The organism is Mesoflavibacter zeaxanthinifaciens subsp. sabulilitoris, assembly GCF_014191595.1.
Classification (GTDB): Bacteria; Bacteroidota; Bacteroidia; order Flavobacteriales; family Flavobacteriaceae; genus Mesoflavibacter; species Mesoflavibacter zeaxanthinifaciens.
In genome coordinates this window covers 288,357-346,027 of the sequence record NZ_JACHWV010000005.1, presented here as the reverse complement: position 1 = coordinate 346,027, position 57,671 = coordinate 288,357, and the positions used below count along the sequence as shown (strand labels likewise).

General features: G+C 32.4%; 44 protein-coding genes (1 of these 44 only partly in view). 30 read left to right on the top strand and 14 right to left on the bottom strand.

Features of this window, described 5'->3' with window-relative positions; translation table 11 throughout:
• Both FHS04_RS09685 and pbpC read right to left on the bottom strand, forming a co-directional pair.
• Positions 1-5,165 carry part of the coding region annotated (locus FHS04_RS09685; protein ID WP_183408374.1) for a choice-of-anchor L domain-containing protein on the bottom strand (this coding region is incomplete at its 3' end). 174 nt of the annotated region lie to the left of the window's left edge, so 5,165 of the 5,339 annotated nt are shown.
• A 182-nt stretch (positions 5,166-5,347) separates the two neighbouring features.
• A complete protein-coding gene (gene pbpC / locus FHS04_RS09680; protein ID WP_106677055.1) occupies positions 5,348-7,699 on the bottom strand; it encodes a penicillin-binding protein 1C in 2,352 nt (783 codons plus the stop codon).
• An 88-nt stretch (positions 7,700-7,787) separates the two neighbouring features.
• On the opposite strand from pbpC, the gene FHS04_RS09675 reads away from it, so the two are divergent.
• Positions 7,788-9,659 carry a T9SS type B sorting domain-containing protein gene (locus tag FHS04_RS09675; RefSeq protein ID WP_106677057.1) on the top strand — a complete coding sequence of 624 codons (1,872 nt, stop codon included), beginning with the start codon at positions 7,788-7,790 and terminating at the stop codon, positions 9,657-9,659.
• Between the two features lie 6 nt (positions 9,660-9,665).
• On the opposite strand, the gene FHS04_RS09670 is transcribed toward FHS04_RS09675, so the two are convergent.
• The 3 genes from FHS04_RS09670 to FHS04_RS09660 form a co-directional block, all read right to left on the bottom strand.
• Positions 9,666-10,142, bottom strand: coding sequence for a hypothetical protein (locus tag FHS04_RS09670; protein ID WP_106677060.1), 477 nt, complete (start codon positions 10,140-10,142; stop codon positions 9,666-9,668).
• Positions 10,143-10,184: 42 nt separating this feature from the next.
• Positions 10,185-15,755: an alpha-2-macroglobulin family protein gene (locus FHS04_RS09665; RefSeq protein WP_106677062.1), complete on the bottom strand. Its 5,571-nt coding sequence runs from the start codon at positions 15,753-15,755 to the stop codon at positions 10,185-10,187.
• Positions 15,756-15,861: 106 nt separating this feature from the next.
• Positions 15,862-16,929: an isoaspartyl peptidase/L-asparaginase family protein gene (locus FHS04_RS09660; RefSeq protein WP_106677064.1), complete on the bottom strand. Its 1,068-nt coding sequence runs from the start codon at positions 16,927-16,929 to the stop codon at positions 15,862-15,864.
• Positions 16,930-17,045: 116 nt separating this feature from the next.
• Here FHS04_RS09660 and amaB point away from each other — a divergent pair, with 116 nt between their 5' ends.
• The 3 genes from amaB (at position 17,046) to FHS04_RS09645 (ending at position 20,268) form a co-directional block, all read left to right on the top strand.
• Positions 17,046-18,599, top strand: coding sequence for an L-piperidine-6-carboxylate dehydrogenase (gene amaB, locus FHS04_RS09655; RefSeq protein WP_027879688.1), 1,554 nt, complete (start codon positions 17,046-17,048; stop codon positions 18,597-18,599).
• A gap of 190 nt (positions 18,600-18,789) precedes the next feature.
• Complete coding sequence (locus FHS04_RS09650; protein ID WP_106677066.1) at positions 18,790-19,704, top strand: OmpA family protein; 915 nt, start codon at positions 18,790-18,792, stop codon at positions 19,702-19,704.
• Between the two features lie 12 nt (positions 19,705-19,716).
• The gene (locus tag FHS04_RS09645) at positions 19,717-20,268 is read left to right on the top strand and encodes a hypothetical protein (RefSeq protein WP_106677068.1); all 552 of its coding nucleotides are present in this window, start codon (positions 19,717-19,719) and stop codon (positions 20,266-20,268) included.
• Positions 20,269-20,465: 197 nt separating this feature from the next.
• Here FHS04_RS09645 and FHS04_RS09640 read toward each other — a convergent pair whose 3' ends face one another.
• The 3 genes from FHS04_RS09640 to FHS04_RS09630 form a co-directional block, all read right to left on the bottom strand.
• Complete coding sequence (locus FHS04_RS09640; RefSeq protein WP_106677070.1) at positions 20,466-21,596, bottom strand: ATP-binding protein; 1,131 nt, start codon at positions 21,594-21,596, stop codon at positions 20,466-20,468.
• Positions 21,597-21,636: 40 nt separating this feature from the next.
• Positions 21,637-22,389 carry an SDR family NAD(P)-dependent oxidoreductase gene (locus tag FHS04_RS09635; protein WP_106677072.1) on the bottom strand — a complete coding sequence of 251 codons (753 nt, stop codon included), beginning with the start codon at positions 22,387-22,389 and terminating at the stop codon, positions 21,637-21,639.
• 69 nt (positions 22,390-22,458) lie between these two features.
• Entirely contained in the window at positions 22,459-23,325 is an 867-nt protein-coding gene (locus tag FHS04_RS09630; protein ID WP_106677073.1) for an aldo/keto reductase, read from the bottom strand.
• Between the two features lie 168 nt (positions 23,326-23,493).
• On the opposite strand from FHS04_RS09630, the gene FHS04_RS09625 reads away from it, so the two are divergent.
• The 12 genes from FHS04_RS09625 to FHS04_RS09570 all read left to right on the top strand — a co-directional run bounded on the left by FHS04_RS09625 (position 23,494) and on the right by FHS04_RS09570 (position 36,169).
• Positions 23,494-24,495 carry an AAA family ATPase gene (locus FHS04_RS09625; protein ID WP_027879681.1) on the top strand — a complete coding sequence of 334 codons (1,002 nt, stop codon included), beginning with the start codon at positions 23,494-23,496 and terminating at the stop codon, positions 24,493-24,495.
• A 113-nt stretch (positions 24,496-24,608) separates the two neighbouring features.
• On the top strand, positions 24,609-25,475 hold the full coding sequence (locus FHS04_RS09620; RefSeq protein ID WP_106677075.1) for a DUF58 domain-containing protein: 867 nt from the start codon (positions 24,609-24,611) through the stop codon (positions 25,473-25,475).
• Positions 25,476-25,511: 36 nt separating this feature from the next.
• Positions 25,512-27,173: a cytochrome c-type biogenesis protein gene (locus FHS04_RS09615; protein WP_106677077.1), complete on the top strand. Its 1,662-nt coding sequence runs from the start codon at positions 25,512-25,514 to the stop codon at positions 27,171-27,173.
• Complete coding sequence (locus FHS04_RS09610) at positions 27,173-28,177, top strand: vWA domain-containing protein (protein ID WP_106677080.1); 1,005 nt, start codon at positions 27,173-27,175, stop codon at positions 28,175-28,177. Before FHS04_RS09615 ends, FHS04_RS09610 begins: the two co-directional genes overlap by 1 nt.
• A gap of 85 nt (positions 28,178-28,262) precedes the next feature.
• Complete coding sequence (locus tag FHS04_RS09605; protein WP_106677082.1) at positions 28,263-29,300, top strand: VWA domain-containing protein; 1,038 nt, start codon at positions 28,263-28,265, stop codon at positions 29,298-29,300.
• A gap of 77 nt (positions 29,301-29,377) precedes the next feature.
• Entirely contained in the window at positions 29,378-30,220 is an 843-nt protein-coding gene (locus FHS04_RS09600; protein ID WP_106677084.1) for a tetratricopeptide repeat protein, read from the top strand.
• 47 nt (positions 30,221-30,267) lie between these two features.
• Complete coding sequence (locus FHS04_RS09595) at positions 30,268-32,052, top strand: BatD family protein (RefSeq protein ID WP_183408373.1); 1,785 nt, start codon at positions 30,268-30,270, stop codon at positions 32,050-32,052.
• Between the two features lie 12 nt (positions 32,053-32,064).
• Positions 32,065-32,823 carry a tetratricopeptide repeat protein gene (locus tag FHS04_RS09590; protein WP_106677089.1) on the top strand — a complete coding sequence of 253 codons (759 nt, stop codon included), beginning with the start codon at positions 32,065-32,067 and terminating at the stop codon, positions 32,821-32,823.
• Between the two features lie 57 nt (positions 32,824-32,880).
• Positions 32,881-33,171: a hypothetical protein gene (locus tag FHS04_RS09585; RefSeq protein WP_221184976.1), complete on the top strand. Its 291-nt coding sequence runs from the start codon at positions 32,881-32,883 to the stop codon at positions 33,169-33,171.
• Positions 33,172-33,256: 85 nt separating this feature from the next.
• Positions 33,257-34,843, top strand: a complete 1,587-nt coding sequence (locus FHS04_RS09580; protein WP_106677091.1) for a SulP family inorganic anion transporter — start codon at positions 33,257-33,259, stop codon at positions 34,841-34,843.
• A gap of 23 nt (positions 34,844-34,866) precedes the next feature.
• Positions 34,867-35,496, top strand: coding sequence for a carbonic anhydrase family protein (locus FHS04_RS09575; protein ID WP_027879671.1), 630 nt, complete (start codon positions 34,867-34,869; stop codon positions 35,494-35,496).
• 7 nt (positions 35,497-35,503) lie between these two features.
• Positions 35,504-36,169: a DUF2490 domain-containing protein gene (locus tag FHS04_RS09570; RefSeq protein WP_106677096.1), complete on the top strand. Its 666-nt coding sequence runs from the start codon at positions 35,504-35,506 to the stop codon at positions 36,167-36,169.
• A 24-nt stretch (positions 36,170-36,193) separates the two neighbouring features.
• Here the strand turns inward: FHS04_RS09570 and FHS04_RS09565 are convergent, their stop codons facing one another.
• Positions 36,194-36,745 (bottom strand): CvpA family protein, encoded by a 552-nt coding sequence (locus FHS04_RS09565; RefSeq protein ID WP_027879669.1) that lies wholly within the window; start codon positions 36,743-36,745, stop codon positions 36,194-36,196.
• A gap of 52 nt (positions 36,746-36,797) precedes the next feature.
• On the opposite strand from FHS04_RS09565, the gene FHS04_RS09560 reads away from it, so the two are divergent.
• From FHS04_RS09560 to FHS04_RS09530, 7 genes are all read left to right on the top strand, one after another.
• Positions 36,798-37,154: a hypothetical protein gene (locus tag FHS04_RS09560; RefSeq protein WP_027879668.1), complete on the top strand. Its 357-nt coding sequence runs from the start codon at positions 36,798-36,800 to the stop codon at positions 37,152-37,154.
• A 165-nt stretch (positions 37,155-37,319) separates the two neighbouring features.
• On the top strand, positions 37,320-38,339 hold the full coding sequence (gene pheS, locus FHS04_RS09555; RefSeq protein WP_106677098.1) for a phenylalanine--tRNA ligase subunit alpha: 1,020 nt from the start codon (positions 37,320-37,322) through the stop codon (positions 38,337-38,339).
• A 146-nt stretch (positions 38,340-38,485) separates the two neighbouring features.
• Positions 38,486-38,986 (top strand): GbsR/MarR family transcriptional regulator, encoded by a 501-nt coding sequence (locus FHS04_RS09550; RefSeq protein WP_106677100.1) that lies wholly within the window; start codon positions 38,486-38,488, stop codon positions 38,984-38,986.
• Positions 38,987-38,990: 4 nt separating this feature from the next.
• Positions 38,991-40,130: an efflux RND transporter periplasmic adaptor subunit gene (locus FHS04_RS09545; RefSeq protein ID WP_106677102.1), complete on the top strand. Its 1,140-nt coding sequence runs from the start codon at positions 38,991-38,993 to the stop codon at positions 40,128-40,130.
• 27 nt (positions 40,131-40,157) lie between these two features.
• Complete coding sequence (locus FHS04_RS09540) at positions 40,158-43,295, top strand: efflux RND transporter permease subunit (RefSeq protein WP_106677105.1); 3,138 nt, start codon at positions 40,158-40,160, stop codon at positions 43,293-43,295.
• A 4-nt stretch (positions 43,296-43,299) separates the two neighbouring features.
• On the top strand, positions 43,300-44,709 hold the full coding sequence (locus FHS04_RS09535; RefSeq protein WP_106677106.1) for an efflux transporter outer membrane subunit: 1,410 nt from the start codon (positions 43,300-43,302) through the stop codon (positions 44,707-44,709).
• 6 nt (positions 44,710-44,715) lie between these two features.
• Positions 44,716-45,312 (top strand): TetR/AcrR family transcriptional regulator, encoded by a 597-nt coding sequence (locus tag FHS04_RS09530; protein WP_106677109.1) that lies wholly within the window; start codon positions 44,716-44,718, stop codon positions 45,310-45,312.
• A gap of 56 nt (positions 45,313-45,368) precedes the next feature.
• Here FHS04_RS09530 and FHS04_RS09525 read toward each other — a convergent pair whose 3' ends face one another.
• Complete coding sequence (locus FHS04_RS09525) at positions 45,369-46,466, bottom strand: HmuY family protein (RefSeq protein WP_106677111.1); 1,098 nt, start codon at positions 46,464-46,466, stop codon at positions 45,369-45,371.
• Positions 46,467-46,478: 12 nt separating this feature from the next.
• Positions 46,479-48,611 carry a TonB-dependent receptor plug domain-containing protein gene (locus FHS04_RS09520; RefSeq protein ID WP_106677112.1) on the bottom strand — a complete coding sequence of 711 codons (2,133 nt, stop codon included), beginning with the start codon at positions 48,609-48,611 and terminating at the stop codon, positions 46,479-46,481.
• A 90-nt stretch (positions 48,612-48,701) separates the two neighbouring features.
• Here FHS04_RS09520 and FHS04_RS09515 point away from each other — a divergent pair, with 90 nt between their 5' ends.
• Genes FHS04_RS09515 through FHS04_RS09490 form a run of 6 tightly spaced genes read left to right on the top strand, consistent with a single transcriptional unit; the run spans position 48,702 to position 54,581 of the window.
• The gene (locus FHS04_RS09515) at positions 48,702-49,604 is read left to right on the top strand and encodes a DUF6607 family protein (RefSeq protein WP_106677114.1); all 903 of its coding nucleotides are present in this window, start codon (positions 48,702-48,704) and stop codon (positions 49,602-49,604) included.
• 3 nt (positions 49,605-49,607) lie between these two features.
• Positions 49,608-51,080, top strand: coding sequence for an ankyrin repeat domain-containing protein (locus FHS04_RS09510; protein WP_106677116.1), 1,473 nt, complete (start codon positions 49,608-49,610; stop codon positions 51,078-51,080).
• Between the two features lie 10 nt (positions 51,081-51,090).
• Positions 51,091-51,573 carry a DUF2271 domain-containing protein gene (locus tag FHS04_RS09505; protein WP_106677118.1) on the top strand — a complete coding sequence of 161 codons (483 nt, stop codon included), beginning with the start codon at positions 51,091-51,093 and terminating at the stop codon, positions 51,571-51,573.
• An 8-nt stretch (positions 51,574-51,581) separates the two neighbouring features.
• The gene (locus tag FHS04_RS09500; protein WP_106677119.1) at positions 51,582-53,771 is read left to right on the top strand and encodes a PepSY domain-containing protein; all 2,190 of its coding nucleotides are present in this window, start codon (positions 51,582-51,584) and stop codon (positions 53,769-53,771) included.
• 16 nt (positions 53,772-53,787) lie between these two features.
• Complete coding sequence (locus FHS04_RS09495) at positions 53,788-54,144, top strand: DUF6686 family protein (RefSeq protein ID WP_106677122.1); 357 nt, start codon at positions 53,788-53,790, stop codon at positions 54,142-54,144.
• 41 nt (positions 54,145-54,185) lie between these two features.
• Complete coding sequence (locus FHS04_RS09490) at positions 54,186-54,581, top strand: hypothetical protein (RefSeq protein ID WP_106677124.1); 396 nt, start codon at positions 54,186-54,188, stop codon at positions 54,579-54,581.
• A gap of 34 nt (positions 54,582-54,615) precedes the next feature.
• Here the strand turns inward: FHS04_RS09490 and FHS04_RS09485 are convergent, their stop codons facing one another.
• The 3 genes from FHS04_RS09485 to FHS04_RS09475 form a co-directional block, all read right to left on the bottom strand.
• Complete coding sequence (locus FHS04_RS09485) at positions 54,616-55,074, bottom strand: hypothetical protein (protein WP_146131288.1); 459 nt, start codon at positions 55,072-55,074, stop codon at positions 54,616-54,618.
• A 73-nt stretch (positions 55,075-55,147) separates the two neighbouring features.
• Positions 55,148-55,504: a hypothetical protein gene (locus FHS04_RS09480; protein WP_106677128.1), complete on the bottom strand. Its 357-nt coding sequence runs from the start codon at positions 55,502-55,504 to the stop codon at positions 55,148-55,150.
• Positions 55,505-55,556: 52 nt separating this feature from the next.
• Positions 55,557-56,558, bottom strand: coding sequence for an NAD(P)H-dependent glycerol-3-phosphate dehydrogenase (locus tag FHS04_RS09475; RefSeq protein WP_106677130.1), 1,002 nt, complete (start codon positions 56,556-56,558; stop codon positions 55,557-55,559).
• 130 nt (positions 56,559-56,688) lie between these two features.
• On the opposite strand from FHS04_RS09475, the gene FHS04_RS09470 reads away from it, so the two are divergent.
• On the top strand, positions 56,689-57,642 hold the full coding sequence (locus FHS04_RS09470) for a nicotinic acid mononucleotide adenyltransferase (protein WP_106677132.1): 954 nt from the start codon (positions 56,689-56,691) through the stop codon (positions 57,640-57,642).
• Positions 57,643-57,671: the final 29 nt, after the last annotated feature.

Sequence of the window (57,671 nt, the reverse complement as noted above, 5' to 3'; positions counted from 1 at the left end):
AAGAATAAGTCAAATGTAGTTGTTTCAAAACAACCATCTGCATTTTCAACTCTTACGTAAATTGTCGTAGCGCTTGATGCATAATTGGTAATGTTTGTTATTGCATTTGTACTTGTATCTGCATCTGTTTGGTCTAAATAGTAACTAAAAGTTAACCCTTCTTGACCATTTGCTAACAAGGTTTCGTTTACTGTTAAGTCATAATCTGCTATACCGTCGTCATTATTATCACATCCTAATATGTCTTCAGGTGTTCCTAATACAGGTTTTGGAGCTAAATCAATATTAAAAGTTTCAACTTTATAACATCCAGTAATATCATTAGTTAATCTAACAAAAATCACTGCTGGTCCAGAAGTATAACTTGTAGGGTTTGTAATAATATTAGTTTGATCTATTGCATCTTGTTCTGACTCATAATAATCAACAGTAATATCTGTTTGAGTACCTAAAATAATAGATTCGTTTTCAGTTAAATCAAAGGTTGTTATTCCTGTGTTGTCAGTATCACAAGCTGTAATAATTGGAATGTCACCTACTTCTACTTCAGGGTTAGGGAAAAATTCAACTACAATATCATCAGAATAGAAACACGCAGCACTAACACCAGCAAAAGTGATATCAACTTGGTAAACTCCGCCTTCTGTTACTGTTAAAGATGTTCCGTTTTCTCCTGGTATTGGTTCAGTTATTCCGTTATCAACAGTATACCAAGTAATTGTAGCGTTAGTTGGTGGAGCAATACCTAAATCTAAAACTACATTATCACCCTCGCAAGAAGCAGTACCATTACTTATTAAAATGTCATTACCTAAATCTATTGTACCAATATCAAAACTACTTGCTTCTAAGAATACTGCAGAATCATAAGCAGTATCACCATCATCAGCAATTACTAATTTAATATGATAAGGATTATTAGGGATAACTGTAGAAGATGCTGTTAAAGGAACAGTTCTTCCTCTAAAGTCAATCGGACTTGCAATCGGGTTAGAGCCTACTCCAGGATAATCAAAAACATCAGAATAAAAATCGAAAAGAGCAGGATTAGATGATGCACAACCACCATTATACGCGTTATCTCTAATAGTTAATACAGAGACTGGTGTAGTTGTACCAGGTACTACAGCTAAATTAGTAGTTACTCCAGTAGTTAAATCGGTTAATAAGAAAACAAATGCATCAGAAAAACTACATTGGAAAGATCCATATTCTTCTGAAGCGAAGATAAAGTTAAATGACATTTGATCAATTAAAGGAGTAAAATCAAATTCTAATACAGATGCATTATTTGTAGTACCTTCATTAATAACAGCCTCTAAATCTGCATCTCCTGGCCATCCAAATCCGCCGCCACTTTGAGTTCCTGTTTCAGGACCAGGTACATCATTTACATTTCCTGTACTTAAAACTATTCCGCTTTGGAAAGGGAATGAAGATCCATTTCCATCAAAATATCCTATACCATTATCTGTTCCAAAATCAGCACCAGAAGACCAAGTAACATTATTTACAATTGCACAAGGTGAATTGACTAAAACGTCTGTAACTAATTCAGGTACTGTGTATTGAGTGTCATTTGTTGTTATTGGTGGAGGAATTGTAAATACACATAAATCAAAACTCACATCTTGAAAAGCGACATCACTATCTGTATAAATTCTTATGTAATAAGTGGTGCCTACAGTTAATCCATTAGCAATACTAGAGTTGCCTGTTTCGCAATATAGATTAGTAAGGTTATTACAATCTGTACCTTCAAATAATCCATGGTTTAAGTTTGTAGTATCTCCAACGATGTTAGTGATATCAATACCATGATCTGTAGCTGTAGCTGTAAACTGGAACCAAACATCATCATTTGCTGTACCTGGACAAGTGTTAACTTGTGAAGATGTTGTAGCTCCGTAAAGCGAAGCGCTTGTTATATTTGTACAATTTTCGTCAGGGTTAGGTGTTACAACTATTGCATTTGAACACTCGTCATTTGCAGGTGGACAAACAGGTACATTTAATGTTGAACTTGTTACAACACAATTATTATCATCCGTATTTGCAACAGTTACAATAACATCAGTATCTAAAGGATAAGGACCAACTTGAGTTGTACCTGTACCAGAAACCACAATAGGAGTACTACCTTGGTTGTCTGTTATTGTTAGAGAGTTAGAATCTCCTGCATCTGTCACGTTAACATCAACAAAAAACTGATTATTACCATTTGAACAATCTGTAATTGTTGTAAAGTCTACTGTTTGATAAATACAAGTAGCACAACTTACCGTTACATCAATAGATATATAACCTTGTGATCCACAATCGAAAATCCCATCAGACTGTACCTGAAATGAAATTGAAGAACCAGTAGATTGATACTGGATACCACTTAAATCGCCTCCATTACCATAAGGTGTAGCTGCATTTAAATCTGTTGTTCCGTCAGAGTCTAAAACTACTAGTTCGTCCCAGTTCTGTTCTACTTGTCCAGCATTAAACGTTATGTTTAATGGTGTTGTACCATCTGCACTTGTAAATGTGAATACATTAGTATCATTACTTTCATAACAATAAGTTAGTGTTTGTGGTCCACCATTAACACAATCTAATACAAAATTGGTTTGTACTGGTGTTGTGAAAAAAATTGGTCCAGCCCAAACACTAGTGTCTGCTCCACAGATTGCTTGTACATATACTTCATAATCTGTTTGAGGTGTTAGTGCTGATTCTGAAACTGTTGTTGTTCCAACTGTTGTTCCTGAAGTTGGTGTTCCTGTTCCTGCTGGTTGTACTACATAGTTCCATTGTGTTTCTGGTCCACTTGGTGTCCAAGAAATATCTGCTGAAGTTGCTGTTATATTTGAAGCTATTAAGTTTGTTGGTGCAATACAGAACGTTCCACAAGTTTCTACTTGTATTTGGTCAATAGCGATATCACCTTCAAATCCTGTTCCTGCGCCTCCGTAGCTAAATTCTACATAAATTACTTGTCCTAAATAAGCATCTAAGTTTATACCTATTGGTACCCATGCTTCTGTAGCGTCTGTTTGGTAGTCTCCTATCCAAGTATATTCTGTTGTGAATGGACCTGTTGGAGATGTAGACACACCTACATTTAAAGTTCCTATATCATCACCAAATGCATGCATATAAAATGATAACTCTGCACCATCTACTGCTGGTGTTAAATCTATTGCTGGTGAAATAGCTGAGGCTATATCTGAAGCACTACCAGATGCTTCATATTCTAAGTGCGCTCCTGCATTACCATCCCATGTTACGTTTGGTCCCGTTCCAAATGAATTTCCGTTTTCTGTTGTAATACGCCAATTTCCGTTAGAACCATCAAAACCTGTTCCTGTCCATCCTGCTGGTGCTGTTCCTGAAGTTGCTCCAAAAGTTTCTGTAAATACAAAAGTAGATCCTCCTGAAGAACATGTTACGCCTACTGGTGGCGGTGGTGGTGTATTTAATGTTGTAAAGTTTATTGGTCCTGCCCAAACACTTGTACCGTTACCACAATCTGCTAATACATATGCTTCATAAGCAGTACTCGAGTTTAATAATGTTGCAGTATATGGGTTTGTTGTTACAGCTGTTCCTGCTCCTGTTGGTACGCCTGTTCCTGCTGGTTGAACAACTACTTCCCAAGCTGTTTCTCCATTGTTAGCTGTCCAAGAAATATCTGCTATAGTATCTGTAACATTTGCTACTGCTAATCCTGTTGGAGCTACACAAAAGTTACCACAAGTTTCTACTCTTACTTGGTCTATAGCCATATCGCCTTCCCAAGTCTCTCCTGTTCCTACATAACTAAATTCTATATAAATAACTTGACCTAAGTAAGCATCTAAGTTTATACCTATTGGTACCCATGCTTCTGAAGCAGAGGTTTGATAATCTCCTATCCAAGTATATTCTGTTGTAAATGGTCCTGTTGCAGACGTAGATACACCCACGTTTAAAGTTCCTATGTTTGAACCAAACGCATGCATATAAAAGGATAACTCTGCACCGTCTACTGCAGTTGATAAATCAATTGCTGGTGTAATTGCTGAAGCTACATTAGTAGTATTACCTGAAGCTTCATATTCTAAATGTGTTCCTGCGTTACCATCCCATGTAACATCTGGACCAGTTCCTGAAGAGTTTGCACTTACACCTGTAATATCCCAGTTACCATTACTATCTGCAAAAGTTGTTCCTGTCCATCCTGATGGTACATAGTTTGTATCATTTCCAAAATCTTCTGTAAAGATAAATGTTGATGTTCCACTAGAACATGTTACACCTACTGGTGCTGGTGGTGGTGTGTTAAACGTTGTGAAGTTTACTGGTCCTACCCAGTTACTAAACCCATCGGTATCACAATCAGCTCTTACATAAACTTCATAAGCTGTACTTGGTGTTAAACCACTTGCTGGATAAGGGTTGTTAGTCGATGTTGTTGTACCATCTGTTGTTGGCTCTCCTGTTCCTGCTGGTTGTACCCAGATTTGCCATTCAGTCTCTGATCCGCCTGCTAACCATGTTATATCTGCAGTGGTATCTCCTGTTGTGACAGCAGTTATACCTGTTACGTCTGCACATGCTGGTGGCATTTGAGAATATAGTGTTGGAGAACTAAAACACATTCCCCATCCCCAAATTCCTCCATCATCATAAAAGAGACGATATTTGAAACCAGATAACTGTGTTGCTGTAAAACCAGCTATGTTTAATTGGTCTGTAGTATAAGCTTCAGATGTTCCTGCACAAAAATCATTTGTTGGAGGTGTAGCTGTATCTGCTTGAATTGGTGATCCCCATGGATTCCATGTTCCTGCATCTGCATCCCAATATTCAACTCCGATAGCATCAGAACTTATCCAGTTGAAAACATAATCTGTGTCAACAAATAGCCAAGTTTCGCCTGCACTAAATGCTGCTGATAAATCAATTACTGGTGATTCTGCTTGTATGGCATCTGTGCTACCGCTACCTGCATCATCATCATCAAATGCAAAGTTTGCTGTTGTTGTAGGATCTGCTTCAAAAGCTGTAGGATCTGTATTGTAGCTTCCAGTTACAGTCCAATTGGTATTGGGCCAGTTTGCTGGCTGATTAATTACCTGAGCTTGTACAATTATACTAAATAATAGTAAAATTAGGAGAGTAGTTTTTTTCATAGGTATGAAATGATTGTGTTAGTTTAATTTATATGATAAACATCCCAAAATTTCATTTGGAATCTTAAAGGTATATTTTTTTATGAGACTATCTAAATTCAGATAGATATAATGCTTTTTTTTTCGTTGAAATGTTGGTGTTTTGTTAAAAACAGTGTTTAATTTTCTATATTTTTTCTATTTTATTGAGAAATTTCTATGGTTTTTTTGATTTCGTTGCCGAATTCGTCGGTGACTGTAATTGTATATTTACCTTCTTTTGGTCGTATAGACATGTTGTGGATTGTAGTTGTTTCACCTAAAAAAATATGGTCTAAATACCAGTATAATTTAGTGTTTGGTTTAGAGTGTGTAACTTTTAAAATCAGATCGTTAGTTTTTTCATTGAAATCTTTAGGTAGAAAAATCTTTTTGATATCTTTAGGATAGATAAATTCCATTGTTTCTTTTTTAGAATTAATGCAATCCTCTCTAAAAGCGGGTAAGGGTTTGTAAAATGGATGTTTGTCTTTATAGTAGTAAGCCATTAAAGGAGGTAAAATAAACCAAGATGTGTTTTTAATTTCGTTTATATTTTCGCAAGAAGAATTTACTTGGAAACTCTCAGTTTTATCTAAATGTATTAATTTATGATAGGGACAAGCTTTAGTTTTTAAGCCACTTTTTTGTATATATTTTTCATCTACATTATTACAATTTACAGACGCTCTGTAACCACTAGTTAAGCATATCTTTACCTTTTCCATTTCATCAAAAGGTTTTTGAAACCATTGACTATTAGGTAATAAATCAAACACATCAAAAAGTATTGGTGCAGCTGTTTGTACACCAACTAAGCCAGGTCTTCCTTCTCCATCTGCATTACCAACCCAAACACCAACTACATAATCTTTTGTAGTACCTATAGCCCATGCGTCTCTAAAGCCATAGCTAGTCCCTGTTTTCCAAGCAATTTGTTTAGAATTATCAAAAAATTCCCAATTATCATCGCCTTCAGGTCTATTTACTTCTTTTAAACTTTCATAAGTTAAGTAAATGGAAGCGGCGTCAAAAAGTGTTTTTTCGTTGGATTTTTTACCAAAATCTATTTTTTCGTCTTCGTAGAAAGTAGGCTCACAAAATTCGTTACTAAAATATTCGCTTGATGTTTCATTAAAATGATTAATAGTTGAAGAAAACGCTGCATAACTTTTACATAAATCCCAAAGGTTACTTTCTGCTCCGCCAAGCACTAAAGATAACCCGTAGTGGTTAGCATTAAATCTAATATCTTTAAGATGAAGATTTTTTAAATAGTAATGAAATCTGTCCAAGCCAAAATCTTTCAACATTATAACAGCAGGAACATTTAAAGATCTTGATAAAGCTTGTTTTGCAGGTACAGCACCATCAAACTCTTTATTGAAATTTTCTGGTGAATAATCGCCAAATTGTGTTGGTACATCTGCAACTAAAGTATTTGGTAAAATATCACCAGCGTCTAGCATTGCAGCATATAAAAATGGCTTTAAAATACTACCTGTGCTACGTGGTTTGTTAATAATATCTACACTATTTTGATGATTTTTATCGGTTGGAGCATTACCTACATATGTTAAAACTTTTCTGGTTTTTACATCCAAAATTAGTACCGAAATATTATAAATTTCGTTTTGTTTTAACGTGTTATAATGGTTAAAAACAATAGTGTTAGTTTGCTGTTGAAGTCTCTTGTTAACACTAGTTTTAATTCGTTGCCCTTTGTTGTTTTTTGCAATGGTTTGCAGTAAATGTGGCGCAATTTGTGGTAAAGGATAGGGTTTTTGTGGTAATCCTTCGGAGATTGATAGTCTGTAAGTTAGGCTATCAATAGTTTGATTATCTAAAAGTTTTTTTAGTAATCTATTACGTTTCTTTAATAGTTGTAATTGATTTTTACCAGGATATATCAAACTTGGTGCATTTGGTAAGACTGCTAATGTTGCACTTTCTGCCCAAGATAAATCTTCAGAATTTCTATTAAAATATCGCCACGATGCTGCATCTAAACCAACAACATTTCCGCCAAAAGGCGCATGACTGGCGTATAGTGCTAAAATTTCATCTTTTTTATGCCTAAATTCAAGTCGCGTTGCTAAGATAATTTCTTTAAATTTTTCCCAATAAGTTCGCTGTTTTCCTTTTCGCGATAAGCGTATAACTTGTTGTGTAATGGTACTTCCGCCTCGTTTAATTTCACCAGAATTGATATTTTCTTTTAAAGCTTTAAAAATTGAAATTGGATTAAAACCAGGATGATTGTAAAAGTATTCATCTTCAAAAGCTATGATACAAGTTTTAAATTTATCAGGAACTGAATCATTTTCAGGAAAGCGCCACTGCCCATCGTCTGCAATTATAGCTCCTAATAACTCATTTTTATTACTTGTAATAACCGTTGCAGTTGGGTCTTTAAAAAGGTGTTTGGGTAAGCAAAAATAGTAAGCCACAAGTATTAAAAACAATACGATTGTTTTCTTTTTATTGTTTTTAAAGTAGGCTAACAGTCTTTGCATTAAAAAGTTATAGTTTGTAACAAAGTTTTAAAAAGTGAATTTAAGCATTTAACATTAAAAATGACTAATTAATATTTATCTTTAAAACGTGAAAAACGATAAGTTACTTCTTAAAATAATTATAATTTTTATTGTTCTATTTTCTTTTGAAGATGGATACGCTCAGTTAGGTTTTTGTAACGGAAATTCTGGAGATCCAATCTTCACAGAAACCTTTGGGACAGGTACAACACAAACACCTTTGCCAGCAGGTACAACAACTTATACCTTTTCTTCTGCAACACCAAATGATGGGTTTTATACAGTTTCAAGTTCAACCGCGTTTTTTGATTGGCACGATGTACCAGATCATACAGAAGGTGATACTAATGGAAAATGCTTAATTGTAAATGCAGATTTTACTGCGGGCGAATTTTACAGAACAACGATTATAGGACTTTGCGAGAATACATCTTATGAGTTTTCGGCATTTTTAATAAACCTTTCAAGAAGTACGGGTTGTGGAGGAAATAACATCCCAATAAACGTAAGGTTTGAAATTTGGGACGATACCGATACTACTCTTCTTGCAAGTGGTGACACAGGAGAAATTGATGCACAAGCCACACCAAATTGGGAGCAGTATGGATTAGTTTTTCAAACATTACCAGCGCAAACCGAAGTGATTTTAAAAATGAGAAATAATGGCGCAGGTGGTTGTGGTAACGACCTTGCAATTGATGATATAGTTTTTAAATCATGTGGAGATAATGTAACCATAGAAGATACAAGTAATGAAAGTGATGTTTTTATTTGCGAAACACAAACGCCTTATAATTTAAACTTACAAGCTAATCCTGACGGCACAATTTTTAATACATATGCATATCAATGGGAAACCTCTACAGATGGTATAAATTGGACAGAAATTGTAGGTGAAACCAATCAAAATTTAAACATCAATGTTAACACAACATCTTTATATCGCGTTAAAGTAGCCGAAGATGCTATAAACCTAGCTAATGCTTTGTGTAATGTGATTTCGGATGAGTTTTCTATCACGATAGTACCAACACCATCAGCACCTGTTAGTAACGGAGATATCACAATTTGCGAAAACGAGAATCAACCTTTAGAAGTTACTGTACCAACAGATATAACAGTAAATTGGTACGATGCTGTTTCTGGAGGAAATTTACTTGAAGAAAATAATACGAGCTTTTCACCTGAAAATGAAGGTGTTTATTATGCTGAAGCCATTTCGATAAACGGAAATTGTATTTCAAACACAAGAACAGCAGTAACACTTACTTTTTCCCAATCGCCACAAGTTTTTGATGAAGCAGTCTTTTTCTGTCAAGATGAAAGTGTTGAAATAAGTGCAAACATCAATAACATGAGTTACATTTGGAATACAGGTGAAACAACCGAAAGTATTACAGTTTCAACCGAAGGTGTTTATACGGTAGATGTTACAAATCTTGATGGTTGTACTGTGGCAAAAACAATTGAAGTTACACAATTAGATGCGCCGATAATTGCTGAAGTTTACACAGAAAATAACGACTTAATAATTACTACCGAAAATGTAGGTGATTTCTCTTATTCTGTCGACGGAATTGATTATCAAAACTCTCCAGTTTTTGAAAACCTTGAAGGAGGAAGATATACCGTTTACGTTAGAGAAAATAGTGATTGCGGCATAGATACTCAAACTTTTATTCATTTTATAGTACCAAAATTTTTCACGCCAAATAATGATACTTACCATGATACTTGGCGATTAAAAGGCATAGAATTTTATGCGTCTTCTGAAGTGCAAATTTTTGACCGTTACGGTAAATTACTTTTTTATAGAAAGAACAAACCAATCTCTTGGGATGGAATGTTTAGGGAACAACCATTACCAACTTCAGATTATTGGTACGTTATTAATATTAATGGACAACGTCGCGTTGGACATTTTACATTGAAGCGATAAAATAATTTAATCTAAACTATCTAAAAAGGCTTTTAGTTCGTCAATTTTTTGAGAACCGATTAACAACTTTTTTCCGTTTTTAAGCTCTAAAGCTAAACCCATTTTTCCTTTAATGTTGTAAACGGTTCCGTAATTGGTCCAGAATCTAATTCCCCAACCGCCAACAAAGCCATAGTTTACAATTTGTGCTTTTTCAACTTCAGACCATTTTACAGCTCTTTTGGTTAACGGGAAGAAGTGTATTTTAATGTCTTGTTGCGTGATTTCGGTTCGTAATTGTATCATCCAGAAAAAAGCAATTAAAGCAAAAATAAATACAGAAAACACAATAAGTCCTTCATCAGACATAGGTTTGTCTCCCATAGGTTCTCCTAAATAAAGTTGTTTGTAAATACCAACAACAGGTAAAACACCAATACTAAGTAAGATTAGCCAAAGCCACCATTGTGTAAATTTTTGTTTTTCTGTGAATTGTTTTTTCATGGTTTAATAATATAAAAAGATTTTCGCTTTCGCGGGAATTTGTTATTTCTCAACTTCAATCCATTGTCCTTTATTTCTAACAAAAAACTCGTTATCATACATAGCTTCTGCTTGTATTCCTGGTAAATAATAAGAGCCTAAGTAAGATGCATTAAGCATAACATTAAAGGTTTTGGTTTCTTTTTGTTTTAAATCAAAATAGAAATTTACACGGTCGTCTCTAATATCTGTAAATCGGGCTTGACTTGTTGTATTATCTCCAAAATCAGTAAAACGTGTGTTTACAATTTCCCAACCTGAAGGGAAAATTTGGGTTAATGCTACATCATTAACGCTATAGTTTTTATCATTAGTAACTTGTACTGTTGCTACAAAATCTTCACCTTGTTTAAGTTTCGAGATGTCTATTTTATCACCTTTTAAGTTTTTAAAGACTACGTTTGCAGTTAATCCTCTTTGCTCGGTTAACTCTTCGCCTAAAGGTAATTTACCAGAAGTTAATACGCGCACGTAAACTAAATTATCATAGTTGTTTTTAATGCTAATTTGGTTAGCGCCATCTTTGATTTTTAGATCACGTTGCGCTAAAGCATTGGTACTATTTACAGTTTCAGATTTACCATTAATGCTGTAGTTAATTTTTATACCCTTTCCGCCATTAGCAATAACCATTTTGCCCATTGCTAGTAAGCTGTATGCTGTGGTTTGTGTACTCATCCAACGTTGACTAGACAATTCTTTAGCAATAGTTTCGGCTAAATCTTTAAGGCGTTTGTCTTTAGTAATAACCATAGTTTCTAGCGCCATAGCACGATTTCTGTCTACAGATCCATAAGTGTAATAATTATGTTTTACAGGTTGAAACTCGATATTTGCAGTTTTAGCAACTGTGTTACTAGCTTCGGTTTGACCTGCTAAAGCATAAGCTGCTGCAAGACGCCATTTGGCTTCGTTAGATAATTCTGAAAATTCGCGTAAGCGATTCATTGCTGCTAAATCAGGACTATCAGCCAATGCTAATGTGTACAATCTGTAAGCTTGTGCTAAATCTGAGTTGTAGTTGCTGTAACTAGGTCTCCAGTTTTGCGCTGCTTCTTTTTGGTATTTTATCCAATTACTTTTAAACGTTAATGGTAATACAAAACCTTTCTTTTCGGCTTCAATCATAAAATGTCCAGCGTAACTTGTTCCCCAATCGTTAGCGTTATTTTCTCCAATCCAATAACTCATACCGCCATTTGGTCTTTGGAAGTGACCAAGACGCTTGATTCCGTTTTTAATATTATCCTGAATTTTTAATTGTTGATCTTGAGGTAAATCAAAAATATCTGTCAAAAATAATTGCGGGAATACGCTAGATGTTGTCTGCTCTACGCAACCATGAGGATATCTAATTAAATATTCTAAACGACGTGTAAAGTCCATTGGAGGTAATGTAGAAAACTCAACCGTTGCGCTATTTGTACCTGTAACACCAAAGGTTGAAAAATCTATAGTTTTACTCTCGTTTGCGGTTAAAGATTCGTTGTAACTTTTAGTAGATATTGGATTAACATTTTCAACATCAATTTCAACTTTGTAAGTTGAAGTTTCGCCATTTCCAGATGCTACAACTTCAATTGTATTGATACCTTTTGCTTTGCTAACGTCCAGTTCAAAATATTCCATTTTTTCATCTGGTTTTTCAAAACTTAAAGATTTTGAAGACTCGCCAACTACTGAAATTCCGTTGCTTAATTTTAATTTAAGCGATACGTTTTTCACCTTAGGTTCCATAGCAAAAACCGTTACCGGAAGTGTTACTTTTTCGCCAGGACTTAACTTACGTGGTAACGATGCTAATACCATTAAAGGTTGTTTAACTTGTACCGATTTTTCGGCATTACCGTAAGCTTCATTTTCTACATGACTAGCCACAACCATAGTTCTTACTGCACCAATATAATTTGGCATTTTTATGGTGTGCGATTTGCGATCTCCAGCCTCTAGTTTAAATGGACCTAAAAAGGTAACAACAGGTTTAAAACGGTTAGCCTTTTTATTTTTTCCTGCTGCTGCATTACCATCTCCACCAATTGCAAACACTTGATCAATACTACCGCTGTAAGCGCCAATAACATCATCAAATATATCCCAAGTTTTTACCCCTAAAGCCTCACGTGCATAAAATGCATCCCAAGCATTTGGTGTTTTAAAACGGGTTAAGTCTAGTAAACCTTCTTCTACAACAGCAAGTGTATACGTCATTGGTTTGTTGTTTTTTTCTGAAACAAATACCGTGTAATCTTCTTTTGGTTTTAAGACACTTGCCATTTTAATTTCTGGATGTAAAATGGTATTTGGATCTTCTACCATTAATGGAATTACACCGTATAAACGCAACGGTAAATCGTTAGCAGTAGAGGCATGTGGTTGCAGTAACGATATATTTACAAATACGTTTGGCGCCATTTGTTTGGTAATAGGAATATCTACTGTTGTTTCTCCAGTTTCGGTTTTAACCCATTTGTGTTCTATAACTTCAGAGCCATTTTCTATGCTAATTAACGCACGACCAGAAGTGCCAGACGGGAAAGTGATTTTTGCAGTTTCGCCAACATTGTAATTTTCTTTATCTGCTGAAAACACAAGCATACTTGCAGCTTCTTTGTCGTTTGATGGTTGACGTTTCCACCAATTTTTATAGAAATATGCGGTTTGACCTGTAGAATGTCCAGAAACAGGATCTTTAATTGTGATGTAATAACGACCACCTTCTTCATCAGGAACATTGATGTTAAAAGACGTTTTACCTTTGGAATTGGTGTTTAATTTGCTTTCTAAAAATGGTTTGTAAAACGAACTTGAGGTGTATTTTGATAGATTATCTTCAGAAGAATTCCACCACCAACGCCATTCAATTTTATAAACTTTTACTTCTAAACCATTACGTTGTATAGCATTACCTTGATCATCTACAACGACTAAATCGAAGTTGTTATTAGCATCCGTTTCATAAGAACCGTAACGTTTTGGTTCTGGTGATTTTAAACCAACAAACGAGTTGTAAGGTGCGTAAGGCATTGTGAATGCATCCATAGAGAAATCGCCACCATTTTCAAAAGCTCTGACTAAAAATTGTGCGTTTAACATACCTGGTGCGCCTTTACCAATAGATAAATTTTTGGTAATGTTGGCTAAACCATCGGCATCTAAATTGCCTTCAAAAATGGTTATTTCTTCGGTATTGAAAGATTTTGCAGGATCTCTAAATTTGTAATCTGGATAGTTTTTAAATCCTGAATAGGAATTAGAAAACTTTGCTTTTACCTCTGCTTTTAATTTTTTTGCTGGTGCGCCATGTAACCAGTTAACGGCTAATTTTCCTTTTAAATTAGAATTGCTTTTTAGGATTTCGTCTTCAAAATCTATCTTAATTTTTAGACGGTTTGGTTTAACGGTTTCAACTTTTAACCCTTTATAAAAACTAGCACCACCAACGGTTATTTTTGCATTCCAATTACCAGTTTTGTCTTCGGTAGCTGTAGGAACAGTAAAAGTGTAAACATTGTTTAATCCGTTGCTTTTTACTTCTTTAAAAGCTAATTTTCCGTTAGGATCTGTAATTTCAAGTTTTACAGGATGACCTTTAGGTAGTTTGTTTGCAACATCATTAAGCATAAATGATAAATGAATGGTGTCACCAGGTCGCCAAACACCACGTTCTCCATAGATGTAACCTTTTAAACCACGTTGCAGCGTTGTGCCCGAAACATCAAATTTACTTAAAGATAAAGAGTTACCGTCGTTAAGTTTTACATAAGTAGTGTTGTAGCCTTTTGTTACGGTTGCAAAAGCAGCGTGCTTATTAGCGCTTATAGTTGCAAAACCATTACTGTTAGTGGTTGAGCTAACTATCTTTTGTTGTTGAAAATTATATAATGCTATAGTTGCTCCTGCTTCTGGATTAGTATTTAAGATATTACTTACTGCAAATAAATAGTTGTTATTAGCTCCTTTTTTAACAATAGTACCAAGGTTAGAGCTAATTAAATTTTGAGCAATAACACGGTTAGAATTATAGTACGATTCGTGGCAAGGATTGTTGCGTTCTCTCCAGTTGTAGTTATCGTTGCGATAGCTATAGGTTAGATTATCCCAATACTCTTCTTCTTTAAGGTCTTCGTCTTCGGTGTTGGTTTGGTTATAATTATCGTTGTAATAATCGTCATAATAGTAATCGTCTTCATAGTAATAATCTTCATCATCATCATTACTAGAAGCGGTAGCATTACAGTCGTAAAGTGAATAGGCTTTTTTAAAGTCAATTTCAACTCTATAAATAGCGCCAGGATCTGCTTTTATGTATTTTGAAAGATCCACGCTGTAGGTTTTCCATTTTCCGTCGTTATCTAAAGGGTTTTCAATTAGGTTAATGGTATGTTTTGCAATGCGTCTTCCTACGCGTCTAATGGCTCTACTATTGTTGCTATATAGTTCATTATCTTGAAGAAATTGAAGTACGTTATCTTCAAAAATTTTAATAACTCTAAGATCTACAGCTTTTAAATTTACTGCTTTAAAATTGAATTTTAATTCTTTAGAATTTGGCATAAACACACCGCTATTTACCAGTTTTACTTGTGGTTTTATATCTTCAAAAGCAATAGTTTGACTGTAAGGTGTTTTTAATTTGTATCCATATGTGTTTTTTATACCTTGAAATACATCAATTTTTAAATTACCTGACATTTTGGATTGCGGATACACTTTAAGCACATTACCATCTACAATAAATTTTGGGTTTTTAGCATTTTGAATAGTTACTAAACCATCAAAATTTTGTTGTTTTTTTATTGGGTCTGAAAAATTAATAGATAAAAATTGCTCTGGTAATTGAAACACTTCTACACCAACAATTTTAAAGTTGTTAATACCAGGAATAGTTACTTTGTTCTCTCCAGAATTGTCTGCATTTATTGGTTTTCCGTTCCATTTTACTAAGATATCTGCATCATCAATTTTTCTTGTAATACTATCAATTTTAAATTCAAAATATTTTGAAGGAAGCAGTTTTTCATCCCAAACAATATTTAATTTTTTTCCATCTTGACTGGCTTCAACCAGTAGCTTTGCTTTATCAATAGTAGTGATATCTGCTAATTTTAACGCGCCATTTAAATACTGTAATTCTTTAGTGTAAGATTGTAGGTTATTAGTTTCAATAATAAAATTTGGTGTAATGGTTTTAAAACTAAAATCGTAAGTGTCAAAACCATCTGGTAAATCGTTATAAAGATTTTTTAGTTTTACAGAAACGGTATATTCTGTATCTGGCGATAAGTTTTCGTCAGGAATAAAAGTAAACGCGTGGTCATTTACAACTTTAAGTTGTCCTTCTACAAAAGGTTTAATTTTAAAAAGACTTTTGTCTAATTCTTTATCAGCTTCCCAACCGGCTACAGTTTTTGCAAGACTAACATTAATATGATCTGCAACAGATACTCTACCAGCAGTTGTGTAACTAATATAGTCTCTATATTTAAAAAGATTGTCTGTTTTAGGTGTTTTTTCTTTACATGAAAATATTATGAAAAAAACTAATAAAATGGTGTAGAAAGATTTTAACTGCATTGATTAATAGGTTTGTAGATGAATGTTTATCAAGAGAAATAGTGTTAAATAAATTACGTTAACATTTTATGATTTAGTTTGTATGAGATGTTAAAAAAAAGATAAATTATTGATTGTAAATACCAACATAAACTTCTCCTTTGTCATTAACAGAAGCTCTATACATGCCAGCAGTGTTAAAGTCCATAACAATGTTTCCGTATTTATCAATAGCAATAATACCACCGTTTCCACCAAGATCAGGTACCTTTTTTTGAATTACTTCTTTTGCAGCATCTTTTAGGCTTAAACCTTTATATTCTACTAATGCAGATATATCATGAGCAACTGTTGCACGAATAAAAAACTCTCCCCATCCAGTTCCAGAAACAGCGCAAGTAGTATTGTTTGCATAAGTACCAGCTCCAATTATTGGTACATCACCAACCCGACCAAATCTTTTATTAGTCATTCCTCCAGTAGATGTGCCAGCAGCTAAATTTCCGTTTTTATCAAGAGCTACACAGCCAACGGTTCCAAATTTTGAATTTTTTATTTCAGCGTCATAAAAAGCTATTTGCTTTTCTTTATTAGTTTCTTTCTCTTTAATTCTTTTTAAACTTTTAAGTCGTTTTTCTGTTTTAAAGTAATTAGGGTCTACAATTTCAAGTTGTTGTTCTTTTGCATACTTTTCTGCGCCTTGACCTGTCATCATTACATGTGGAGAAACATCCATGATTTGTCTAGCTAAATTAATAGGATTTTTAACGTTTGTAATAGCAGCACATGCACCAGCATTTAAGGTTTTTCCATCCATAATTGAAGCATCAAGCTCAATAGTTTCTTCATTTGTAAAAACAGCACCTTTACCTGCGTTAAATAAAGGAGAATCCTCTAGTATATTTATTGTTTTTTGTACAGCATCAAGACTGCTGCCTCCTTCTTTTAAAATGTTGTAACCAACCATTACGGCTTCTTCTAATTTTGCTTTGTAGGCTGCTTCATTTTGTTTAGTCATATTCTTTTTTAAAATAGTGCCTGCGCCACCATGAATAACTATTGCAAACTCATTTACTTGAGTATTGATAGTTTTGCTAACTATGTCTGATTCTACATTTTTTGATTTTTCTGTAGAATTGCAGCTTAGGTTTAATAGAAATAAAAGCGATAGAATAGATTTTAGTAAAGTCTTCATTAGATAAAAATTATAGCATTAAAATTAGCAATTTTTAAACGGTTTTTATGCTAAATAACCAATGAAATATTAGTATATTCGCTAAAAATTAAATAATTCGTAAAAAAGAAACATTTATGGAAGCAATTGCTACCGATTTCGGAATAAAAGAAGCTTTAAAACAATTAGGTATTAAAGACGTTAATGATGGTACTTCTACAGGCTCTGATAGCTTTGGAAGTGGTGAGTTAATTTCATCTTACTCTCCAACAGATGGACAATTAATTGGTAAAGTTTCTACTACAACAAGAGAAGACTACGATAAAGTTATAAAAACAGCTCAAGATGCCTTTTTAGAGTTTAGAGCAATGCCAGCACCGCAAAGAGGTGAAATAGTAAGACAGTTTGGTAATCGTTTAAGAGAATTAAAAGAACCATTAGGTAAACTAGTATCTTACGAAATGGGTAAATCTTTACAAGAAGGTTACGGAGAAGTACAAGAAATGATAGATATCTGCGATTTTGCAGTAGGTTTATCTAGACAGTTAAACGGACAAACTATTCCTTCAGAAAGACCAGGACACGTTATGAGAGAGCAGTGGCACTCTTTAGGTATTGTTGGTATTATTTCAGCATTTAACTTTCCTGTTGCAGTTTGGTCTTGGAACACTGCTTTAGCATGGGTTTGTGGTGATGTTTGTGTGTGGAAAGCTTCAGAAAAAGCACCACTTTGTGCAGTAGCATGTCAAAATATTATAGCTGAGGTATTAAAAGAAAATAACTTACCAGAAGGTATTTCTTGTATTATAAACGGAGATTACAAAGTAGGAGAATTTATGACAACAGATCATAGAATTCCGTTAATCTCTGCAACAGGATCTACACGTATGGGACGTATTGTTGGTAAAACAGTAGCCGAGCGTTTTGGTAAATCTTTATTAGAATTAGGAGGAAACAACGCTATAATTATTACACCTACTGCAGATTTAAAAGTAGTTGTGCCTGGTGCAGTATTTGGTGCTGTTGGTACTTGCGGACAACGTTGTACAAGTACACGTCGTTTAATTATACACGAGTCTGTTTACGATAAAGTAAGAGACGCTATAGTTGGTGCCTACAAGCAATTAACTATAGGTAATCCATTAGACGAGAAAAACCACATTGGACCATTAATCGATAAAGACTCTGTAAACACGTATTTATCTGCTATAGAAAAAGCTAAAGCTGAAGGTGGAAATGTACTAGTTGAAGGTGGTGTTTTAGAAGGAGAAGGTTACGAGTCTGGTTGTTATGTAAAACCAGCGATTATTGAAGCTGAAAATGATTTTGAAATTGTACAAACCGAAACTTTTGCACCAATTTTATATTTAATGAAATATTCTGGCGATGTAGAAAATGCAATCGAAATGCAAAACGGAGTTGCGCAAGGATTATCTTCTGCAATCATGACTAACGAAATGAAAGAAGCAGAAAAATTCTTATCCTTTGCAGGAAGCGACTGCGGTATTGCCAACGTAAACATTGGTACTTCTGGAGCAGAAATTGGAGGTGCTTTTGGAGGCGAAAAAGAAACTGGTGGCGGACGTGAGTCTGGATCTGATGCTTGGAAGGTTTACATGCGTAGACAAACCAACACGGTAAACTACTCAGATCAGTTACCTTTAGCGCAAGGTATTAAGTTTGACTTATAATATTATTTCGCTTTCGCGAAAGTTAAGCCACATCAAAAATGATGTGGCTTTTTTATTTTCATAAAATTTAACCTAAAATTTTAGTTTTTTATCGATTATTTGTGTTTAATTCAAATAATTAATAATCAAACAGTTAAAAAATCACGATTTTTTAATAACTTAATACTCATAATATTAAAAACTAACCATTATGAGTAAAAAATCTAGATACCTTCTTGGTGTTTTACTTACCATCATAATCGGTACAGTCTTGTACTGGTTTTTTTGTTGTCAATATTGTACAGGTAATATTGAGAATAAAGAAAAAGATGTGTCCGTAGCACCAAAAGTAACTATCAAACCAATTACACTTAATGATCCAGATGGAGATTTTAATTTAGAAATTAAAGACAATTTTAGTTTCAAATTTTCAGATTACCATTTTATTGAGCCAATTTCACCTGAATTAAATCAAGGTTTAGATCAAATAGCAACTTATTTAAATAATCATCCTGAAAAATCACTTGATGTTAAAGGTTTTTACAAGTCTGTAGAGATTAATAACTCGGCATTTCCTACCATTGGGTTAGCACGTGCTAACGTGATAAAAAATCTTATGGCTTCAAAAGGTGTAAATTTTAAAAATACAAATACATATGGTGTTTTAGATAACGATTTAAATCGAGAAAATGATACTATAAATGGAGGTATAAGCTTTAAAATCTCCGCATTTAAAGAAAGAAATTCTGATCAAGATGAAGCTTTAAAAGATTTAGCTAAAAGTATTAAAGCTAATCCGTTAATACTTCATTTTGAAACAGCTCAAACTAATATTGTTCTAACTAAAGAACAACGACAAAAAGTGGCAGATATGGTTGATTATGTATATAAAGTAGATGGTGCAAGTATTACGGTAACCGGACATACAGATAATCAAGGTAGCAGAGATACTAATATAAAAGTTGGACAAGAAAGAGCAGATTTTGCTAAAAACTATTTAATAGATAACGGTATTTCTTCAAGTAAAATATCAAGTACTTCTTTAGGTCCAGATCAACCTATTGCAGATAACACTACTGAAGAAGGTAGAGCAGAAAACAGACGAGTTGTAATAACCATTAACTAAAAAAATAAAACCATGAGAATATTATTAATTAGCATACCGTGTTGGTTAATTCCTACTTTGATAGGATTAATTTGTGCAATTTTAGGATACTTATTAGGTAAGCTACTAAACAGAAGTAATGATAATAATGAAAATATTGATATTTATAAAAACCGAATTTCTAAATTAGAAACAGATTTAGCAGCTTGTATGTCAAGTAAAGAAGTGTCTCATACTTCTGGATTAGCAAATACTATTGCTCCCAAAGCATCAGGTATTGAAGCTGTTGTTTTTAATGCAGATGCAGCTAAAGCAGCTTTAGGGAAAAAAATAAAAGAAAACGATTTAACTGTTGTTGAAGGTATTGGACCAAAAATAAAAGAATTGTTCCATAGCCATAACGTTATAACTTGGAAAGATCTAGCTAATTGTACCGTAGAAAAATGTAAAGAAGTTTTAAAGTCTGGCGGAAAACGTTTTGAAATACATAAGCCAGGTACTTGGCCAAAACAAGCAGAAATGGCTGCTAAAGGCGAATGGCAAAAACTTAAAGATTGGCAAGATCAATTAGATGGAGGTAAATAAGAAACAATAAAGTTTTAAAAAGTAAAACCACTTTCTAATTGAAAGTGGTTTTTTTATGTAAACCCTAATTCAATGCCGAAACTTTATCGGGAGAACTAAGGTTTTTTTAAATGTTAATTAATACATTAAAACATTGTTTAATTAACTAATTTATAGACAGTTTTAAATTTATATATAAAAATTATCTAGATTAACCGCTAACTGTATTTAACCTTTCTTAAAATTCTAATAGCATCTTTATATTTTTGATACACTTTGGGATGCTTTTTTAAATATGGTTTTGCTTCATGAAGTTTATCTATTGCTTCATGAAATAAATTTAAATAACATATAAGATACGTTTCTGGTAGGTTGTTTAGATCTCGTAATTCTACTTTATTTAAAGAAATTCCTTTTTTAAGTTTTTCTAAAACAGAATTATTAGTATTGTAAATGTGATGTAATACCTTTTTGTCATACTGTGGCGGATTGAAAACCAAGGTAGAATCTATATTATAATTTGCATTATCATTAAAACTAATAACAGTTTCTTCTAAAGGGTAATATTTATAATGATCTTGAATGCCTAGCTTTACATAATCTAAAATTGAAAACGAATTTTCATCATATTTTATAGCAACTTCATCTAAAGTTGAATAAAACAATCGTACTTGCTCGTTAACCAGTTCTATATCAACTCTAGAGTAAAATGTTTCGTCTTTAACGGTCTTTTTAATACCTGACCAACACACAATAAAATATTCTTTAAAGACAATATATTTTGGATTGTAATCTTGTCTTTTTTGCATAAAATCTATAACTCCATCTAAAATATGTTGAATATTATTTTGTGCATGTTTCTCGATAGAAGCTACAATTTCTGAATTAACATCTTTAATCTCTATGTCAAAAACCTTAGGCATACTAATACTACCTTCTCTAAAAAACACAGAGCCACCATAGTATTTCCAGATGTTTTTTCTTAAAGATGTAATACCTGTACTTGGTCTAATAGTTACTAGACCAACTACTTTGTGATCTGGTAAATGCGGAAATGGAATATTTTCATATTGTACAATTGGCGGATTTGTTAAATAGGCATTTATTAAATTCTGAATTTTAGAATCGTCAAAAAAATCTACACCAACTATTTTGTTGTCTTCATCTTCTACACCAATGACGATATAAGAATTATTTTTTGGGTTAGAGTTTGAAAGTGCACAGACGTGTTTTAAAAATTTAGCTTTTCCTTCCTTTTGACCAATATCAATCTTTCGTTTTTTGTCATAAAAACTGTTCTCATCATTATGAGCTAGTAAGTTTTTAATTAAAAGACGTTTATTGATCATATGTCTGATATTCCTGCGCAGGCAGGAATCTTTTTAAAGGTTATTCCTTTTTCACAATAGTACTACTAGCTTGTGCTGTACAAAACATCAATACATCTGCAAGGTTAACATGTGCAGGACGTGATACAGCAAAATAAATAACTTCGGCAACATCATCTGCTTGTAATGCTTTGTAACCGGTATAAACGGTATCTGCTTTGGCATCTCCTTTAAAGCGTACTTTAGAGAATTCGGTTTCTACCAACCCAGGATTTATAGCTGTAACTTTAATCCCAAAAGGGTTAAGGTCAATACGCATACCTTCGGTAATGGCGACAACTGCGTGTTTGCTTCCGCAGTAAACATTTCCGTTGGGATATACTTCTTTTCCTGCCGAAGAGCCAATGTTAATAATGTGTCCGCTTTTACGCTCGGTCATATTTGGGATAATGGCTTTGCTTACGTAAAGCAAACCTTTAACGTTAATGTCCATCATTTTATCCCAATCTTCTAAATTTCCGCTTTGTATAGGATCTAATCCATGTGCATTTCCTGCATTATTAATTAAAATATCTATGGTTTTAAATGTTTCTGGTAAAGAATTTATTGCGTCAAAAACGGCAACTTTATCACTAACATCAAAATTAAGTGTATGTACGTTAGTTTGTTTTGATAAGGCTTTTTTAATAGTATCTAATCGCTCTTGACGTCTTCCGCAAAGTATAAGATTGATGCTATGTTTGGCAAATTGGTGTGCTGTAGCTCTTCCTATGCCGCTTGTTGCTCCTGTTATTAACGCAGTTTTTTGACTCATTTTTAGGTGTTGTTTTAAACACCTAAATATAAGGGTAATAAACTTCTGTGAAAACTTTTTTAAATTAAATTAAGGTACCTTATGACCTTGACAAGCTACTAATATTAAGAACCAATCTTCCAGTTCTAAATTAATTTTAGTAGCAGCATAAGCATCTTTTAAACGTTGTTTTGTTGTAGTACCAACTACAGGAATAATGTTTGAAGGATGTTTTAGTATCCAAGCTAATAATAATTGATCTTCGGTAGCATTATATTTATCTAATAAAGCACCTAATTGCTTGTGTATACGTCTTGTTTGCTCTGTATCTTCTTTAAATACGTAACCTAATGGTGACCAAGACATTGGTTGTATATTGTTTAGCATCATGTGGTCTAAGGTACCATCATGCATTGCTGTATGTTGCGTTAAAGAAAACTCTATTTGATTAACCTCCACACCAACATATTTATTTAATAAATCGGTTTGACTAGGTGTAAAATTAGAAACACCAAAAGACTTTATTTTACCTTCTTTTTTTAATGTTGATACTGCTTCAGCAACAACTTCTGGTTGTAATAATGGACTTGGTCTATGCAATAATAACAGATCTAAATAATCTGTTTTTAGATGTTTTAAGCTATTTTCGGCAGACCAAATAATGTATTCTTTTGTGTAATTATAGTGTTTTACTTTTAAGTCTGGTCTAGAGTTGCCAATATACTGTATACCGCATTTGCTTATTAACTCTATTTTACTTCTTTTAATACCACTTTCCGCGAAAGCGTTACCAAAATCTGCTTCTGTGCTGTAGTCTCCATATATATCAGCGTGATCAAATGTATGTATGTTATTTTCTAAACAATGATGCATCAAATCTATCATTTCTTGTTTAGACAGTTTTTTTCCCCATTGTCCCCATGTCATTGTCCCTGCTGTAATTTTAGAAAAATTCATACTATATACTTTAGTTTTTATATTTGTGCTAATAATGTAAAATTACTCTTAAAAGACTTATAAATTAAGAACTTTTAACCAATTCTTAACATCGGTAATTGAAAAAAAATTACAATTTGCAGAGCTTGAAATTATTAGAGTTTCAAATTCCTAAAAAACTAATTTATAATGGAAGATACTAGTACTGTTGATATTGCATCAATAAATGCAAAAATTGAAAAGGAAAGCGCATTTGTAGACTTACTTATGCTTGAGATGAATAAAGTAATTGTTGGACAAAAACATATGGTCGAGCGTTTACTAATTGGATTATTAGGACAAGGACATATTTTACTAGAAGGTGTGCCAGGTCTAGCAAAAACATTAGCTATTAATACGTTGTCACAAGCAATAGATGCTAGTTTTAGTAGGATACAATTTACACCAGATTTATTACCAGCAGACGTTATTGGTACATTAATTTATAATATAAAGGAAAACGATTTTACTATAAAAAAAGGTCCAATCTTTGCTAATTTTGTGTTAGCTGATGAGATTAACCGTGCGCCAGCAAAAGTACAATCGGCTTTATTAGAAGCGATGCAAGAAAAGCAGGTAACTATTGGTGACGAGACTTTTAAATTAGATAAGCCGTTTTTAGTAATGGCAACTCAAAACCCAGTAGAACAAGAAGGAACATATCCTTTACCAGAAGCGCAAGTAGACCGTTTTATGCTAAAAACGATTATAGATTATCCAAAACAAGCCGAAGAGCAACTAATCATGCGTGCTAATTTAAAAGGAGCTTGGGATAAAGTAAATCCAGTAGTGACTACAGAGCAAATTATAAGAGCACAACAAGCGGTAAGAGAAGTGTATATGGATGAAAAGATTGAAAAATACATTCTAGACATCATCTTCGCTACACGTTATCCAGAACAATATAGACTAGATGATTTAAAACCATTAATTTCTTTTGGTGCGTCGCCACGTGGTAGTATTAACTTAGCTACTGCAGCAAAATGTTACGCATTTATTAAGCGTCGTGGTTATGTAATTCCTGAAGATGTACGTGCTGTTGTACAAGATGTATTACGTCACCGTATCGGAATTACTTACGAAGCTGAAGCAGAAAATGTAACTGCAGAAGATATCGTAAACAAGATTGTAAACGAAATTGAAGTACCTTAATCAGTTGGCAGTATTTAGTCAACAGTCTTCAGTAAAGTTTAATTTACCGAATGCTTTTAACTAAATACTATTTAGCACTGCAAACTGCACACTGAACACTGCATACTGAAACAATGGATACTAAAGAAATACTAAAAAAAGTTCGAAAAATAGAGATTAAGACACGTCGTTTGTCTGATCATATTTTTGGAGGCGAATATCATTCGACTTTCAAAGGTCGTGGTATGACTTTTTCTGAAGTACGCCAATACCAATTTGGTGACGATGTAAGAAACATCGATTGGAATGTTACCGCACGTTATAATGAGCCTTACGTAAAAGTTTTTGAAGAAGAACGCGAGCTAACCATGATGCTTATGGTAGACGTTTCTGGATCTGAATTTTTTGGAACAGAACAACAATTTAAAAACGAAATTATTACCGAAATCGCTGCTACTTTAGCCTTTTCGGCAACTCAAAATAACGATAAAATAGGTCTGATTTTATTTTCAGATGACATAGAACTTTACATACCGCCAAAAAAAGGAAGATCTCATGTATTGCGTATTATTCGTGAGTTAATCGAGTTTCAACCTAAAAGCAAACAAACCAATATTGCCGAAGCTTTAAAGTTTTTACGCAACGTCATGAAAAAGAAAGCAATTGTTTTTATGATGAGCGATTTTATTGCAGAAGATTACAAGCAAACCCTAAAAATTGCAGCCGGAAAGCACGATATAACAGGAATTAGAATTTACGATAAACATGAAGAAAACATACCAAATTTAGGTATGGTAAATATGCAAGACGAAGAGTCTGGCGAGTTAATGTTAGTCAATACAAGTTCTAAAAAAGTAAGACAAGAATACGTAAAGTTTTATACGCAAAAGGTTGGCTACTTTAAAGATAGTTTTGCAAAATCTGGCGCAGGAAGTTTGTCTTGCAGAACCGATGAGAGTTACGTAAAAAAACTATTAGGCTATTTTAAAACAAGAGGATAAATTATCAGGTTTAGCGCAGTCGAAACCTAATTTAATATGAAGAAACAGTATTTAAAATATAACAAAGTAAACACAAAAGGCTTTTGGTCTTTAATCTTTTTTCTTTTCTCGTTTTTATCATTTGCGCAAGTCACATCATCCATAGATTCTACTTCTATAAAAATTGGTGAGCAAATCACCTATAAAATTGAAGTGGAAACCGATACAACTAACGCTGTTATTTTTCCTGAAGGGCAAACATTTATGCCTTTAGAAATGATAGAATCCTATCAGCCAGACACTACAAAATACGACGCTAAATATAAACTGATTAAAAAGTACGGTTTAACACAGTTTGATTCTGGTAAATATGTTGTCCCAAAGCAAAAAATAATCATTGGCGGAAAGACGTTTGCAACAGATAGTATGCTGGTTGAGGTTAACGATATAGTTGTAGATACAACCAAGCAAAAACTATACGATGTTAAACCAATGATAGACGTTAAAAAACCTTCTAGCAATTGGTGGTTATGGTTATTGTTAACTATTGCATTGGTTGCAACAATTGGCCTTTTAGTGTATTGGTTTGTATGGCGAAAAAGACCATTAACCGAAGAAGAAAAAATAGCACAATTACCACCTTACGATCGTGCAAAATTAGCCTTAAAGCAATTAGATGAAACCAAGTATTTAGAACGTGCCGAAATCAAAGAGTACTATTCTGAGCTAACCTTTATCATCAGAAAATATTTAGATGAAAAAGTTTACGACAAAGCATTAGAAAGTACTACAGATCAATTAATAGATCGATTAAATATTTTGCAAGAAGGTAATCAAATAGAGCTAAGCAAAGATGATATAAAAAATATTGAAGCTATTTTAAAACGTGCCGATTTGGTAAAATTTGCAAAATCTGCTCCAGATATCGAGCTTGCTAAATTAGATAGACAAACGGTAGATACAGAAATAGATCAAGTAAAAGACGCTTTACCAGAACCAAGCGAAGAAGAATTACTTAAAAACGAAGAATACCAAAAGCTAAAAGCTAAAAAAGAAAAGCAGAAAAAAATCTGGATTACAGCTGCTATTGCATTTGTACTTTTGATAGGTACCGTTGGTCTTTTTAGTTATAAATATGGTATTAATTACGTTATAGATACGGTAACAGGTAAAGACACTAAGCAATTATTAGAAGGTAATTGGATAACTAGTCAGTATGGTTTTCCGCCAATGACAATTTCTACTCCAGAAGTATTAAAAAGAGAAGATGTTGAGGTAGAACAAAGTATAGCACGACCAATTACAAAAACAGCATTTAGTTACGTTCTAGAAAATCAGTTTTATGTAACCGTTTCTACCACAACAATAGAGGTTAATCCGCAAGCAGAAAACAAACCGTCTGCAGAACAAAATATCCAAAAAGCAATAGAAGATAATTTTAAAGCACTAGAAGACAACGGAGCAAGAAACATCTTGCCTGTTAACGATAAGTTTGTTACACCTAATGGTGTTGAAGGCTTAAAAACATCAGGAACATTAGAGTTTCCTGTTGATGAAGCTAAAGAGAAATACGTATCAGGTCAGTTTGAATTATTAAGTTTTGCTAGTGAAAACGTCATGCAACAAGTTATGATATATTATCTAAAAGATGATGTCTATTTAGACCAAGTTGTAGAGCGTGTTTTAGCTTCAGTAGAATTAAAATCTAAAGAAGAATAATGTTACAAGGTATCACTTTTGAAAATAAAATATTTTTCTGGTTGCTGTTAGCATTACCACTAGCTATACTTTGGTATGTATTAAAACATAAACGTCAAACAGCTGAGCTTAAAATTTCAAGTTTAAAAGGATTTAAAACCAAACAATCTTGGTTGCCAAAATTAAAACATGTATTATTTGCATTACGATTAATTGCATTAGCCTTATTAATTACCGCGTTAGCACGACCACGAACTTCAGAAACTAAAAGCAAAACTAAAACCACACGAGGTATCGATATTGTTATGGCAATAGATGTATCTGCAAGTATGTTGGCTAAAGATTTGCGTCCAAACCGTTTAGAGGCTTTAAAAGATGTAGCGTCAGAATTTATTAAAGGTAGACCAAATGACCGTATAGGATTGGTCGAATATGCTGGAGAAAGTTACACCAAAACACCAATTACTAGCGATAAGGCTATTGTGTTACGCAGCTTAGACGAAATTAAATATAATACCATTATAGAAGGTGGTACAGCAATTGGTATGGGATTAGCCACTTCGGTTAACCGTTTAAAAGATAGTAAAGCAAAAAGCAAAGTCATTATTTTACTAACCGATGGAGTTAATAATTCTGGAGCAATAAACCCAACTATTGCTAGTGAGTTAGCTGTTGAGTTTGGTATTAAAGTCTACACCATTGGATTAGGTACAAATGGTATGGCATTGTCGCCTGTCGCAATATTACCAAACGGAAGATTTCAATACGATCGTGTACAAGTAGAAATTGATGAAGAACTACTAAAAAGTATAGCAACAGCAACTGGCGGGAAATATTTTAGAGCAACCAACAACCAAAAGTTAGCAGAGATTTACGACGAAATTAATAAACTAGAAAAAACAGAAATAGACGAGATAAAATTCACAACCTATCAAGAACATTTTAGACCATTTGTTATTGCAGCAATGGTATTGTTGTTGTTAGAATATCTAATGAGAATTACAGTCTTTAGAAGTTTTGTTTAAAAGAAATTCCGCGAAAGCGAAAAAATAAAAATAAAGTCTGAGTAAGTACTTATTACTATTTACTCACTACTTAATACTAAAAAATATGTTTCAACTAGAAGAAAAAATATGGTTTTGGGCACTACTTATCATTCCGGTGATAGTTGTTTTCTTTTTGTTGCTACTGCTTTGGAAAAAGCAAACCCAAAAAAAGTTTGCAGACAAAGCTCTTTTAAAGCGATTAAGTCCAAATCAGTCGGTATTTAAATCTGTACTAAAAATAATCGTGTTAAGCTTAGCATTTGCAAGTTTAGCAATTGCGTTAGTTAATCCAAAAATTGGAACAAAGTTAGAAACCGTAAAGCGTGAAGGTGTAGATATTGTCTTTGCAATTGACGTGTCAAAAAGCATGTTGGCAGAAGATATTAAGCCAAATCGATTAGAAAAATCAAAGCAATTAGTATCTCAAATCATTAATAACTTAGGTAGCGACCGTGTTGGAATTATTGCTTACGCAGGAAAAGCGTTTCCGCAGTTACCAATAACTACAGATTATTCGGCAGCAAAACTGTTCTTACAAAACATGAACACAGATATGTTGTCGTCACAAGGAACAGCTATCAACGAAGCTATTTTACTTGCAAAAACGTATTATGACGATGATGAACAGACTAATCGCGTATTAGTGATTATTTCTGATGGAGAAGATCATAGTGAAGCTGCAGTGCAGGTTGCAGAACAAGCTAGCCAAGAAGGTATAAAAATCTTTACCATTGGTGTTGGAGAAGCAAAAGGAGGACCAATACCGTTAAAACGAAACGGAATCGTTACTGGATACAAAAAAGACAGTCAAGGCGAAACTGTAATTACTCGTTTAGATGAAACCACGTTAAAAAATATAGCAGCACAAGCCAACGGACAATACATACAAGGAAGAACAACAGATAAGGTGGTAAACCAAATGAAAGACATTTTAAACAAAATGGACAAAACCGAATTTGAAGCCAAACAAATTGCCGATTTTAAAGACCAATTTCAGTGGTTTTTAGGCTTAGCAATTTTGCTGTTTTTTATAGATATTTTCCTTTTAGAACGTAAAACAGCTTGGCTAAAAAAATTAAATCTTTTTAATGAGAATTTATAAAACCCTTAACAGCAACAATTAGAGGTCTTTAGTATATTTACAAGTTGTTTTTTGATAAAAGCAGGCAGTATAAAAAAATGAAAAAAACATTAAGCTACATATTATTTTTCTTCACAATTGCACTTATAGCGCAAGATAAAAACGAAGAAAAAGCATTGCAAAAGCAGACTAATAAAGCATTATCTTATGTTGCAGAAGCTAATGATTATGCTAAAAGCGACGATTTTGTAAATGCAGAAATGGAGTACCGTAAAGCATTATCTACAAAACCAAGCCAGTCAGTTGGAGCTTATAATTTAGCCTATCAATATTACCAAAAAGGAAGCTTAGACGAAGCGCTATACCGTAACCAACAAGCAGCAAAAAATGCAACAGATAAAGTTGAAAAACACAGAGCATTTCATAACATTGGTAATATTTTAATGAAAAAAGAAAAATGTAAAGAAGCGGTAGAAGCTTATAAAAACGCACTACGTAATAACCCAAAAGATGACGAGACGCGCTATAATTTAGGTTTAGCTAAAGACTGTGCAAAAAACCAGCAAGACGACGAGCCTCAAGAAGACGATAAAGACGGAGAAAATAACCGTGATAAAGACGAAAACCAAAACGAGGACCAAAAAGAAAATAACGAAAAACAACAAGAAGACCAAGATCAAAAAGACCAGAAAGATCAAGGCGATCAGGATAAAAAAGAAGGCGATCAAGACCAAGATGGTAATCCTAAAGATAATAAAGATCAAGATCAAAAAGAAGGCGATCAAGATAACAAGCAACAAAAACCACAACAAGGACAATTATCGCCTCAGCAAATTAAAAATTTGCTAGAAGCTATGAATAATCAAGAACAAAAGGTACAAGAAAAAATAAATGCTCAAAAGGTAAAAGGAGCAAAAGTACAAACCGATAAAGATTGGTAAAAAATTATAAATTTGAAGCTTAATATTCAGAATTAAACCAATTAAAAGTGAAATTAATTAAACACATATTCATTTTATTACTTGCTATTGCACCAATATTTGCTTTAGCGCAAGATGAAGATGCAATAACGTTTCAAGCAAAAGTAAGTAAGAAAAAACTTGGCTTAAACGAACGTCTACGTGTCGATTTTGAGATGAATAAAGATGGAGATAATTTTAAATCTCCAAACTTTGATGGCTTTACCGTAGTAGGCGGACCAAATCAATCTGTAAGTCACTCTTGGTTTAATGGTAAACGTAATTTTTCAAAAACGTATAGTTACTTTTTAGCTCCAAAGCAAATGGGTACATTTACTATAAATCAAGCAACAATAGAGATTGACGGTGTAACTTATAAAACATCTCCAATTACAATAAAAGTAACAAAACCAATAGAAGTACCAGAAGATCCTAATGATCCAGATTATATCTTAAAAGAAAGTATTCATTTGGTAACAGAAGTATCAAAAACTAATCCATACTTAAACGAGCCTATTACTGTAGTTTACAAACTTTATGTGGCACCAAAAGCAGGTATTAGCAACTTTAGAGAGATTGAAAGTCCAAAATTTAATGGGTTTTGGAGTCAAAATATAAATATAAAAGGATTAAAAGCACAAGAAGGCACTTACGATGGTGAAGAATATAGATATGTTGTATTAAGAAAAACTGTACTATTTCCTCAAAAAACCGGAAAATTACAAATAGAGCCACTTAGCTTAGACTTAACCATAGATGTTCCAACTAACAAAAGAGATCTTTTTGGAAGAAGAATTACAAATCAAGCTCATAGAACTATTACTGCAAACCCAAGGTCTATAAACGTTAAAGATTTACCTTTAGAAGGAAGACCAGACAACTTTACTGGAGCTGTTGGAGACTTTGATTTTAATGTATCAGTATCTAAAACAGATTTAAATGCAACCGAAGCTTTAGATGCAAAAATAGAAGTTTCAGGTAACGGAAACCTTAAACTTTTTGAACTACCAAAATTTAAGGCACCAAGTGCATTAGAAGTTTATGAGCCAGAACACGAAGAAAATATTAGAACCAACTTATCAGGAATGCAAGGTAAAATTTCTGATAATTATACAATAGTACCTCAGTTTAAAGGCAAATTTCCAATACCACCTGTTACCTTTTCGTATTTTGATTTAAAAACAGAAACATACAAAGAATTGTCTTCTGAAGAAATTGTTATTAATGTTTTAGAAGGTTCAGCTTATGCAGATGCCGATAATAATTTACCTACTAATACCTCAGGAAAACAACCAGTAGTTTTAAATGAAAATCAATTTGCATTTATAAAAACTAAGTCTAATTTTTCATCTATAAAAGAAGAAGATTTTTTCAATACAACAGCATTTTGGACAGGATTATTAGCGCCATTATTAGCAATACCTTTAGCATTAGTATATAGAAGAAAACGAGAAGAACGTAATGCAGATGTTGTTGGTAATAGATTAAGAAAAGCAGATAGATTAGCTAAAAAATACTTAAGCGAAGCTAAAAAAGCACTAGGTAATAAAGAAGCATTTTATATAGCATTAGAAAAAGCGTTACATAACTATTTAAAAGGACGTTTAAATATTGAAACAACAGACTTAAGCAAAGAAAAAATTAAAGAATTACTACTAAGCAGAAATGTAGAGAAAAACGTAATTTTAGATTTTGAAACGCTTTTAAAACATTGTGAATTGGCAAGATATACACCAATGACTCAGGTAGCAATGGAGCAAGATTATAACAATGCAGCTGCAACAATAAACACGATAGATAAACAACTAAAATAAAGTAGTTAGAAGATGAAAAAATTACTTTACATATTAGTCTTTGCACTTTCAGCAATAAGTTTAGCTCAAAATAATGAATTATTTGATCAAGCAAACGCATTATATAATGAAGGTAAATTTAGTGATGCTGTAAATAAATATGAAGCTATTATAAAAAATGGGCAACATTCTGCAGAGCTATATTACAATTTGGGGAATGCACATTATAAACTTAATAATATTGCACCTAGTATTTATTATTACGAAAAAGCCTTACAGTTAAAACCTAACGATAAAGAGATTGTAAACAATATTGCTTATGCAAAAAATATGACTATTGATGATATTGAAGCAGTGCCAAAATTAGGATTGTCAAGATTCTTCAATAAAGCAATTAACGCTTTAACTTATGATAATTGGGCAACATTGTCTATCATTTTCGTGGTAGCTTTTGTATTGTTGTTTATTACTTACTTTTTCACATTTAGTACTTCAAAAAAACGATTAGCTTTTGTTTCTGGATTAGGAAGTTTATTAATAGGTTTAATTTGTTTGTCTTTTGCCTTTAAAAAGCAAAACTTAGATAAGAATAATAATCCAGCTATAGTTTTTGCAAAAGAAACAGAAGTAAAATCTGAACCTAACATGGGTAGTACAGAAGCTTTTGTACTTCATGAAGGCACCAAAGTTCAAGTTTTAGACACCATTAATAATTGGAAAAAAATAAAACTTGCAGATGGTAAAACAGGTTGGATAATATCTGGAGACATAAAATTACTAAATACTTTTTAGTATATTTAGCTTTAACAAAAACTAAAAAGCTATATTTGTTTCTTACCATTTCAGACTATGTCTAAACAATTAGTATCTATATTTTTTTCAATTTTATTTTTTGGGCTAATTACAGCTCCATCAATTATTATTGCTATAGATGCAGATGTAGATGTTTCTATTTTGTATAGTGTCTCTGAAGAGGAAGAAGAAAACAAAAGCATAAAACTAGTAGTAACAGAACAAAAAGAAACTACAGAAAGTATTTATAAAAAAATTGCTTTTCAAAAGTTAGACTATTTGTTTAAATCTTACACAAAACCAGCACTTAATTTAATATCTCCACCACCAGAATTTTTCATATTATAATTTTGTTTAAATGAGACTGTAAAGTCTTCTCTTTTATTAATTTTAAAGTTACCTTGGTAAAAAGGTAACAATCAAACTTTATAATATGTTTAAATATATTAAAAACGATTTACCGGCAAGTATAGTCGTATTTTTTGTAGCATTACCATTATGTTTAGGTATTGCTTTAGCTAGTGGCGCACCATTATTTTCTGGACTAATTGCAGGGATTATAGGTGGTATTGTAGTAGGGTCATTAAGTGGTTCTAAAATTGGTGTAAGTGGTCCAGCAGCAGGTCTGGCAGCAATTGTATTAACTGCTATTGGTACTTTAGGCGGTTACGAAAACTTCTTAGTAGCAGTTGTTTTAGGAGGTATTATCCAATTAGTTTTTGGATTATTAAGATTAGGAATCATAGGTTACTACTTTCCTTCTTCAGTAATTAAAGGAATGTTAACAGGTATTGGTATTATCATTATTTTAAAACAAATCCCTCACTTTTTTGGATACGATCCAGATCCAGAAGGTGATTTTGCATTCTTTCAAGTAGATGGTGAAAATACATTTTCTGAAATTTTAAATTCGATTAATCATATTACACCAGGATCACTATTAATCGGTGTTATCGGTTTAGGAATTTTATTATTATGGAGTAATGTGTTATCCAATAAAGGTAAAATATTTCAATTAATACAAGGTCCATTAGTAGCAGTTGTTGTTGGTATTATCTTTTATGTGTTAACTAAGGATAGTTCAAGTATGGCAATTCAAAGTTCGCATTTAGTTAGTGTACCTGTTCCAGAAGATTTTTCGTCGTTTTTAGGGCAATTTAGTTTTCCTAATTTTTCAGTAATAACTAATCCAGAAATATGGGTTGTAGCCTTTACTATTGCATTAGTTGCAAGTTTAGAAACACTACTTTGTGTAGAGGCAACAGATAAATTAGATCCTTATAAAAATGTAACACCTACTAATAGAGAGTTATTAGCACAAGGTACCGGAAATATCCTTTCTGGTATGATTGGAGGATTACCTATTACGCAAGTAATTGTTCGTAGTTCGGCAAATATCCAATCTGGAGGACGCAGTAAAATGTCGGCAATAATTCATGGTTTCTTTTTATTAATTTCTGTAATATTAATACCTAAACTGTTAAATATGATACCGTTATCTGTTCTTGCAGCAATCTTATTAATAGTAGGTTATAAACTTGCAAAACCAGCTTTATTTAAAACAATGTACAATTTAGGTTGGAAACAATTTTTACCATTTATTGTTACCGTTACAGGTATTGTATTTACAGATTTACTAAAAGGAATTGGTTTAGGTTTAGCAGTTGGTATTGTAGTTATACTAATAAAAAGTTACCAAAACTCACACTTTTTACATAAAGAAGGAGAAGATGTAGACGATGGTAAAATTAAAATGACACTTGCAGAAGAAGTAACCTTCTTTAATAAAGGAGCAATTTTAAAAGAATTAGATCGTTTACCAGAAGATTCTTACTTAGAATTAGACGTAAGAAAAACACGCTATTTAGATAATGATATTATCGAGATTTTAGAAGACTTTTCAATTAAAGCAAAAGAAAGAAATATCAATATCAAGTTAATTTCAGAAAGAGGAACGATAGAAAACCCAGAAAGTTTTATAGAGTTCTTTAAATTAAAACCTAAAACACAATTAAACTAACAAACAACACAATAGAAGATACTATGAAAGCACATACTAAAGAAACACAAGCTACAATGACTCCAGAAAAGTCATTACAGTTTTTAAAGGAAGGAAATCAAAGGTTTCAGCAAAACTTAAAAGCAAATCGTAATTTATTAGAGCAAGTTAATGATACAAGCGAAGGACAATTTCCGTTCGCAACAATATTAAGTTGTATAGATTCTCGTGTATCTGCCGAGCTTGTATTTGATCAAGGATTAGGAGATATTTTTAGCGTACGTATTGCAGGTAACTTTGTAAACGAAGATATCTTAGGAAGCATGGAGTTTGCTTGCAAATTAGCAGGAACAAAACTAATTGTAGTATTAGGACATACAAGTTGTGGCGCTGTAAAAGGTGCATGTGATCATGCCGAAATGGGTAACCTAACAAAGTTAATCCAAAAAATAACACCAGCTGTAAATGCAGTTTCAGAACCAAAGGATGAGAGTTTAAGAAACTCTAAAAACTTAGAATTTGTAGATGAAGTATCAAAGAAAAACGTAGAACTTACAATAGATCGCATCCATGCAGAAAGTCCAATACTTTCTGAAATGGAAAAAAATGGCGAGATTAAAATTATAGGCGCTATGTACGATATTAATACTGGAGACGTACAGTTTTACGAATAAGATTAACATGAAAAAGAACACATTTGCAGCATTACTAGTTTTAGTAATGCTGCCTTTTTTAGGGATAAGTCAAAATAGCGAATTAGGTAATTGGTTAATCGTTTTTGGTAACAAACAATTAAATAGCAAATGGAATTTACATGCCGAAGTCCAATACCGTAATTACGATGCTATAGGCGATCTAGAGCAACTACTGTTAAGAACAGGAATAGGATATAATCTAACCGAAAATAATAACAACCTACTATTAGGTTACGGATATATCAAATCTGAAAATTACGTAGGTCAAACAGACAATAAAATTAATGTAAACGAACATAGAATTTTTCAGCAGTTTATAACAAAACAGCACCAAAACAGATTAAACATAACACATCGTTATAGGTTTGAACAACGTTTTGTAGAAGACGATTTTAAAATGCGATTAAGATACTTTCTATCTCTAAATTATCCATTAAATCATAAAAATTTAGAAGACAAAACATGGTATTTATCAAGTTATAACGAGCTGTTTATTAATACCGAAAATGATTTGTTTGATCGTAACAGAATATACTTTGGTACAGGATATAAACTAAATAAAGCTATAAAATTTGAGCTAGGTTGGATGAATCAAATATTCAGTTCAGGATCTAGAGACCAAATAAACATGATAGCATTTATTAACTTTTAAATTACAATAAGAAGGTAATGGTACTTAAGCTTGCACGTCGTTAGTCTCTTCAGCAGGATCTATAATATCATTATCTTCTTCTAAAGTTTCATCTCCAGACTTAATAATACTAGGAAAAATCATTGGTGCCAGACCTTTAACAGGTTTGTACAATAAAGAATCTTCAATATTCTCTTCATCAACAAACGTAATCGTGTTATTCATTTTATCAAAAACAATAAGTAACACACTTAAAATCAATCCAATTTTTAAAGCACCAAAAACAGCACCTAAAAGTTTGTTTAAAATACCTAAAGACGCAAAATCTGCTAATTTGGTAAGCGCTTTACCAGCTAAACTAATTAGTAAAATAATAACAACAAAGGTTATAGCAAAAGCAGTAATATTAATAGTTTTCTCGTCCCATTCGGTCTTATTCTCTAAAAAGTTAGCTACAAAATAACTAAAATGTATAGCACCGTAAACACCACCAACAAGAGCAATAATAGAAGCTAATTCAACAAAAAGACCTTTAAACAATCCGCGTATTAAACCAAACAAAATTAACGCACCTAAAACAATATCTATAACCGCCATAAAGTTTACAATTTCAACAAATATAAACTAACTTTGCAACTTTAATAAAATTATGTCTAGAGACGAACAATTAAAACAACGCTGGGAAGAGATAGTAACCAAATTGTCTAATCAATTTGCAGATGGAGACACCTTAGATTTAGACGCAATAATCTACTTAATTGGTGTGCAAGAGTTGGGACAATTACATCGCAGATTTAAAAAAGATCACAAATTAGATTTAATGCACATAGCCATATGCAAACTACTAGAGCCTTACGGCTATTATGAGTTTGATTTTGTTGATGAAGATGGTTGGCCACACTATAAAATAAAAGAGCAATTACCAACACTAAAAGCAGGAGAACAGTCTATTTTAATGAAAGAAGCCATAGTAAACTACTTTTTAGAAACCAACTATATACAATAATTATTACAGCGTTACCCTATCGGGTCAGGCTCTCGCAAGTCGCAATCAAAGATGTGCTCCAACAATTGCTCCATCCTTAACGCGTCAATCCGCCAACAAAAAGCTTACACTAAGTAAGGTGTAAACCATAAAAAATAGTAAATTTGCCCTTTATTTTATGATGTCATGATAGATAAGATTAAAGAACTTATAGCCGAAGCAGAAGCGTTTAAAGCGCAAACCAAAGAAGAGGTAGAAGCATACCGTATTAAACTTTTAGGACAAAAAGGATTAGTAAAACAATACTTTGCCGAGTTTAAAAACGTAGCTAACGACCAAAAGAAAGAGTTTGGACAAGCCATAAACAAACTAAAACAAACGGCTCAAGACAAAGTAAACCAGCTAAAAGAAGAGCTAGATAATAATGCTCCAGAAACAAGCATATCTGGTGATTTATCAAGACCAGGCGAACCATTAATTATTGGTTCTCGTCATCCAATTTCAATAGTAAAAAATCAAATAATAGATATCTTTTCTAATATCGGTTTTAACGTTAGTGAAGGACCAGAAATAGAAGACGATTGGCACAACTTTACAGCCTTAAATCTACCAGAATATCATCCAGCAAGAGATATGCAGGATACGTTTTTTGTGCAAACTAATCCAGATATTTTATTACGTACACATACCAGTTCTGTACAGGTACGTTACATGGAAAATAATCAACCGCCAATACGTACAATATCACCAGGTAGAGTATATCGTAACGAAGCTATTTCTGCACGTTCTCATTGTTTTTTTCATCAAGTAGAAGGATTATATATAGATAAAGATGTAAGTTTTGCAGATTTAAAACAAACGCTTCAATATTTTACAACCGAGTTGTTTGGAAAGTCTAAAATAAGACTTCGTCCATCTTACTTCCCGTTTACAGAGCCTAGCGCAGAAATTGATGTATATTGGGGATTAGAAACCGAAACCGATTACAAAATAACCAAAGGAACAGGTTGGTTAGAAATCGGCGGTTGTGGTATGGTAGATCCAAATGTATTAACCAATTGTAAAATAGACCCAGAAGAATACTCTGGTTTTGCATTTGGAGTTGGTATAGACCGTATAGCTATGTTATTACATCAAATAGGAGATATTAGATTATTAAGCGAAAACGATGTGCGATTCTTAGAGCAATTCAAATCGGCTTTATAAAAAATTAACAACGAATTATAGTTAAAGGCTAATATGTTAAGAAATTTACATATTAGCCTTTTTTATTTAACAACAAATTAACTTCGTTTAGTTCGGTTTGTTCCGAACCTAATGTATTTTTGCAGTATAATTTTTTATAATAATTTATGACTAAAGATATATGTAGCAAAAAAATGGCACTAGTTGAAAAACTTGGTGTGCATTTAGAAGGTAGAGAAAACCTAGCACCTGTTGCTGCGCGCATTATGGCGTACGTAATTTTAACAGGTAAGCGCGGTACTACGTTTGAAGAAATGGTTACTGTACTTCAAGCTAGTAAAAGCACCATTTCTACGCATTTAAACCACTTACAAGATTTAAAGAAACTAGAATACTTCACGAAAACTGGTGACCGTAAAAAGTATTTCATCATTAATAAAGATTCTGTTTTACATCATATTAATGAAATGATAAAAGAATGGGAAGAAGTGGCGGCACTTCATAAAGAAATGAAAGCTTACAAAGAAGCCATTAACGAACATATTACAGACGAAGAAGAAAAATTCGATTTAACCTTTCACAACGATTATTTGCGATTTGTAGAAGATGCTTCGGCTTCAATAGAAAACTTAAAAGAAAACCTAATTAAAAATAAATTCAACCTTTAAAATAATGACAACAAATAAATTAATTTCAATATTAACCATAGCTAGTGTGTTTCTAGTCATGGTTAGCTGTGGTAATAAAGACAATGCGCAGGCAGCTACAGCGCAACAACAGCAAGCCTTACCGTTTCCGGTAACGCAAATTCAAACGCAAACTGTAGAAGGCTATAACGAATATCCTGTAAATATAGAAGGTATTGTAAACAGTGATGTGCGTGCAAAAACTTCAGGATACATTCAAAAAGTATTGGTAGACGAAGGTGCTAGAGTACGCAAAGGTCAACCTCTTTTTAGGTTAGAAACGCAATCGCTAAGTCAAGATGCCGAAGCGGCAAAAGCACAAGTTAATGTGGCTCAAGTTGAGGTTGATAAGTTAAAACCTTTAGTAGAAAAAAACATTATTAGTCCTGTACAATTAGAAACTGCAAAAGCCAATTTAGCACAAGCCAAAGCAGCTTACAGTAGTATTGCTGCCAATATTAGTTATGCAACGGTAAAAAGTCCGGTTGATGGTTACGTGGGTTCAATCAATTTTAGAGAAGGCGCTTTAGTAAGTGCTGCCGATGCAACACCATTAACTACGGTTAGCGATATTAGTAAAGTATATGCGTTTTTTACTTTAAACGAAGCACAATACATAGACCATTTAAAAAGAATGAAAGGTCAAACAAAAGCTGAGCGTATTAAAAATTCGCCAGACGTTAGTTTAGTATTGGCAAATGGTGATATTTATTCTGAAAAAGGTCGTATTCAAACCAGTACAGGTCAAATTAGTGAAACAACAGGTACCATTAAAGTAAGAGCAGCTTTTGATAATCCAAACGAGCTTTTAACAAACGGGAACAGTGGAAAAATACGTATTCCTTCAACTTACGAAAATGCAGTAGTTGTACCACAATCGTCAACCTTTGAGCAACAAGGTAAAGTAATGATTTACACGTTAGGCGAAGACAATAAAGTAAGCAGTAAAATTATTGAAGTTGAAGCTAAAGTAGATAATCTTTACGTGGTAAAATCGGGTATAGATACCAATACTAAAATTGTTGCTTCTGGTGTTTCAAAATTACGCGATGGTATGCCAATTGCACCACAAGAAATTCCGTTTAACGAAGCCACTAAAAAAGTAGCTACTTTATTTAAAAACTAAATTATTCCTTAAACATATTTATTAGTTATGTTAAAAACATTTATTGAAAGACCAGTGCTTTCAACAGTAATCTCTATTATCATAGTTATACTAGGTGTTATCAGTATAACATCCTTACCTATAGAGGAATATCCAGATATTGCGCCGCCAACTATTAAGGTTACGGCTAACTATACAGGTGCAAATGCAGAGACTGTTTTAGAGAGTGTAATTGTACCTATTGAAGAGCAAATTAATGGTGTAGAAGGTATGACGTATATTACATCTACAGCTTCAAACAATGGTACTGCCGAAATTACCGTGTATTTCGACCAAACTATGGATGCCGATATTGCTGCGGTAAACGTACAAAACCGTGTAGCACGTGCAAATCCGTTGTTGCCTTCAGAAGTTATTCAAACTGGTATTGTAACGCAAAAGCAAGAAACCAGTGCATTAATGTTTATTGCTATGTATTCTGATAGCGAAGACTATGATGCTACTTTTATTCAGAATTACTTAAAAATAAACGTAATTCCTGCTATGCAGCGTATTAAAGGTGTTGGTGATGTATCTGTATTTTCACAACAAGATTACGCTATGCGTGTTTGGTTAAAACCTGAAAAATTAGCAGCTTATAATTTAATACCATCAGATATTACAGCTGCTTTAAACGAGCAGAATTTAGAAGCTGCAGCTGGTTCTTTAGGTGAAAATAATGGTGAATCATTCTCTTATATTTTAAAGTATAGCGGACGATTTAAAGAAGAAGGACAATATGCAGACATCGTAATTAAAGCTTTAGGAAATGGCGAATATTTACGATTGAAAGATGTCGCAGATATCGAGTTAGATGCGCAATCCTATTCGTCTAACGCTACAAGTTTAGGGCATCCAGCGGTATTTATGGGAATTTTCCAAACCAAAGGATCTAACGCTGCCGAAATTATTGAAAACATAAAAACCACATTAGACGATGTAGAACAAGGTTTGCCTGAAGGTTTAAACTTCTTTGTGCCTTACGATACAAGTTTATTCCTTAACGCATCTATAGACAAGGTAATTAGCACGCTTTTAGAAGCCTTTTTACTGGTGTTCTTAGTGGTGTTTATCTTCTTACAAGATTTCCGTTCTACATTAATTCCAGCAATTGCAGTACCGGTTTCTATTATTGGTACCTTCTTTTTCTTGAATGTCTTTGGCTATTCCATAAACCTATTAACACTTTTCGCATTAGTATTGGCTATTGGTATTGTGGTAGATGATGCTATTGTTGTTGTAGAAGCCGTACACGCCAAAATGGATGAAGGTGAGAAAAAACCAAAAAGCGCCACCTTAAAGGCTATGAGTGAAATTTCGGGTGCTATTATTTCTATTACGCTGGTAATGGCAGCGGTATTTATTCCGGTAACCTTTGTAACTGGTCCAACAGGTGTGTTTTATGAGCAGTTTGGTGTTACTTTAATTATTGCCATTTTAATTTCGGCAGTAAATGCCTTAACGTTAAGTCCGGCGTTATGTGCATTGTTATTAAAAGAACATAAAGATGATGAAGAATTAAAAGGAAAAAACGCACTTCAAAAATTCTATACTGTATTTAACAGAGGATTTGATGCAACGGTGAATAAATACGGTAAGTCATTGCAGTTTTTATATAAAAACAAGTTTGTATCAGTAATGCTATTAATTATTGCTGGTGTAGGTATTTATTGGGCTGCAACAACAACACCAACAGGATTTGTACCAAATGAAGATAGAGGAATTATTTTCGCTAACATAGAATTACCTGCAGGTGCATCATTAGACCGTACGGAAGAAGTAACTAAAGAATTATACGCAAAAATTAAAGACCTTGATGGTGTAATAGATGCCAGTTTTATTAAAGGGCGAAGTTTAATTAGTGGTGCTGGTAGTAACTTTGGTATTGGTTTTGTGAAGTTAGACGATTGGTCTGAAAGAGAATCAGAAGCCTTATCTGCACAAGCCATAACAGGAAAATTATTTGGTATTGCGGCAACTATTCCAGAAGCAAAAATTATTTTCTTCTCGCCACCAAGTATTCGTGGTTTTGGTAACTCAGCTGGTTTTGAGGTGAATTTATTAGATAAATTCGGTGGTGAATTTACCGATTTAGATAAAGCTAATAAAGAGTTTGCAGCAGCCTTAATGAGTCATCCAGAAATTCAGTATGCGCAATCGGCATTCAACACTAATTATCCACAATACGAAATGGAAGTTAATGTGCCTTTAGCTAAAGAAAAAGGTGTGGCTATTAATAGCATTTTCGGGACGCTTCAAGGTTATATAGGTGGAGTTTACGCATCAGATTTTAGCCGATTTGGTAAACAGTATCGTGTATACATACAATCGTTACCAGAAGACAGAGCTGATGAAAACGACCTAAACAGTATGTATGTGCGAACAAGTTCTGGTGAAATGACACCAATTACACAGTTTGTAACCTTAAAACGTGTGTATGGTCCGCAATCGGTAACGCGTTTCAACCTATTTAATTCAACAAATATAACAGGTGCAACCAATCCTGGATTTAGTACAGGTGATGCCATTAGAGTGATTGAAGAAGAAGTGGCAAAATTGCCAAGTAATTACACCGTTGCATATTCTGGTTTAACACGAGAAGAGGTAAATGCAGGTAACCAAACCACGTTTATTTTCATCTTAAGTATTCTGTTTGTGTATTTCTTATTAAGTGCGCAGTACGAGAGTTATATTTTACCTTTTTCAGTATTATTATCGCTACCTTTTGGTGTATTTGGTGCGTATATAAGTACGAAATTCTTTGGATTAGAAAACAATATTTACTTCCAAATTGCACTGATAATGCTGGTTGGTCTGTTGGCTAAAAACGCTATACTTATTGTTGAGTTTGCATTGCAAAGACGCAAACAAGGCGAAAGTATTGTAAATGCTGCAATGGATGGTGCCAAAGCACGTTTACGACCAATTTTAATGACATCATTCGCCTTTATACTTGGGTTAATGCCGCTTGTATTAGCCAAAGGTGTTGGTGCCGAAGGAAATAATTCTATTGGTACAGGTGCAGCTGGTGGTATGTTAATAGGAACCATTTTAGGTGTATTTGTTATCCCGATTTTATTCATCTTTTTCCAATGGTTACAAGAAAAAGTATCGCGTAAACCAGAAGTAGAAACAATTGAAGCTTAAAAAAATGAAATCAACTATAAATAAAAATTTTAGTATAGGCGCATTAGTTTTAATGCTAGCGCTAACACTGCAAAGTTGTTTTGTGGCGAAGGATTACACACGTCCGGAGTTAGAAGAAACAGAACATTTGTACAGAACCGATAACTTACCACAAGACAGTATATCGTTAGCCGATGTATCGTGGAAGGATATGTTTAAAGACCAATATTTAGCGCAATATATTGAAGAAGGTCTTCAAAATAACCTAGATATTCGTGTGGCTATTCAGCAAATTGCTATCGCTAATGCATACATGAAACAAGGTAAGGCAGGTTATTTACCGACGTTAACTGGTACAGCCCAAGCAACGCATCAAGAACTGTCTGAAAACAGTCAGTTTGGTGGGTTTTTCTCATCTGTAGATCAGTACGAATTATCTGGTAGTTTATCTTGGGAAGCCGATATTTGGGGTAAAATAAGAAGTAATAAACGCGCAGGTGAAGCCAGTTATTTACAAACTGTGGCCGCACATAAAGCTGTAAAAACCGAATTAATTTCGGCAATAGCATCAACTTATTATCAGTTATTAGCGTTAGATGAGCAATTAGAAATTACTGAAAGAACTATTGCCACCAGAGACAGTAGTGTTTACACTATTAAGGCGTTAAAAGATGCAGGAAACGTCACACAAGTTGCTGTAGACCAATACATAGCGCAGTTTAACAATGCCAAAGCGTTAAAAGTAGATTTACAAGCCGCTATTTTTAGAACCGAAAACACGTTGAATTTCTTATTAGGAAGACCAGCAGAACCAATTGAACGTAGTAAGTTAACCGAGCAACAGTTAGATGAAAACATTACACTTGGTGTGCCAGCAACTTTGTTGAGAAACAGACCAGATGTGATTGCTTCAGAATACAATTTAATAAATGCTTTTGAGCTAACCAATGTGGCAAAAAGTAACTTTTATCCATCGTTAACCTTAACGGCAAGTGGCGGATTTCAAAGTTTAGAATTAGATAAATTATTTAATGCTAATTCATTATTTGCAACAGTTATTGGTGGTTTAACACAGCCAATATTTAATCAGCGTATAATAAAAACACAGCACGAAGTAGCCAAAGCACAGCAAGAACAAGCACTTTTAAACTTTAAGAAAACCTTGTTAACTGCAGGTAACGAAGTGTCTAACGCACTTTACGTTTACAATGCTGAAACCGAAAAATTTGAATACCGTAAAAATGAAGTTGAAGCCTTAAGACAAGCAGAAGCAAACTCAGAGGAATTATTGCAAAATGGTTTAGCTAATTATCTTGATTTGTTAACCGCAAGAGAAAGTGCGCTTAATGCCGAGTTAAACGTTATTGATAACAAATTACAACAATTACTAAGCGTCGTTACTTTATACGAAGCACTTGGTGGTGGTTGGAAATAAAAAGCTATGATTACCAAAAGCGAATTGCTACAATGTGCAATTGCCAAATTTACAAAGTTTGGTAGTAAACACGTGACTTTAGATGAGTTGGCAACTGAGCTTGGTATATCTAAAAAGACTATATATTCATTTTTTAAGAATAAAGAAGATCTTGTCGTTGCAAGCATTGAAACTTTATTAAATGAATATAAGGAAGATATAAATAGAATCATTTCTGAGAATGAAAACGATCCTATTTTGAGTGTTATATTTATCTATAAAAGAGGGTTTGAATATTTAAAATATTTCAAGCCTTCTTTTCTTTTTGGATTAGAAAAATATTACCCAAAAGCCTTTAAATTATTTATTGAATTTACTAAGGATTTAGCAGAAAATACTGCAAGTGCCTTGCTTAAAAAAGCCCAATTACAAGGTGATTTAATTGAAAGTGTAGATGTAGATTTGTTAGTGAAAATTTACTTTTTTAGAGTAGATAATTTATTGTTTAAAGACAATAATTTGTTTGAGATATATTCAGAAGACATGCTTTTAAGGCACATGGTAATTTATAATTTACAAGGTGTAGTAAATACAAGGTATCAAAATAGATTTTTTAATAATTAAAAAGCCTTAGTTTTTAACTAAGGCTTTTTTCACTTTTTAATTAATTACAATTAACACTATTGTAATAAGCTGTATACAAATTCTGGATAGCCACGTTCTCCGTTTTCGTTAGTTAGGGCTAAGAATTTTAATTTGTAAAGGTTACCATCTGTATCGTTAACAATATAAAACACATTGTCTTTTAAAGACGGTAAAGTACCTGGTCCACCACCATTTCTCCAGCTACTACCAATGGTTCTTCTATCATTTTCAACAAATAAAGAAGTTTCTACATCTGCTAAAGTAAAATTGTCGTAAGATAATTCTGTGTCTACTTCTGTATCTATCATATAAACAATAGCATTTTCTAAGGTATTATTAAGAACATAATCTGAATATCCATAAGAGCCATAACCAGGTATCTCGTTTGTGAAAACAGTAAAGTTTAAGTCCCATTCTTCTTTTTTAGGTTCTACATTCACAATACTATTGGTATTAAAACTAAAAAATGTAAAATTGTAATCAGCATCTTTAGATATGGTAATTTCTTGGTGTGTAGTATCGTCAAGATTTGCGTATTGTAGGATGTAGTTATTACCATCTTGTAAGATTCTTACTTTTTTCCATCCTCTAGACTCGCCAGAAATTTCAACGCTTCCTGTACTTGCTGTTGCTGTTCCTACTTCGTCACCTAAGTTTACTAAATACACATAATTGTTTGAGTTTGTTGCAGAGATTTCAGCGAAAGCTGTATTTGATAAATCTCCATTAGGCGCATCTATATAAGCCATATTTGCATCATCAAAAGTACCAACAGCTACTTGAGGTTGTAAGTCTTGAACTTCTTGATTATTTGAGTTTACGGCATCAATATCTGTTGAAGATAATTGTCCTGCCGCCATAAATATAGAGCTGTTTATGATGACTTTAAAGTCTGATCCAGTATAAAAACCTAAATCCCAAGAATCACGTTGTACACTAGTCATTGTGTTAGTGCTTAAGTCTACATATACTTGGTTTTGTTGGTTTGGTCCACCAACTGTTGGTGCTACATCTGCACCTTCGATAATAACTTGTATTGGCTCTGATGGTAAGTTATTGTCATCATCACTGCTACAATTAGTTAGAGCTAATGCACCTAAACATAGTACTAATGTTAAAAATTTGTTTTTCATTTTGAGTTAGTATTAAAAATTTAAATTATATAATAGTTTGAAATAATATGATCTACCATAGCCTAGTAATAAACTAGAGTTATTTGTGCTGTGTATACCAGATGTTGATGCACCATTTATTGCAACAGTGGTAACATCAAAAATGTTTCTGGCACCAATTGTAAAGTCTACTTTTTTATTGAAAAATGTCTTTTTTATAGAAGCATCCATCCAACTAAATGCATCTATAGTGTATTTTTTAAATAATGAATTTCCTTGCTCGTCACTACCTTCGGCAATGTAATTTTCTTGTTTGCCATTATGCTTTAGTAATAATGTAAATGCAGTATTCCATTTTTTTACTAAATATGTTGCACTTGTGTTTAATTGTAAGGCGTATAGGTAGTCGTTTTTAGCATTTTCTTCATTATTCATAATTCTTGAAATACCTTGATATGTAGCACCTAAATTAAGCGTCCAATTATCTTTTTTTATTGTGTTTTCTGAAGTAATTCCCCAAAGTCTGTATCCGTCTATATTTATATATTGATATTGTAGTGGCGTTGGATTTATGACAGCTAGTTCTATTTTATCTTTTAAATCGATATAACTTAATTTAATGTTATTTGATAGTGATATATCCTTAAACCAAGTTCGTTTTTTTAAGTTTAAAAATGATGAGAAACCACGTTCTGGAGATAGGTTTTGGTTGCCTCTAATATCATGATTAGAGTCTACTAAATAATAGTAAAGTTCTTCAAAATTAGGTGTACGATACGATGATCCTATACTTGCTCTAATTTCATACCCTTTATTAAGTAAATATCTAGCGTTTAATGATGCTAATAATTGAGATTTGAACATGGAGTTATATTCGTATCTTAATCCAGGTCTTATGGAAAACTTATCTATTAGTTTTATTTCTGCAGATCCAAATACAGCATAGTTTTCTTGTTTTAAGGTTTGGTCTTGTTGTGTTACATCGCCAGATGCTTGTGTATCAAATCCTTTTATAAAACGTGTTTCGTAACCTAATTGATAATTAATTTTGTCACTTTTTGACAGATTATTTATAGTTCCTTTAGAAAAGAAAACATCACTAGATTGATAAGTTTCGTCGGTTTCGTTAGTTTTCTCTTCAGTTAAGATATAATAGTTAAATTGGTTTAAATCTCTTTTTTGTGTTTGATAGGAAAATGTTGCGTTATAGACTGCACCAGTTTTTAAATGACCATTAATATTTAAATTATTTATTAGTCTATTAGTTTTAAAAATTCTGTCTGTAGCAGATGGATTACTTGTTTGTGATTGTACATCTATATTAGCTCTAACAGAAGCGTCGTAATAATTTAATGTTTCGTTAAAATATTCGAATTTATAAAAAGCATTAAAATTATCTGAGTTGTAGTTTATAGCGGCTTTACCATTAAACTGTGTTTTAGGTAACCAGTCATAACCTCTTAAACCATCATTAAAATAGTGGTTTTTTCCTTTTTTGTTATTAAAAAAACCAGCAAAATCATTTCTATTGGCACTTATTTTTGCATTCCAAGTATCATTTATTCTATGTCCAATACTTAACGCCTGAATGTGTCTACCTTTATCAAACCATTCATACTCGTCACTAACAGTTTCTTCTTGTATAAAGGTTTGAATTTGCCAATCATGATCTAGTTTTTTCTTAGTTATAATATTAATAACTCCAGCAACCGAGTTTGCTCCGTATTCTACACCCATAGCACCTTCTACAATCTCTATACGCTCTACGTCATCTAAGTTTATTTGTGTTAAATCAATGTTGTTACCTAATCCATTATCACTAACGATTTGAACATTATCAAGCATGATATTAAAGTATTGGGCATCTAATCCAAAAAATGAAATTGTAGATTTTCCTGTTTGAGCATTAGGGATAATGTTTAAGTTTAAATTAAAATTTAAGACATCAGCTAAGGTGTTAGCAGCTTGTTTATCAATTTTTTCACGGTCTATAACAATAACGTTATGTACCGATTTTTTGATAGACTGAGGATTGTATTGCCCAGTAACAACAACTTCTTCTAACTGTTCAATTTTTGTAGTATCACTAACTTTTTCTTGAGCAAAAAGAAGTGTAACCGAAAAAAAAGAAAAATAAAGCGTTAAAAGTTTTTTATTTAGAATCATTCTTGATTAAATTTGTCACAAATATAAACGTTATTTTAATTCAGTCTAAATAAGAACAATATTTTTTAAAAAAATTAAAATTCATCAAAAATGAAACATTATCTAGTTATTACTTTATTATTCTTTGTAGCATTTAGCGCTACTGCACAATCTAAAAAAGAAAAGGATCAGGCAGCTATAAAAAAAATGTGCGGATGTTACGAAGTCACTTTTAACTTTGCAGAAACCTTTAATTACAGTCAAGATTCTTTATATAAGCCATCTAAAACTAAAATAGATAAAGGTTTAGAATGGGCACAATTGGTAGAAGACACAGATAATAAAATTTCAATCCAACATTTATTACAAGTAGGTAGTCCAGAGCAACCATATATAGTAAAACATTGGCGTCAAGATTGGTTGTTCCAAAATAAAGATTTTTACATGTTTGATGGTGATAATAAATGGAATTTTGAAACCAAAACAGAAGATGAGGTAGAAGGACAATGGACGCAAAAAGTATATCAAGTAGATGATAGTCCACGTTACGAAGGTAGTGCGACTTGGGTACATGTAGACGGTAAAAGCTTTTGGGAAAACACAACAACTGCACCATTACCAAGACGTGAGTATACAAAACGTAGCGATTATAATGTAACCTTAAGAGGTAATAGACACGAGATTACAGAATATGGTTGGTTACACGATCAGGATAACGCTAAAATTATTCGTCAAGAAGGCAAAGAAGATATTATTTTAGCCAAAGAAAAAGGTTATAATACTTATGTAAAAGTAGAAGATAGTCGTTGTCAAGGTGCTATAAACTGGTGGAAAGAGCATGACAAAAAATGGGCAACAGTTCGTGCAAAATGGAGTGAAGTTTATAACAGAAATAAGGATTTACATCTAGAAGATAAAGTAGATAATAAAGTATTATTTAAACATTTATTTGATGAAGAATTAACCAACAAAGAAGACATCGATAAAACGATAGAATCTTTTGTAAAAAAATAGAATATGAAACATTTACTTACAACACTTATACTATTCATAAATTTTAGTGTAATTGCTCAAAATAACAAGTTGTTAGATAGAAAGTTTTGGTCTAATACAACTACTGTAGAAGCTGTTAAAACAGCTATAGAAGAAGGGAATGATCCCACACAACTAAATCCGAATAGTTTTGACCCAATGGTGTATGCCATATTACAAGATGCACCATTAGAAACATTACAATATTTACAATCTATAAAGGGTAATGATGTTAATAAACTAACTCATGATGGACGTACTTATATCTTTTGGGCAGCCTATAAGGGTAATGACAGCTTTATGCAATATTTATTAGATAATGGTGCAAAAACAGATATTTTAGATGATCACGGATTAACACCTTTAAACTTTGCGGCAAATGCAGGACAAACAAACACAAAGGTGTATGATTTATGTATTAAATACGGTGCAAATCTAAAAAAAGACGTTAATCATAGTGGCGCTAACGCTTTATTACTAGCAGCGCCAAGTGATAAAGATTTTAAGTTAATAGATTACTTTACCAGAAAAGGATTAGATTTAAATTCTACAGATAATAATGGTAACGGAATTTATAATTATGTAGCCAAAACTGGTAATTTAGAGTTGTTACAAAAACTTGCTAATAAAGGAGTAAAAGGTAACGATCAAGCGTTTCTATTTGCTAGCCAAGGAACAAGAAATGTATCAAATGGTTTAGAAGTGTTTACATTTTTAGAAGCACAAGGTTTAAATCCAAATACATCATCTAATGAAGGCGTAACACCATTACACTACATTGCTGCAAGATCACAAAATATAGATGTATTAAATTATTTAATACGTAAAGGAAATAATGTAAATGCAAAAGATAAAGACGGAAGTACTCCTTTTTTAAATGCAGTTTCAAGAAATTCAATTAAAGTGATAGAAACTCTTATACCACAAGTAAAAGATATAAACGATCATAATAAAAAAGGTCAAACAGCTTTAATGTTAGCCACACAAAGTAATACACTAGAAGTGATTAAATTATTAATAAGTAAAGAAGCTAAAGTAGATGTTGTAGACGCCAATGGTAATAACTTAAATTATTATTTAATTGAAGCTTTTAGCCCAAGACAGCCTAAAGATTTTGCAATTAAATTAGAGTTTTTAAAATCTAAAGGTTTAGATATTTCAAAAAAACAGAAAGATGGTAATACGTTATTACATCTTGCTGTAAATAAGCAAAATTTAGATTTGATTAAGCAAGTTGTAAATCTAAAAGTAGCAGATGTTAATGCTATAAATAATGATGGTAATACAGCTTTACATTTAGCGGCAATGTCTTCTAAAGACGAAAAAATCATAAAATACTTATTAAGTATTGGAGCAGATAAAACAATTAAAACCGAATTTGGAGAATCAGCTTATGATTTAGCTTCAGAAAATGAATTATTAGAACAAAATAATGTTTCTTTAGAAATTTTAAAATAAATATTAAATAATGAAATCATTAAAAATAACAATATCAACTATACTGCTATCATTTGCATTATTGTCATTTACCAATATAAATACTAGTAAATACAAATGCATGATTCAATTGACCAATTATACCGGTGAAGGCGCTTATGTTGTAGTCTCTTTAATTAATCCAAATGGCGAATATAAAAAAACACTGTATGTACAAGGCGATGACGACGAGTGGTATTTTGATATTACCGAATGGTGGAAATTTCAAGGTAAGGTTAGAGCTAATATAGATGCGGTAACAGGCGCAACAGTATCTGGTGGACAACGTACAATAAGCATATTAGATATCGAAGATTCTAAATTAAATAAAGGTTATAAACTTAGATTTGAAACAGCTGTAGAAGATCAAGAATACTATACAAGCGATGTCGAATTTGAGTTAACTACAGAAAATGTCAAAGCAAAACACGAAGGTAAAGGCTTTATTAGATACGTTAGATTAATGCCTAACTAGTATTTTGTATGACCATTTCTATCTGGAGATATAGTCATTTAGCATTAGCTATTACAGCGTCTGTTTTTATTTTATTAGCGTCTGTTACAGGTATAATTTTAGCATTTCAGCCTATATCAGAACAACTTCAACCTTATAAAGTAGAAGATTTAAAAACAATTAGTCTAGACCAAACAGTTAATATCTTTAAACAAACTTATCCAGAAGTTTTACAAATAGAAGTAGATGCAAACCAGTTTGTATCTGCTTCTGTTATTACTAAAGATGGCAAAAATCTAGAAGGCTATTTTAATCCTAAAACAGCTAATTATTTAGGTGAAAAAATCTCGCCATCAAAATTTTTTCAATTTACAACCAATTTACATCGGTCTTTATTTTTAAAAAGTACCGGTCGGTTTTTAGTCGCTTTAGGTTCTTTTTTATTGCTTTTAATTGCAATTACCGGTTTTATTTTAGTCGTTAAAAGACAAAGCGGAATTAAACACTTTTTTGCCAAAATTGTAAAAGAAAATCCGTCACAATACTGGCATATTGTACTTGGTCGTTGGTCACTTGTACCAATTATTATTATTACTATAACTGGTGTGTACTTATCGCTGCTTAAGTTTGAAGTAATTACCGATCAAGCGATTAAACACAATGTAGATTTTGAAGCGTTGGAGGCATCTTCAACAGAAAAATCAGATTCAATATTTGGTACAATTACTTTAGATCAAGTTAAGCATTTAGAGTTTCCTTTTTCCGAGTTTGTCGAGGATTACTACACATTAAAACTTAAAGATAAAGAGCTGCTAATACATCAATATTCTGGTGAAGTTTTAAGCGAACAAAACACATCTTTAACGTCTTATTTTTCAACACTAAGTTTAAATCTACATACTGGAAAAGGCAGTATTATTTGGTCAGTAATTTTATTAATTGCAACCATAAACATCTTGTATTTTATGTATTCTGGGTTTGATATGACCCTAAAACGAAAGAAAAATACTGTAATCCCAAAAAATAAATACACCAAGGATCAAGCAAAATTTATCATTCTTGTAGGATCAGAAACAGGAAGTACTTACAGATTTGCGTCGGCATTATTTAATAGTTTGATAAATGCAAAACACAGTGTTTTTATTTCTGATTTAAACAGTTATTCTACTTACAAAAATGCAGAACATTTAATTGTTTTTACAGCAACGTATGGAGATGGCGAAGCGCCAATTAATGCTAACAAATTTTTAGATACATTAAAAAATATACCTCAAAAGCAAAATCTAAAATTTAGTGTTATTGGATTTGGATCGTTACAGTATAAGGCTTATTGCCAGTTTGCAGAAGATGTAAATAATACACTAAATAATAGTCAGAATTTCACCCAATTTTTACCATTAAAAACAATTAACAATCAGTCTTTAGATGCGTTTAAAAATTGGTGTATAGCGTTTAATTTACAATCTCAATTAGACATAAAAATACCTAAAGTCAAACAACTACAAACACCAAAAAATCTTCAAGATTTTAAAGTAGTTTCAAAATCTGAAATTAACCAGGACCATACTTTTGTGTTGACTTTACAAACCAAAAAAACACACAAAATACAATCTGGTGATTTGTTATCGGTGTTTCCTAAAGAAGATCAAATAGAGCGATTATACTCTTTAGGAAAATTTGAAGATAAATTGGTTTTAAGTGTAAAAAAACATCAGTTTGGCGTTTGTTCAAATTATTTTAGTCAGTTAAAAGAAGGTGAAGTTATCAAAGCACGAATTAATAAAAATCCATCGTTTTACCTTCCAAAACACACAAAACATGCTGTTTTTATCGCAAATGGTACAGGAATTGGACCTTTTTTGGGTATGATTAATCAAAACCCAAACATTAAAAAACATTTGTTTTGGGGCACGCGCACGCAAGCTTCAGTTAATATTTATGATGCTTATTTAAATGAAGCAAAACAAAAGCAGCTACTAACCACATGTAATATAGCCTATTCTAAAGAAGGAAATAAAGCGTATGTTCAAGATATTATAGCACAAAAAGACAACATTATAGCTTCTGTATTAGAGCAAAAAGGTGTAGTTATGATTTGTGGTTCGGTTGCAATGCAGACATGTGTTTTAGATCAATTAGATACTATTTGCCAGAACAATTTTAGTAACAACGTAAGTTACTTTATAGATAACGGTCAAATAAAGATGGATTGTTACTAACATAAAATTTAAGATTATGTGTAATAACATAAAAACATTATCAAAAACATCTCAAGGAGAATTGTCATTGTGTAAAAACTGCAAGCATTTTCATTTAGAGTTTAATAATATTTATTTTGAATTTACTGTAAACGAGTTTAAGCAATTTAAGCAGTATGTTTTAAATTTAGAACCAGAATTTTGGGAGTGTAAATATGCTGAAGCTAACATTTCTAAAAAGATACCTATACCTACTTTGCAAGACAATCTTATTCTGATGTTTAACCGACAAGAATTTTTACAATTAAAAGTATTAGTCAATAAGCCAATATTGAATATTTACAAAAAAAGTATAAGTGTAAATGATATTGATTACACATTAATTTTAAACTAATTTAAAATACTATTTTTGTGTACTTAAACTAAAAGATTAGTATGAAAAAAGATATTCATATTCCAAAAGTAGAAGGTGTTTATATTGCAATAGTTAACGAGTATAATGATGTGTACCAAACCCAAGATTGGAATGCATACATTATAAACGATAAAGACGTAGATTTAGATACTGTAATAATAGTTACAAGTGGTTATTCTGATAGTAAAACAACCTCTGTTTTTAGAAAAAAAATAGATAAGCTTCCTAAGAAAAGTTATGCCAAAATAGAGCTTATTCAAGAAGAACTTTTTGCGCTTAACAACCAATTTAAAGTCACGTTTTTTGAGGGTAATGCAATGTATGATAAAACATATACTTTTAGAAAAAACACGATTAATAAAAATGCCTTACAACCTGTACCGTTAATGAAGGTACGTGGTGTAGTAGTAAAATAAGCCTTGAATTTTCAAGGCTTATTTTTTTATAGTTTTATTGCTTAATACATTGGTTTATAGTGTTAGTCCATTTTTGACCAACCTCTATCTCGCCGTTAATAAGTCTATTAACGTCAGTATTAAAAATATTAAAACCGACAATATCATTATTTACTATTTTAAAGTTTAAAATAACGTCTGTTATTTGTTCGGTTGTTTTATTAATTCGTTTCTTTTTAATATCTAAAGCTGCACCTTCACAATTCTTTAAATCGACAATTTTGTGTGTAGAATAGTTAGATAATAAAGCTATTTTTTTATTTGTATCAATACCAAAAGATAGATGGTTAAAGATATCTACTTTATTAATAGTTAGTCCATTATCTTGCGCAATGGTTTTAAATATTTGAGTTTTTTGTTGTGTTTTTTTCTTTTTAGAGATATACATTAAAAAGAAAGGAATACCGCAGCAAAGGGTAATCACAACACCTATAAGGGTATTTGCTGTATCCATTTGTTTTAATTTTTTAATAAGAAATATGAGTTAAGGTGTTTATACCTTAATAAGTCTAGTATTAAAACAAATGCTATAGATGGGTATGAAAAGGATAAGCTATATCTGTAGTTTTAAAGCTAACAGGAATAGCATTTAGGTAATGTAGTTTAAGATTACATTTTTTAGAGAAATAAGTTAAAAACTGTTTAAAGTTAAAATCTAAATCTTTATTTAGACTATTAGGGTAATCAACAAGGTTGACCTCTAAAAAAGTAATAGTTATAGGGTCTGCTGTGTTAGCAACAGTATTGTGTTTTACTGGCGAAGATACAGTTTCACTATTAGTTGAAACTATAGTGGCTTGGTCACTAAAATTATAGTTAATTGTAGTGGCATTTAAGCTAACTGTTACACTTAATAAAAGTAATATTTGTAAAAACTTCTTCACGAAGCAAATGTAAATTACCAACGATAATTAATTAACAAATAAAACGTTAATTTTAATTTAATTTATCAGTAAGTTTTTTAAACACTTTTTTAGGGTCTTTACCTTCATATAAAATATCATAAACAGCATTTATAATAGGCAATTTGGTTTTCTTTTTATTCTTATCGTTTAGTAAATGAGCGCTCTTTGTAGCGTAGTAGCCTTCTGCAACCATATTCATTTCCATTTGTGCAGATTTTACAGTGTACCCTTTACCAATCATGTTTCCAAACATACGATTACGAGAAAACGTAGAATAACCAGTAACCAATAAATCGCCTAAGTAAGCAGAATTATTAATGTTACGTTTCATTTTATGCATTTTTTTGATAAAACGTTTCATTTCGCGTATAGCGTTACTCATCAACACACTCTGGAAGTTGTCTCCGTAACCTAAACCATGTGCTATACCAGCCGCAATAGCGTAAATATTTTTAAGCATTACTGCATATTCAGTCCCAATAACATCGTCGCTAGTTTTGGTTTTTATATAATCGCTAGATAAAGCATTGGCAATAATTTGTGCTTTTTTCTGGTCTGCGCAAGAAATTGTTAAGTAAGATAAACGCTCTAAAGCCACTTCTTCTGCGTGGCAAGGACCTGCAATAACGCCAATATTTTCAAAAGGAATGTTATAATTATCATGAAAATGCTCTCCAACCAATAAACCAGTTTCTGGTATAATTCCTTTTACTGCCGAGACTACAATTTTATCAGTAATATCTGCATTTAGTTTTTTTAATTCAGAATGAATAAATGCCGAAGGAATTACAAAAATTAAAACATCTGCATAGTTAGCAATTTCATTAATATCATTGCTAAGTTTTAATTGTTCTAAATGAAACTCGACAGAACTTAAATAATTCGGGTTATGTTGTTCTCTAAGAATATGTTCTTTGGTATAAACACTGCGCATGTACCAACCAACTTCTTCTAAGTTTTCACAAAGCATTTTTACAATAGCGGTTGCCCAGCTTCCTGATCCAAAAACAGCATATTTTAATGGTTGACTCATAATTTCGTTTAAATTCTAGGTCAAAAATACGTAAAATTAAAGACTTCAATTCATATTGAAAATCAATCACTTTTAATTTTTGGCACGCCTTTTGAAAATCAATTTATATCAATCCTTAAAACGACACATTATGAAGACGATTAAATTACTTTCAGGCTTTGCTTTAATAGCATTATTATTTACATCGTGTTATACAGAAGTTATCGTAGATGATTATGCTTATGATAATTATCAAGAACCAATAACAGTTAATCAATTACTAAACTCTTACGAGTTGTGGTACGTAGATATAAATGAAACTATTGGTTATGGTGAGACACCTTTTTTACAAATGGCTTTTACTGTATCTTTTAGAAACGGAAACTTATTTGCTAATAATAATTTAGTTGGTATTGGTAGTCAAGGTAACGGTTATGGTATACAAATAGGCTACTATAATGCTTACGATATGATTTTGGATATAGATCATGATATTGATGGTTATGATAGTTTTGATGTATACCAAATAGACTATAATACTATTGAATTGTATAATCCATTTAATGATACGTCATATTTTTTACATGGTTATCAACGTTCAAATTTTGATTACGATTATGTGTTTTATGACAACATACAATACTTTTTACAAGAATATGAAGCTTGGGAAAAAACATACACAAGTAACTTTGGTGCTTTAAACGAATTTGATAACGAAAACTTCCTTCAGTTTTTATCTGGCGGAAATGATAACAACTTTAGAAGCTCTCAAGATCCTGAAGGAACAAATCCAAACAATATATATTGGGATTATTCTGGATTGTATGGTGTTAATGATGTTAACGGTAATATGTACCTAAAAACACTAACCTTAGATTATGATTATTTTGATAATGAGTTTTTTGAGTTAAGTATTGTAAATGATCAAAGAGTAGAATTATATCACCCAAGTTCTGGTACGGTTTATGAGTTTACAGGAAGAGGTTATATACAATATTTAAAAGTTGGACAAACAACAGACAGAAGTAAAACATCTGGAGAGAAAAAACGTAAACAACACACCAGAAAAAAAGATAACCCTAGAGAAAATACTAGAGAAAAATAAACCCTAGTTAGTGAGTAATTTTTGAGAAT

Coding starts and splice junctions, on each gene's coding strand:
- FHS04_RS09670 (WP_106677060.1), bottom strand. CDS start 10,142: ATGAAAAAACAATTCACAGAAAAACAAAAATTTACACAATGGTGGCTT.
- FHS04_RS09585 (WP_221184976.1), top strand. CDS start 32,881: ATGTCTAAACAATTAGTATCTATATTTTTTTCAATTTTATTTTTTGGG.
- FHS04_RS09490 (WP_106677124.1), top strand. CDS start 54,186: ATGAAAAAAGATATTCATATTCCAAAAGTAGAAGGTGTTTATATTGCA.
- FHS04_RS09470 (WP_106677132.1), top strand. CDS start 56,689: ATGAAGACGATTAAATTACTTTCAGGCTTTGCTTTAATAGCATTATTA.
- FHS04_RS09620 (WP_106677075.1), top strand. CDS start 24,609: ATGGATACTAAAGAAATACTAAAAAAAGTTCGAAAAATAGAGATTAAG.
- amaB (WP_027879688.1), top strand. CDS start 17,046: ATGGAAGCAATTGCTACCGATTTCGGAATAAAAGAAGCTTTAAAACAA.
- FHS04_RS09665 (WP_106677062.1), bottom strand. CDS start 15,755: ATGCAGTTAAAATCTTTCTACACCATTTTATTAGTTTTTTTCATAATA.
- FHS04_RS09575 (WP_027879671.1), top strand. CDS start 34,867: ATGAAAGCACATACTAAAGAAACACAAGCTACAATGACTCCAGAAAAG.
- FHS04_RS09590 (WP_106677089.1), top strand. CDS start 32,065: ATGAAAAAATTACTTTACATATTAGTCTTTGCACTTTCAGCAATAAGT.
- FHS04_RS09660 (WP_106677064.1), bottom strand. CDS start 16,929: ATGAAGACTTTACTAAAATCTATTCTATCGCTTTTATTTCTATTAAAC.
- FHS04_RS09650 (WP_106677066.1), top strand. CDS start 18,790: ATGAGTAAAAAATCTAGATACCTTCTTGGTGTTTTACTTACCATCATA.
- pbpC (WP_106677055.1), bottom strand. CDS start 7,699: ATGCAAAGACTGTTAGCCTACTTTAAAAACAATAAAAAGAAAACAATC.
- FHS04_RS09540 (WP_106677105.1), top strand. CDS start 40,158: ATGTTAAAAACATTTATTGAAAGACCAGTGCTTTCAACAGTAATCTCT.
- FHS04_RS09635 (WP_106677072.1), bottom strand. CDS start 22,389: ATGAGTCAAAAAACTGCGTTAATAACAGGAGCAACAAGCGGCATAGGA.
- FHS04_RS09520 (WP_106677112.1), bottom strand. CDS start 48,611: ATGATTCTAAATAAAAAACTTTTAACGCTTTATTTTTCTTTTTTTTCG.
- FHS04_RS09485 (WP_146131288.1), bottom strand. CDS start 55,074: ATGGATACAGCAAATACCCTTATAGGTGTTGTGATTACCCTTTGCTGC.
- FHS04_RS09570 (WP_106677096.1), top strand. CDS start 35,504: ATGAAAAAGAACACATTTGCAGCATTACTAGTTTTAGTAATGCTGCCT.
- FHS04_RS09625 (WP_027879681.1), top strand. CDS start 23,494: ATGGAAGATACTAGTACTGTTGATATTGCATCAATAAATGCAAAAATT.
- pheS (WP_106677098.1), top strand. CDS start 37,320: ATGATAGATAAGATTAAAGAACTTATAGCCGAAGCAGAAGCGTTTAAA.
- FHS04_RS09645 (WP_106677068.1), top strand. CDS start 19,717: ATGAGAATATTATTAATTAGCATACCGTGTTGGTTAATTCCTACTTTG.
- FHS04_RS09630 (WP_106677073.1), bottom strand. CDS start 23,325: ATGAATTTTTCTAAAATTACAGCAGGGACAATGACATGGGGACAATGG.
- FHS04_RS09530 (WP_106677109.1), top strand. CDS start 44,716: ATGATTACCAAAAGCGAATTGCTACAATGTGCAATTGCCAAATTTACA.
- FHS04_RS09605 (WP_106677082.1), top strand. CDS start 28,263: ATGTTTCAACTAGAAGAAAAAATATGGTTTTGGGCACTACTTATCATT.
- FHS04_RS09545 (WP_106677102.1), top strand. CDS start 38,991: ATGACAACAAATAAATTAATTTCAATATTAACCATAGCTAGTGTGTTT.
- FHS04_RS09610 (WP_106677080.1), top strand. CDS start 27,173: ATGTTACAAGGTATCACTTTTGAAAATAAAATATTTTTCTGGTTGCTG.
- FHS04_RS09535 (WP_106677106.1), top strand. CDS start 43,300: ATGAAATCAACTATAAATAAAAATTTTAGTATAGGCGCATTAGTTTTA.
- FHS04_RS09475 (WP_106677130.1), bottom strand. CDS start 56,558: ATGAGTCAACCATTAAAATATGCTGTTTTTGGATCAGGAAGCTGGGCA.
- FHS04_RS09615 (WP_106677077.1), top strand. CDS start 25,512: ATGAAGAAACAGTATTTAAAATATAACAAAGTAAACACAAAAGGCTTT.
- FHS04_RS09500 (WP_106677119.1), top strand. CDS start 51,582: ATGACCATTTCTATCTGGAGATATAGTCATTTAGCATTAGCTATTACA.
- FHS04_RS09580 (WP_106677091.1), top strand. CDS start 33,257: ATGTTTAAATATATTAAAAACGATTTACCGGCAAGTATAGTCGTATTT.
- FHS04_RS09640 (WP_106677070.1), bottom strand. CDS start 21,596: ATGATCAATAAACGTCTTTTAATTAAAAACTTACTAGCTCATAATGAT.
- FHS04_RS09505 (WP_106677118.1), top strand. CDS start 51,091: ATGAAATCATTAAAAATAACAATATCAACTATACTGCTATCATTTGCA.
- FHS04_RS09525 (WP_106677111.1), bottom strand. CDS start 46,466: ATGAAAAACAAATTTTTAACATTAGTACTATGTTTAGGTGCATTAGCT.
- FHS04_RS09560 (WP_027879668.1), top strand. CDS start 36,798: ATGTCTAGAGACGAACAATTAAAACAACGCTGGGAAGAGATAGTAACC.
- FHS04_RS09515 (WP_106677114.1), top strand. CDS start 48,702: ATGAAACATTATCTAGTTATTACTTTATTATTCTTTGTAGCATTTAGC.
- FHS04_RS09565 (WP_027879669.1), bottom strand. CDS start 36,745: ATGGCGGTTATAGATATTGTTTTAGGTGCGTTAATTTTGTTTGGTTTA.
- FHS04_RS09600 (WP_106677084.1), top strand. CDS start 29,378: ATGAAAAAAACATTAAGCTACATATTATTTTTCTTCACAATTGCACTT.
- FHS04_RS09550 (WP_106677100.1), top strand. CDS start 38,486: ATGACTAAAGATATATGTAGCAAAAAAATGGCACTAGTTGAAAAACTT.
- FHS04_RS09495 (WP_106677122.1), top strand. CDS start 53,788: ATGTGTAATAACATAAAAACATTATCAAAAACATCTCAAGGAGAATTG.
- FHS04_RS09510 (WP_106677116.1), top strand. CDS start 49,608: ATGAAACATTTACTTACAACACTTATACTATTCATAAATTTTAGTGTA.